General features: G+C 68.1%; 43 protein-coding genes. 22 read left to right on the forward strand and 21 right to left on the reverse strand.

What is annotated here, in order from left to right; genetic code table 11:
- Window positions 1-417: 417 nt before the first annotated feature.
- Both CCS01_RS02020 and CCS01_RS02025 read right to left on the reverse strand, forming a co-directional pair.
- Complete coding sequence (locus CCS01_RS02020) at window positions 418-657, reverse strand: DUF2188 domain-containing protein (RefSeq protein ID WP_104517159.1); 240 nt, start codon at window positions 655-657, stop codon at window positions 418-420.
- 128 nt (window positions 658-785) lie between these two features.
- Complete coding sequence (locus tag CCS01_RS02025) at window positions 786-1952, reverse strand: (5-formylfuran-3-yl)methyl phosphate synthase (protein WP_104517160.1); 1167 nt, start codon at window positions 1950-1952, stop codon at window positions 786-788.
- A 175-nt stretch (window positions 1953-2127) separates the two neighbouring features.
- On the opposite strand from CCS01_RS02025, the gene CCS01_RS02030 reads away from it, so the two are divergent.
- A complete protein-coding gene (locus CCS01_RS02030) occupies window positions 2128-2745 on the forward strand; it encodes a hypothetical protein (protein ID WP_104517161.1) in 618 nt (205 codons plus the stop codon).
- Here CCS01_RS02030 and CCS01_RS02035 read toward each other — a convergent pair whose 3' ends face one another.
- The 5 genes from CCS01_RS02035 to CCS01_RS34945 form a co-directional block, all read right to left on the reverse strand.
- Entirely contained in the window at window positions 2746-3318 is a 573-nt protein-coding gene (locus tag CCS01_RS02035; RefSeq protein ID WP_204848107.1) for a PQQ-dependent catabolism-associated CXXCW motif protein, read from the reverse strand. It abuts the gene before it with no gap.
- The gene (locus tag CCS01_RS02040) at window positions 3315-4166 is read right to left on the reverse strand and encodes a substrate-binding domain-containing protein (protein WP_104517162.1); all 852 of its coding nucleotides are present in this window, start codon (window positions 4164-4166) and stop codon (window positions 3315-3317) included. Before CCS01_RS02040 ends, CCS01_RS02035 begins: the two co-directional genes overlap by 4 nt.
- 17 nt (window positions 4167-4183) lie before the next feature.
- The gene (locus tag CCS01_RS02045) at window positions 4184-4702 is read right to left on the reverse strand and encodes a c-type cytochrome, methanol metabolism-related (protein WP_204848108.1); all 519 of its coding nucleotides are present in this window, start codon (window positions 4700-4702) and stop codon (window positions 4184-4186) included.
- 79 nt (window positions 4703-4781) lie between these two features.
- Window positions 4782-6593, reverse strand: coding sequence for a lanthanide-dependent methanol dehydrogenase XoxF5 (gene xoxF5, locus CCS01_RS02050; protein ID WP_275112873.1), 1812 nt, complete (start codon window positions 6591-6593; stop codon window positions 4782-4784).
- 319 nt (window positions 6594-6912) lie between these two features.
- Window positions 6913-7155, reverse strand: a complete 243-nt coding sequence (locus CCS01_RS34945; protein WP_239991974.1) for a hypothetical protein — start codon at window positions 7153-7155, stop codon at window positions 6913-6915.
- Between CCS01_RS34945 and CCS01_RS02055 the strand changes: the two genes are divergently transcribed.
- Both CCS01_RS02055 and CCS01_RS02060 read left to right on the forward strand, forming a co-directional pair.
- Window positions 7078-7896 carry a quinoprotein relay system zinc metallohydrolase 2 gene (locus CCS01_RS02055; protein WP_239991973.1) on the forward strand — a complete coding sequence of 273 codons (819 nt, stop codon included), beginning with the start codon at window positions 7078-7080 and terminating at the stop codon, window positions 7894-7896. The genes CCS01_RS34945 and CCS01_RS02055 overlap by 78 nt on opposite strands.
- Before the next feature lie 94 nt (window positions 7897-7990).
- Complete coding sequence (locus CCS01_RS02060) at window positions 7991-8767, forward strand: quinoprotein dehydrogenase-associated SoxYZ-like carrier (RefSeq protein WP_204848109.1); 777 nt, start codon at window positions 7991-7993, stop codon at window positions 8765-8767.
- Window positions 8768-9117: 350 nt separating this feature from the next.
- Here CCS01_RS02060 and CCS01_RS02065 read toward each other — a convergent pair whose 3' ends face one another.
- From CCS01_RS02065 to CCS01_RS02075, 3 genes are all read right to left on the reverse strand, one after another.
- A complete protein-coding gene (locus CCS01_RS02065; protein WP_104517166.1) occupies window positions 9118-9480 on the reverse strand; it encodes a hypothetical protein in 363 nt (120 codons plus the stop codon).
- 216 nt (window positions 9481-9696) lie between these two features.
- The gene (locus tag CCS01_RS02070) at window positions 9697-10158 is read right to left on the reverse strand and encodes a c-type cytochrome (RefSeq protein ID WP_104517167.1); all 462 of its coding nucleotides are present in this window, start codon (window positions 10156-10158) and stop codon (window positions 9697-9699) included.
- A 37-nt stretch (window positions 10159-10195) separates the two neighbouring features.
- Window positions 10196-10408 (reverse strand): hypothetical protein, encoded by a 213-nt coding sequence (locus CCS01_RS02075; RefSeq protein WP_104517168.1) that lies wholly within the window; start codon window positions 10406-10408, stop codon window positions 10196-10198.
- A 121-nt stretch (window positions 10409-10529) separates the two neighbouring features.
- On the opposite strand from CCS01_RS02075, the gene CCS01_RS02080 reads away from it, so the two are divergent.
- Window positions 10530-11021, forward strand: a complete 492-nt coding sequence (locus CCS01_RS02080; RefSeq protein WP_104517169.1) for a DUF3280 domain-containing protein — start codon at window positions 10530-10532, stop codon at window positions 11019-11021.
- A 98-nt stretch (window positions 11022-11119) separates the two neighbouring features.
- On the opposite strand, the gene hypE is transcribed toward CCS01_RS02080, so the two are convergent.
- The 7 genes from hypE to CCS01_RS02115 form a co-directional block, all read right to left on the reverse strand.
- Window positions 11120-12169, reverse strand: coding sequence for a hydrogenase expression/formation protein HypE (hypE, locus tag CCS01_RS02085; protein ID WP_456307580.1), 1050 nt, complete (start codon window positions 12167-12169; stop codon window positions 11120-11122).
- Window positions 12166-13290 carry a hydrogenase formation protein HypD gene (gene hypD, locus CCS01_RS02090; RefSeq protein ID WP_104517170.1) on the reverse strand — a complete coding sequence of 375 codons (1125 nt, stop codon included), beginning with the start codon at window positions 13288-13290 and terminating at the stop codon, window positions 12166-12168. The genes hypE and hypD overlap by 4 nt, the downstream gene beginning before the upstream one ends.
- A complete protein-coding gene (locus CCS01_RS02095; protein WP_104517171.1) occupies window positions 13287-13529 on the reverse strand; it encodes a HypC/HybG/HupF family hydrogenase formation chaperone in 243 nt (80 codons plus the stop codon). Before CCS01_RS02095 ends, hypD begins: the two co-directional genes overlap by 4 nt.
- 123 nt (window positions 13530-13652) lie before the next feature.
- Window positions 13653-16136 carry a carbamoyltransferase HypF gene (gene hypF, locus CCS01_RS02100; RefSeq protein ID WP_104517172.1) on the reverse strand — a complete coding sequence of 828 codons (2484 nt, stop codon included), beginning with the start codon at window positions 16134-16136 and terminating at the stop codon, window positions 13653-13655.
- A gap of 3 nt (window positions 16137-16139) precedes the next feature.
- Window positions 16140-17096 carry a hydrogenase nickel incorporation protein HypB gene (hypB, locus tag CCS01_RS02105; protein WP_104517173.1) on the reverse strand — a complete coding sequence of 319 codons (957 nt, stop codon included), beginning with the start codon at window positions 17094-17096 and terminating at the stop codon, window positions 16140-16142.
- Window positions 17096-17437, reverse strand: coding sequence for a hydrogenase maturation nickel metallochaperone HypA (gene hypA, locus CCS01_RS02110; RefSeq protein WP_104517174.1), 342 nt, complete (start codon window positions 17435-17437; stop codon window positions 17096-17098). The genes hypB and hypA overlap by 1 nt, the downstream gene beginning before the upstream one ends.
- Window positions 17430-17966: a hypothetical protein gene (locus CCS01_RS02115; RefSeq protein WP_104517175.1), complete on the reverse strand. Its 537-nt coding sequence runs from the start codon at window positions 17964-17966 to the stop codon at window positions 17430-17432. The genes hypA and CCS01_RS02115 overlap by 8 nt, the downstream gene beginning before the upstream one ends.
- 552 nt (window positions 17967-18518) lie before the next feature.
- Here CCS01_RS02115 and CCS01_RS02120 point away from each other — a divergent pair.
- Complete coding sequence (locus CCS01_RS02120) at window positions 18519-20024, forward strand: SGNH/GDSL hydrolase family protein (protein WP_104517176.1); 1506 nt, start codon at window positions 18519-18521, stop codon at window positions 20022-20024.
- Between the two features lie 61 nt (window positions 20025-20085).
- On the opposite strand, the gene CCS01_RS02125 is transcribed toward CCS01_RS02120, so the two are convergent.
- Window positions 20086-21183 (reverse strand): ATP-dependent 6-phosphofructokinase, encoded by a 1098-nt coding sequence (locus tag CCS01_RS02125; RefSeq protein ID WP_104517198.1) that lies wholly within the window; start codon window positions 21181-21183, stop codon window positions 20086-20088.
- Between the two features lie 659 nt (window positions 21184-21842).
- On the opposite strand from CCS01_RS02125, the gene CCS01_RS02130 reads away from it, so the two are divergent.
- The 4 genes from CCS01_RS02130 (at window position 21843) to CCS01_RS02145 (ending at window position 25510) form a co-directional block, all read left to right on the forward strand.
- A complete protein-coding gene (locus CCS01_RS02130; RefSeq protein WP_104517177.1) occupies window positions 21843-22805 on the forward strand; it encodes a LysR family transcriptional regulator in 963 nt (320 codons plus the stop codon).
- Between the two features lie 57 nt (window positions 22806-22862).
- Entirely contained in the window at window positions 22863-23306 is a 444-nt protein-coding gene (locus CCS01_RS02135; protein ID WP_104517178.1) for a DoxX family protein, read from the forward strand.
- Between the two features lie 21 nt (window positions 23307-23327).
- On the forward strand, window positions 23328-24284 hold the full coding sequence (locus CCS01_RS02140) for a glutathione S-transferase family protein (RefSeq protein ID WP_104517179.1): 957 nt from the start codon (window positions 23328-23330) through the stop codon (window positions 24282-24284).
- 569 nt (window positions 24285-24853) lie between these two features.
- On the forward strand, window positions 24854-25510 hold the full coding sequence (locus CCS01_RS02145) for a class I SAM-dependent methyltransferase (RefSeq protein WP_239991971.1): 657 nt from the start codon (window positions 24854-24856) through the stop codon (window positions 25508-25510).
- Between the two features lie 236 nt (window positions 25511-25746).
- Here CCS01_RS02145 and CCS01_RS02150 read toward each other — a convergent pair whose 3' ends face one another.
- Both CCS01_RS02150 and CCS01_RS02155 read right to left on the reverse strand, forming a co-directional pair.
- Window positions 25747-25953, reverse strand: coding sequence for a hypothetical protein (locus CCS01_RS02150; protein ID WP_104517180.1), 207 nt, complete (start codon window positions 25951-25953; stop codon window positions 25747-25749).
- 407 nt (window positions 25954-26360) lie between these two features.
- A complete protein-coding gene (locus tag CCS01_RS02155; RefSeq protein WP_104517181.1) occupies window positions 26361-27479 on the reverse strand; it encodes a hypothetical protein in 1119 nt (372 codons plus the stop codon).
- 477 nt (window positions 27480-27956) lie between these two features.
- Between CCS01_RS02155 and CCS01_RS02160 the strand changes: the two genes are divergently transcribed.
- From CCS01_RS02160 to CCS01_RS02170, 3 genes are all read left to right on the forward strand, one after another.
- Window positions 27957-29852, forward strand: coding sequence for a DUF47 domain-containing protein (locus CCS01_RS02160; RefSeq protein ID WP_104517182.1), 1896 nt, complete (start codon window positions 27957-27959; stop codon window positions 29850-29852).
- On the forward strand, window positions 29845-31467 hold the full coding sequence (locus tag CCS01_RS02165) for a PEP/pyruvate-binding domain-containing protein (RefSeq protein ID WP_104517183.1): 1623 nt from the start codon (window positions 29845-29847) through the stop codon (window positions 31465-31467). The genes CCS01_RS02160 and CCS01_RS02165 overlap by 8 nt, the downstream gene beginning before the upstream one ends.
- A 912-nt stretch (window positions 31468-32379) precedes the next feature.
- On the forward strand, window positions 32380-32649 hold the full coding sequence (locus tag CCS01_RS02170) for a hypothetical protein (protein ID WP_146101535.1): 270 nt from the start codon (window positions 32380-32382) through the stop codon (window positions 32647-32649).
- Between the two features lie 282 nt (window positions 32650-32931).
- Here CCS01_RS02170 and CCS01_RS02175 read toward each other — a convergent pair whose 3' ends face one another.
- On the reverse strand, window positions 32932-33123 hold the full coding sequence (locus CCS01_RS02175) for a hypothetical protein (protein WP_104517185.1): 192 nt from the start codon (window positions 33121-33123) through the stop codon (window positions 32932-32934).
- A 351-nt stretch (window positions 33124-33474) separates the two neighbouring features.
- Here CCS01_RS02175 and CCS01_RS02180 point away from each other — a divergent pair, with 351 nt between their 5' ends.
- The 10 genes from CCS01_RS02180 to CCS01_RS02225 all read left to right on the forward strand — a co-directional run bounded on the left by CCS01_RS02180 (window position 33475) and on the right by CCS01_RS02225 (window position 42978).
- Entirely contained in the window at window positions 33475-34593 is a 1119-nt protein-coding gene (locus CCS01_RS02180) for an ABC transporter substrate-binding protein (RefSeq protein WP_204848110.1), read from the forward strand.
- Complete coding sequence (locus CCS01_RS02185) at window positions 34590-35579, forward strand: PQQ-dependent catabolism-associated beta-propeller protein (RefSeq protein WP_104517187.1); 990 nt, start codon at window positions 34590-34592, stop codon at window positions 35577-35579. Before CCS01_RS02180 ends, CCS01_RS02185 begins: the two co-directional genes overlap by 4 nt.
- Window positions 35576-36355: an ABC transporter ATP-binding protein gene (locus CCS01_RS02190; RefSeq protein ID WP_104517188.1), complete on the forward strand. Its 780-nt coding sequence runs from the start codon at window positions 35576-35578 to the stop codon at window positions 36353-36355. Before CCS01_RS02185 ends, CCS01_RS02190 begins: the two co-directional genes overlap by 4 nt.
- Window positions 36352-37206, forward strand: coding sequence for an ABC transporter permease (locus tag CCS01_RS02195; protein ID WP_104517189.1), 855 nt, complete (start codon window positions 36352-36354; stop codon window positions 37204-37206). The genes CCS01_RS02190 and CCS01_RS02195 overlap by 4 nt, the downstream gene beginning before the upstream one ends.
- Window positions 37203-38213 (forward strand): ABC transporter substrate-binding protein, encoded by a 1011-nt coding sequence (locus CCS01_RS02200; RefSeq protein WP_104517190.1) that lies wholly within the window; start codon window positions 37203-37205, stop codon window positions 38211-38213. The genes CCS01_RS02195 and CCS01_RS02200 overlap by 4 nt, the downstream gene beginning before the upstream one ends.
- A complete protein-coding gene (locus tag CCS01_RS02205) occupies window positions 38200-38976 on the forward strand; it encodes an ABC transporter permease (RefSeq protein WP_104517191.1) in 777 nt (258 codons plus the stop codon). The genes CCS01_RS02200 and CCS01_RS02205 overlap by 14 nt, the downstream gene beginning before the upstream one ends.
- Entirely contained in the window at window positions 38969-39709 is a 741-nt protein-coding gene (locus CCS01_RS02210; RefSeq protein ID WP_104517192.1) for an ABC transporter ATP-binding protein, read from the forward strand. The genes CCS01_RS02205 and CCS01_RS02210 overlap by 8 nt, the downstream gene beginning before the upstream one ends.
- Before the next feature lie 211 nt (window positions 39710-39920).
- Entirely contained in the window at window positions 39921-40226 is a 306-nt protein-coding gene (locus tag CCS01_RS02215) for an EthD family reductase (protein ID WP_104517193.1), read from the forward strand.
- A gap of 372 nt (window positions 40227-40598) precedes the next feature.
- Window positions 40599-41867 (forward strand): MFS transporter, encoded by a 1269-nt coding sequence (locus CCS01_RS02220; protein WP_239991972.1) that lies wholly within the window; start codon window positions 40599-40601, stop codon window positions 41865-41867.
- 298 nt (window positions 41868-42165) lie between these two features.
- Entirely contained in the window at window positions 42166-42978 is an 813-nt protein-coding gene (locus CCS01_RS02225; protein ID WP_104517194.1) for an alginate export family protein, read from the forward strand.
- The last annotated feature ends 117 nt before the right edge of the window (window positions 42979-43095 follow it).

Below are 43095 nucleotides of genomic sequence, written 5' to 3' on the forward strand. Positions count from 1 at the left end.
TCGAGGCCTTCATCGCCTACTTCAACCGCACCCTCGCCAAGCCGTTCAAGTGGACCATGACCGGCAAGCCGCTCGCTGCGTGAGCGGCCGTCGAAATGGGGTTCGTTCTTCCGGCGAGGTGTACTAGAGCGTTTTCAGCCTGACTGGAAACGCTCCAGCTCATAATTTCACCAGCAATTTCATCGGCCTGAAATCGCTCCGCGATTTCCAGTCAGGCCGATATTGCTCTAGGTAAGGGAACGCTTCCGGTGCGGCGAGGGAGCAACGTCGTCTCCCTCTCGTCATGGCCGGGGAGGCAACGGCCGCTGCCATTTTCCGCCGTCGCGGTGCCGGGCCGCGGGGGGACCGGCAGGCGCCACACCGCGCGGCCAGCCAGTCCGGAGCACCGGCTTGCCGTGCAGCCTGGACGCGGCACGGTCACTCGATGACGTCGGCTTCCGGGCGATCGGTGGCTTCGGAGATCTCGGTGTGCCACCGCCCATTGGCGTCCTGGTATTCGATCTGCGTCTGGTCGCCCGGCACGTGCTGCTCGGCCGCCACCCGCTTGGCGGCAGCCAGGGCGGCTTCGCGGGTGCGAAACGCTTCGGAGAAGACGTCGTTCAGCTTGTACGCCCAGCCGCCGTCGTGCTGGACCACTCGGTAGTGAATGTGTGCCATCACCCAGATCCCTCACCATGATAACTGTTGATTTTAGCGGAATCGGCCGGATTGTGCCACACCGCCGCGCCAGGAAAGCGGCGCCGTTTCATCGGTCCGGATTCCGGGCGGCCGGGAGGCGCGACGCTTTACGACCGAGTATGGCCGAAGCCGGCCGCCTCGGCCAAAGGCTGGACAAGCGGCGGGCTCAGCGTCCGCGCCGCCGCGCGGCTGCGCTCGATCTCGACGCCGACGGTGCCCAAGCCGGTGTCCAGCTTCTGCACCCGCACCATCACCCGCGCCACGCGTGGATGCGCCAGCACCATCGCGGCGATCCGCTCGGCCAGGGTTTCGACCAGCCCGACATGCCCGGACCCGGTCAGCAGCCGGATTCCGTCGGTGATCAGGTCATAGGAGAACACGTCGCGCATGTCCTCCGCCGCACGCCCGCCGCGCGCCACCCAGGCCGAGACGCTGAAGCGCACGGCCTGCGGCGCGTCCCGCTCGCGCGCATAGGCGCCGATGAACACCGGCAGCACCAGGTCCTCGACGAACACGCGGTCGACCGGGCCGTCCGGCAGCGTCGCCGCCGGCGCATAGCCGCGCGCGGCCAGCAGGCGGTAATCGACGTCGCCCCCGGCCGGCAGGTCCGGCGGGATCAGCCCGCGGATCGCCTGCACCCGCGCCAGGTCGAGCGGCCCCATCCTGTCGCCCGCGCCACACAGCGCGCCGCGGAAGCCCAGCAGGTCGGGCGACAGCACCAGCAGCCGCGGCACGTCGGGCGGCTCCAGCGAGCCGGCCAGCCCGGCCTCCAGCCCGTTGGCATGGCAGTCCTCGACGAAGCCGAGCAGGCGCGGCAAGCCGAGGTGATCCAGCAGGTGGCCGGACGCCTTGTCCCGCGTGTCGAGCATCGCGCCGGCGAAGCCGGCACGCCGCAGCGCCGGCAGCAGCGACAGGCCGGGAGCGGCTTCGGCCGGGAACACGCCGATCAGCCTGGCCCCCGAGGCGGCTTTGGCCAAGCGGTCGAGGCGGTTCGCCAGGCCCTCGCCGGGCACGATGCGCAGCCTGACCATGTCGGCGCCGGCGGTGGCCACCGCCCGCACCGCCGCGCGCAGCCCATCGGCCGGCATCGCCAGGTCGCCGGCGAGGGCACTGACCGGGCGGCGCCCGCCGATAGCCTGCGCCGTGGCGCGGATTACCGCCGCGTGGTCTTGCGCGCCCTCGGCGGGATTCTGCACATCGATGATATCGGCTCCGCCGGCCAGGGCGATTTCCGCCTCCTGCGGGCCGGTCACAGACGCCAGCATGCGGGTCATTCAGAGTCCTCGGCGCCTCGTATCCGGGTGCGGCGTGTCCGGGTGCGGATCAACCGCGGCGGTCTCATCGGCAGCCTCCTTGCGGCGGATGCCGGGTTGCATCACCTTGCGCGGCATAAAACGTCCAAATCGAACCGCGCGCAACGGCGGAAACCGGGGTCGCAGGGAGGACCGCATGAAACCGACGATTGTCCTGCTGGCTGTGTTGACGCTGGCCACCCCGGCTGCCGCCCAGGCGGCGCGGCGCAACCTGGACCCCGACTGGCCCTGCCAGCAGGTGAAGGTCGGCGCCTTGTCGGTGGCGTTGTATTGGAATGGCCCGGCGATCGATCCCGCCACGGCCGGCTGGCAGCAGGATCAGGACGTCGCCACGCTGGTGGGCGCCGTTACCCAACGGCGGCTGCCGATGGACGTGGCGGTGCAGCGCATCAATGCCTTCGCCAGGGCGGCGGGCGCCGGCAAGGACCGTCGGCTGCCGCTGCTGTTCGCCGGCGTGTTCGCCGTGCTGGACCGCGAGCGGGCGAAGGTGCTGGACGGGCTGGACCGGTTCGGCCGGCGGCAGAAGGAACTGGCGGCCGGCCTCCGGCAGGAAGTCGAGGCGCTGCGCGCGGCGCAGGCCGCCTCGCCGCCGGACGACGCGAAGATCCAGGACCTGACCCGGCGGCTGCAATGGGACCAGGAGTTCTTCGACCGGCGCCGCCAGTCGCTGCGCTTCGCCTGTGACCTGCCGCAGACCATCGAGCAGCGGCTGTACGGCCTGGCGCAGGCGATCCAGTCGCACCTTGGGGAATGATCAGGGACGCGGCCTGGGCTCGCGATGCTCCAGCGGCAGGCCGTGCGCCGCCCAGCCGTCGGTGCCCCGGGCATACCAGTCCACCTGCGTATAGCCCAGCGCCTCGGCGCGCCGGGCGGCGTTCCACGACATCCAGCAATCGGCGAGGCAGTAGAACACCAGGTGCCGGGACCGGTCGCCGTGCGTTGCCGCCTGCAGGCTGTGCTCGAACCAGGTTTCCATCACCGGGGCCAGTTCGCCATAGCCGGTGTCGGGCAGCCAGATGCTGCCGGGGATGTCGTAGCGCGGCTTCGGATGCCAGATGGTATCCGGCGGCAGCCCCTTCGGCCGCGGCGGCTGCGGCAGGGCATCGATGAAGACCGCGCGCCCCTGCCGCCACAGCGCCGCCGCCTGCTCCGTCGTCAGCGCCGGCCGGCCGTTCAGCGTTGCCGGCACCGGGGCACGATAGGCGCTGGTGCGGTAGCCCGCGGGTTCAGGCGCCGGGGTGGCGGATTCCGCTGGCGCGGCGGCCGTACAGAGCAGCGCGCACAGCCCCAGGGACGCCAGTGTCAGACACCGCAGAGATTGCCTCACTGCGTTATGGCCTTGCCCTGCTCATCGACGATGGGAACGCCATAGGCGATCAGGATCTTGTTGATCGCCCCCTGGTTGTCGGCGATCAGGTGGTTCAGCGTCCGCTTCCAGTCGCGGTCGCTGCGCCGCACGCCCATGGCAATGCGGAAATCCATCGGCGCGCCTTGTTCATGCGTCAGCGGAATGACCCTCAGCGGCTTCGCGGACCGGCTGGCGTAATACCCGCCGATGGGCCCCCACAGCACGCCGGCGTCGATGGTTCCGTTGGCAATCTCGTCAATCATCGCCTTGGTCGGCGCGTCCACACGGGTGTCGACATTCAACTGAAACGGCCTTGCGTCGGCGATCAGGCCGTCGCGGGCCATGATCGTCGCCGGCGGCGTGCCGGCGACCACGCCGATGTGCTTGCCCTTCAGCCGTGGGTCCTCCAGCGACGTGACGCCCGTGAGGCCGGAATCCTCGGGCACCACCAGCGCGTAGTAGGCGTGGTAGTACGGCGTGGTGGTCAGCACCATGTCGTCGCCCTGGGCGTCGCCCATGATAACGTCGCATTTCAGCGCGTTCAGCGTGTTGCGCACGAAGCCGACGGTGCGCGGGTAATAGGTGTAGGACACGGTCTTGCCGAGCTTCTGCGCGAACATCTCGGCCAGCTTGTCCTCGAAGCCCTGGTGCGCCTCGTTGGAGAACGGCAGGCTGCGTGGATCGGCGCAGACCCGGAACACCTTTGGATCGACCAACTCGACCGATCCGCCGAGGCCCGGCGCCTGCGCCTCGGCCCGCATCGCCACCAGGCCCAGAAGGCACGCCGCCAGCGCCAGGCGGCGCGGCGTCAGTGCGGCTATGGTCATTGTCCCATGCCTCCGCATCAGCCCAGGCAACTGTCTTCGTTCTCGGAGAAGCCCTTCGGCTTCGGCATATGATCGGTCGGCCGGCCGCGGCCCACGGCGCCGTCCGAGCGGGCGCGCAGGTAGATGTAGATCTCGTCGATGAAGCACATCACGTTCTTGTCCTGGCCCAGCGCCGGCATGACGAGGTCGCTGGAGGCGGTGACGTCCTTCTTGCCGCTGGCGACGGTGGTCATCACGTCGGTGTAGTTCATGTGCTTCAGCGAATTGACCAACGCCGGCGCATAGGTCGATCCCAGCCCGTCCGGCCCGTGGCAGTGCATGCAGTTCGCCGTGTAGCGGATATAGCCGATATAGGTGTAGAAATCGACCTTGCCGTCCTTGTCCACCTTGTAGGTGGGATAGCCGTTCGCGTCGCGGTATTCGCCGTTGTCGTCACTGACGGCGGCGGGATTGCCCGGCTTGTCCGCACGCGCGAATCCAATGGTCAGGCAGGCGGCCATCGAGGTGGTCAGCAGGATACGTGCAAGTCTCGTCACGCCGTTGGTCCTTGATGTTCTGCAAAGTAAAGGCTGGCGCCCGGCCTCCGCCGGAACGCCAGCCCGTGATCCGGTGGTTTCAGCTCTGCGGCAGCGCAAAGACCGTCAGGGTTCCGCCGAGCGAGGTGTACTGGTTCAACGCGGCATAGCCGCCGACGGCGCCGAGGCCGGCGTGCGGATCCGTCAGCCCCGCGGCCAGGCCGATGCCGGCCCATCCGCCGACGCCCGACAGCACGGCGACATACTGCTTCCCGGCATGTTCATACGTGATGACGTTGCCGATGATACCGGACGGGGTCTTGAAGCTGTACAGCTCCTTGCCGGTCTTGGCGTCGACCGCCTTCAGGTAGCCTTCCAGCGTGCCGTAGAACACCACGTTGCCGGCGGTCGCCAGCGCGCCTGACCAGACCGAGAACTGTTCCGGGTCCGACCAGACGATCTTGCCGGTGCGGGCGTCCCAGGCAATGAAATTGCCCATGTTGGTGCTGCCCTTCGGCGGATACATCGACAGCGTCGCGCCGACATAGGGCTGGCCCGCCGTATACGCCACGCGGAACGGCTCGTAGTCCATGCAGACATGGTTGGTAGGCACGTAGAACAGGCCGGTCTGCGGCGAGAAGGCGGCCGGCTGCTCGTCCTTGGTGCCCAGGGCGGCCGGGCAGATGCCGGTGGTGTTGACGTCCTCACCGTTGTGCTGGGTCGAGTACTTCGGCACCACCTCGGGCCGGCCATAGTCCTTGCTGTTGCGGTCCATGTCGATCTTGGTGGCCCAGTTCACCGCCGGATCGTATTTGTCCGCCACCAGCAGCTCGCCGCTGTCGCGGTCCAGCGTATAGGCGAAGCCGTTGCGATCGAAATGCACCAGCAGGTGGCGCGGCTTGCCGTCGATTTCCTGGTCGGTCAGGATCATCTCGTTCACGCCGTCATAGTCCCACTGGTCGTGTGGCGTCATCTGGTACATCCACTTGACCTCGCCGGTGTCGGCGTCGCGCGCCCAGATGGTCATCGAATACTTGTTGTCGCCGGGCCGTTGGGTCGGATTCCAGGTGGACGGATTGCCCGAGCCGTAGAAGATCAGGTTGGTGCGCGGGTCATAGGACTTCCAGCCCCAGGTGTCGCCGCCGCCGATTTTCCACTGGTCGCCCTTCCAGGATTCCAGGCTGGAGTTCGCCGCCACCGGCTTGCCCAGCACGGTGGTCTTGCCGGGAACGATCAGCATGTCCTTGTCGGGGCCCATCGACCAGCCGCGCCAGACCTGATGGCCGTCGTTGGCGTCATAGGCTGCGAACCAGCCGCGCACGCCGAACTCGCCGCCCGAGACGCCGACATAGACCTTGTCCTTGACGAACAGCGGCGCGTCGGTGCCGGTGGCGCCCTTCGACGGGTCATCGGTCTTGACCGACCAGGCGACCTTGCCGGTCTTGGCGTCCAGCGCCACCAGCGTGGTATCGGCTTGGTGCAGGAAGATCTTGCCGTCGCCATAAGCCACGCCGCGGTTGACGGTATCGCAGCACATCACCGGAATGACGTTCGGATCCTGCGTCGGCTGGTACTTCCACAGGATCTTGCCCTCGTGGTTCAGGTCGAGCGCATAGACGATGTTGGGGAACGGCGTATGCACATACATCACGTCGCCGACGACGAGGGGCGCGCCCTCATGCCCGCGCAGCACGCCGGTGGAGAATGTCCAGGCGACCTGCAGCTTGCCCGCGTTCTGGTTGGTGATCTGGTCGAGGCTGGAGTAGCGCTGCCCGTTCAGGGTCCCGGCCGGCGTCGTCCAGTTTTTCCCGGTGCCCGCCTGGTTGTCCTGCGCCATGGCCCCCGGCGCCATCAGCATGAACGACAGCATGGCGCCCGTCGTCAGCAGGCCATTCAGAAACGTTCTTCCCATTTATCGTTTTCCTTCGTCATTTTTGCGGCCGGGCAGACGGTGGCCGCCATGCCGGCCCGAGGCTTTGTCGAGGAAGAGGTTTCCGGCGATCCATCACAGCAACAGAACGAACACCAGCGGCCGCTTCTGCGGTGTGCCGTGCTGGCCCGAGTTCTGTCTGCGCGGGTTACCCGTCCTCCCCATTCAACAGGTAACCTTGCAGCCGGCTGCGGGAGTCATATGGTGGACAAAGCCGGACGGCAACCGATTTTCCGCTAAAATGAGTTGTTCCATCTTCACATTCCCATAATAAATGCTGCAACGCAGCATAATGGATTCGTCAGATATGATCTGTTGTCTTGCCACCGTACTGCTGAAATGTATCCTTTATCAACGGGGCCGTGCCGCGTTCGCCGTTGTGGTTACTCTCGCATTGGCGGGCTGCCTGCCTGCACGCGCACAGGATACCCGCCTGACGATCGTCAAAATCGCCGACGGGATTTATGTGCACTTCGGCAACGTCGCGCTGACGACTCCCGGGAATGCCGGTGACATCGCCAATCTTGGCATCGTCGTTGGACATGATGCGGTGGCGGTCATCGATACGGGCGGCAGCGTGGCGGTTGGCAAGGCCCTGCTTGCGGCGGTGCGCGGCGTGACCGCCCTGCCGTTGCGCTACGTGATCAATACCCATGAGCACCCGGACCACGTCTTCGGCAATGCCGCGCTTGCCGGTCCTGGCGTAACGTTTGTCGGGCATCACAACCTGCCGGCATCGCTTCGCGCGCATGGTCCGTTCTACCTGCATTCGTTTCGTCCGGCGCTGGGCGACGCCGCCATCGGCCAGGTGCGGCTGATCCCGCCGGCGCTGCTGGTGGACGGTTCGAAGGAACTGGATCTCGGCGGGCGGAAGCTGCTGCTGACGGCCTGGCCGCCGGCGCACAGCGACTGCGACCTGACGGTGCTGGACGAGCAGGCGCATTTCCTGTTTGCCGGCGACTTGGTGTTCCTGGATCATGTCCCGGTCATCGACGGCAGCCTGAACGGCTGGCTGAGCCTGTTGCCGCGCCTGGCCGCACTGCCGGCCGATCGTGTATTGCCGGGGCACGGGCAGCGTATTGCGCCCTGGCCGCAGGCGCTGGACGATGAGCGCCGTTATCTGCTGTCGATACAGGCCGACGCCCGCCGGATGATCGCCGCCGGCACGCCGCTGGCCGAGGCGGTGCCGTTTATCGGCCGGTCCGAGCGCGGGCGCTGGCAGTTGTTCGACGACTACAACCCGCGCAATGCGACCGCGGCGTTCAGCGAACTCGAGTGGGAGTGACCACGGGCGGAAAATCAAGGGAGGCAAGATGCAGACGATCAATTCACCTGCGGCATGGTTTAGCCGGCTTTCGCCGGGGCGGCGGCGTTTTCTGTTGGCGTTCACCGGCGGAATCCTGGCAACGTCCGGCGGCAAAGCGGCGCCGGCTGACGCCGATCCGTGGCCGGCGCTGGCCGGCCAGATCTTTCCGGGCAAGACCTTGCAGGACGGCTCCGCCCTGCTGGCGATCGATGCGCCCTATCGCGCCGAGGATGCCGCCGTCGTGCCGGTCACGCTGCGCACCATCCTGCCGGCGGATGACCACAGGCAGGTGCGCAGCATCACGCTGGTGATCGACGCCAATCCCTCGCCGCTGGCGGCGGTGTTCACCCTGGCGCCTGGCTCCGGCATCGACCGCATCGCCACGCGGGTGCGGGTCGACGACTATACCAACATCCACGCCGTGGCCGAGTTGAGCGACGGAACACTGTGGGCGGCCGCCCGCTTCGTGAAAGCCTCCGGCGGATGTTCCGCGCCGGCACTGAAACCGGTCGCGGGCGACATCCCCATCGGCACGTTGCGGTTCCGGTTATTCCCGGCGGGCGAGGACGGGCGGCGGGAGGCGCAGGTGATGGTGCGGCATCCGAACTACTCGGGGATGCAGATGGACCAGATTTCGCGCCTGTACATCCCTGCCGATTTCGTGCAGACGCTGACGGTCCGGCAGGGCGATGACCTGCTGCTGACGATCGCCGGGGGCATCTCGATTTCGGAGAACCCGTCGTTCCGCTTCAGCTTCAGGCCGAACGGGGGGAAGAGCTTCCGGGTCGAGGGCGCGGACAGCACGGGCAAGCGATTCAGCGGCACCTTCCCGGTGGATTCCGCTGCCTGAGGGGTGGAGGCCGGGCTTGCGGGGTGCGCGGGGTGCCTCCGTGGCGGGCGGTGGCGTGGCTGATGGCGTATTTTTGTTAACACAGAGAAACTGGAGGGCCGTGGAGGGCCGCTGAGGATCAGGGGGACACTGTCGCCGGCGCAGGAGGCTTCGTCGGCGTGCTTTACCGAGCCACGATGGCTGGCGCCGTACGTTTGATCGGCACTGCATCGCCATCATGCCCGCTCTGCGGGCCTCAGGCTGTCTCTGTGTGAATATGTTCGGACGACTGGGCCGCACGCCCGGCCCCGGTGGCGCACGATCGTCCTGATCACAGGCGACTCTGCTGTCCTCGCCGGCGATAGCCGGCTTTAGAAGCAACTTACGTCGGCTTCCGCCTGCGCCTGCTGCAATTGCTCCAGAATCGTGTTGGCGGCGCGCGTGCGGAATTCCTGCGCCAGATAGCCGCCGACTTGCTGGCGCATCCGCAGGATGGTTTCCGCCTTCTCATAGGCGTCATAGGGAACCGCCGCGGCGATGGTGTCGATGGCGCAGGAACAGCGATTGAGCGCGTCCTGTGTCTGGCCGTTGCCCACCATGCAGGCGAACACGTAATCGGCCCGCGCCGCGGTCGGGTAGTCGTTGATGGCGCCGGGCGCCACCGGCCCCTGCGCCCGGGCGGGCAGCGCGGCGGGAAGCAGGCTCAAGGCCAGCAGGGCAGCGAAAGTTTTCATGGCACGTCCTCGGCGGGCAAGCGGCCCGGCGCCATCCTGGCACCGCGGACGGGACCGGGCAATCCGCGTTGCCGGAAGGCGCCGGCGCAGGGCCAATCATGGTCCGGCCGAGCGAGTCTGTTCTTTCTCAGAATCGAATGTGCATCTTCATCAACGCCTGAACCAGGGCGGCGGCGCCCGGACCTGACGGGTGCCGCCGCTCGCGGCCGGTTGCGGTCAGTCGGCCTTGGAGCCGTCTGGCTTGAATTGTTTCAGATACGCGATAACATCGTTCACCTTTGCCGGGTCCTTGATCCCCGGGAAGATCATCTTGGTGCCCGGCACAACTTTCTGCGGATTGGCCAGGTACTTCTGCAGCGTCTCCTCGTTCCAGGTGATACCGGATTTCTTGTTGGCTTCAGAATAATTATATCCTGGATAGCTGCCGGCCTTGCGGCCGACGACGCCATTCAACACGGGTCCGATGGCGTTTTGCGCGTTCGGGCCGATCTGGTGGCAGGCGCGGCAGATGATGAATTCCTTCTTTCCGGCAGCGACATCCTGGGCCAGGACCGGACCGGAAACGGCGCAACAAAGCGCCGCAGCGACAATAGCCAAACGGTGCACGTAACCTCCTGATTGTCCTCTGACGGGACCTGATGAAACAATCCGGCGAAACCGGCTACCGTACTGATCCATGCGATGTGCCGCCTGTCAATCGCGGCGGCCGCCGGTGTCAGAGGTTCCTGTCCTCGGTGCCCGGCCAGACGCAGCGCCAGGAAGCGATGCGGTTGTCGGGATGCTCGCCCACCCAGGCGGCGAGGTAAGGCTGTGCCTGCATCACGCAGCTTTTCAGCGAGCCGTTCGTCTGCAGCAGGAAATGCTTTTCGCTGCAGGCGTTCGGATTGGCGATCGAGCAAACCATCACGATCAACTCAACAATGTTCATTTCAAGTCTCCGTATGATCCTGAAATCCCGTCGCCGCGGCATCGGTTAAGGAAGTCGCCAGACCGCCTCACGGTTCGTTGCGACGGCGCGGCGAGCATGAAGAATGGAGACACGGGCGTCCATGCGATCAGTTGTTTTGCCGGCGGCGATCCTGGCGGGGGCGCTGCTCGCCGCGCCGGGCGCGCGCGCCGCGCCGCCGACGGCGGCGGTGTTCCCGTTCCAGCTTGACGACACCAGCCTGCAGGCGCCGACGGCGGCGGAGCGGGCGCGGCTCGGGCGGCTGGATACGCAGTTGCGCGACGCCCTGGTGCAGTCCGGCCGCTATACGCCCGAGGCCGCGCCGGACGGGCCAAACCGGCAGCCGGCGTGGAGCTGCGACGGCTGTGAGCTGGATGCGGCGCGCAAAATAGGCGCGGCGGTGTCGGTCACAGGCTGGGTGCAGAAGGTTTCGAACCTGATCCTGAACATCAACCTGGTGGTGCGCGATGTCGCGACCGGGCAGCGCGTCGCAGCGGGCAGCGTCGACATCCGCGGCGACACCGACGAGTCCTGGACACGCGGGCTGGCCTATCTGTTGCGCAACCGGATCCTGGTCGCCGGGCAGCAGCGGTGAAACAGGCCGCGTGACCGTGCGTCTCGGTCACGGCCAGGCGCCAGTCCGGTCCATGACGGAAGGACAACGACCACGGCTGCCTGATACTTTCTCCAGGCTCAGCAGATCCGCGGCAACTGCTCGCCGGACAGCCAGTCCACGATGCGGCCGCCGCCGAATGCCGTGGTCATCTGCACGAAGCGCTGGTCATCCGCCACCGCGTGGCCGATGACCGCCGCCTCGCGCCCCAGAGGATGCGCCCGCATCGCTGCCAGCAGCGCGTCCGCGCCGGCCTCGGCCACCACGGCGACCAGCTTGCCTTCGTTGGCGACGAACAGCGGGTCCAGGCCCAGCAGTTCGCACGCCGCCGCCACCTGCGGCTTCACCGGGATCGCCGCCTCTTGGATGCGGAAGCCGACGCCGGACTGGTGCGCCAGCTCGTTCAGCGTCGCCGCCAGGCCGCCGCGCGTCGGGTCGCGCATCAACTTCAGATGCGGCCCGGCGGCGTCCACCATGGCGGCGACCAGCCCGTGCAGCGCGGCGCAATCGGACAGGATGGCGGTCTCGAACGCCAGGTTCTCGCGGCTGGACATGATCGCCACGCCGTGGTCGCCGATGCTGCCGGACAGGATCACCACGTCACCCGGTTCGGCCCGGTCGCCGGACAGCGCCAGACCCTCGGGCACCAGGCCGACGCCGGCGGTGGCAATGAACACGCCGTCGGCCTTGCCGCGCTCCACCACCTTGGTATCGCCCGTTACCACCGGCACGCCTGTCTCCCGCGACGCCTGCCCCATCGACCCCGCGATCCGCTGCAGGTCGGCCAGCGGAAAGCCTTCCTCGATGATGAAGCTGGCCGAGAGGTACAGCGGCCGCGCCCCCGCCATGGCGATGTCGTTGATCGTGCCGTGCACCGCCAGCGCGCCGATGTTGCCGCCGGGGAAGAACAGCGGCGAGACGACGTAGCCGTCGGTGGTCATCACCATGCGCCCGCCGGCGGGAATCGGCAGGCTGGCCTGGTCGTTGCCCTGCTCGAGGAACTCGTTGGCGAAGGCGTCGCGGAAGATGCCGGCGACCAGGTCCGCCATGGCGCGGCCACCGGCGCCGTGGCTCATGTCCACGCGGCCGGTGCGGATGTCCAGCCTGCGGCGCGGTGGCTTCGCGGTCACGCGGCGCTCCGGGCGTGTTCGCGGAAGCGGCCATAGGTCCAGTGCGCGGCGCAGGCGCCTTCCGAGGACACCATGCAGGCGCCGACGGGCGTCTCCGGCGTGCAGGCGGTGCCGAACAGCTTGCAGTCCGCCGGCCTCTTGCGGCCGCGCAGGATGGCGGGGCATTCGCAGGCGGGGTTGTCGTCGGCGTGCACGGTGTGGACGGCGAAGCGCTTTTCGGCATCGAACGCGGCGTAGGCGTCGCGCAGCTTCAGGGCGGAGGCGGGGACGACGCCCAGGCCGCGCCATTCGAAGTTTTCCCGCACCTCGAACGTCTCGGCGCAGAGGGCCCGGGCGGTGACGTTGCCGTCCGGCCGCACGGCGCGGATGTACTCGTTCTCCACCTCCGAGCGCTGCTGGTTGACCTGGCGGACCAGCATCAGGATCGACTGCATCACGTCCAGCGGCTCGAACCCGGCGATGACCACCGGCTTGCGATAGGTCTCGGCAAATTCGCGGTATGGCTCCGTGCCGATGATGGTGGAGACGTGGGCGGGGCCGATGAAGCCGTCGATGGCAATCGGCTCGGGGTCGTCCAGGATGGCGCGCATCGCCACCGGCGTCAGCACGTGGTTGCAGAAGATGCTAAAGTTCGCCAGCCCCTTCTGCATCGCCTGGCGCAGCGCGATCGCCGTCGGCGGCGTGGTGGTCTCGAAGCCGATGGCGAAGAACACCACCTGCCGCGCCGGCTCGGTTTCCGCGATCCGCACGGCGTCCAGCGAGGAATAGATCATGCGGATATCCGCCCCCGCCGCCCGCGCCTTCATCAGGCTGGCGCCGTTCGAGCCCGGCACGCGCATCATGTCGGCATAGGTGCACATCGTCACCGCCGGATCGCGGGCGAGGCGGATTGCGTCGTCGATGCGGCCGACAGGCAGTACGCAGACCGGGCAGCCCGGGCCGTGGATCAGCCGCAGGCCGGGCGGCAGTAGGTCCTCCAGCCCGTAGCGCGAGATGGCGTGGGTGTGGCCGCCGCAGAACTCCATGAAGGCGTAGAGGCGGTCCGGTTGCGCCTCGGCGGCGATGGCGGCGGCGATGTCGCGGGCCAGGGCGCCGTCGCGGTATTCGTCGACGTATTTCATGCCGGCGCCTCCGCTGCGCCGGCCAGCAGCCCGGCCTCGGCCAGCAACTCCAGGGTGCGCGCGGCCTCCGCGGCATCGATTTTTGACAAGGCGTGGCCGACATGGACGATGACGTAGTCGCCGGGGGCGAGATCCTCGACCAGGGCGACCGAGATCGTCTTGCTGACGCCGTCGAGGCTGATGCGGGCCATCTGGTCCGGCAGCAGCGCGGTGATCAGCGCCGGTATGGCGAGGCACATGGACTCAGTTTCCTTCCGTTGCTGTCAGCGGCGAAGCCGTTCTCTCTCCGTCATGGCCGGGACACGCCCGGCCATGACGGAGAGAGAACGGCCGCGGCACCAAATCCTTCTCCAATAATCGCCCTATCCCGATACACATGGCGACACGCCCGGCCATGACGGGGAGACGAGAGCCGCCGCCGCTGTGCCGGCACCCATGGACATCAGCCGGGCCATCACAGCCTGGCCGAGCGAGATCCCGCCATCGTTCGGCGGCAGCCGCCGCGCGAGCACCGGCGTCAGGCCACGCGCCGACAGGGCAGCGGCCAGCCCCTCGGCCAGCACCCGGTTCATCATACAGCCGCCACCGAGGCAAAGCGCGGATAATCCGCTGGCGGCGGCGCCCTCGGCTGCCATCGCAGCCAGGCCCTCGATCAGCGTGCCGTGGAACAGCTCGGCGCCGGTGCGAGGATCGGGCGGCGCGTCGGCGAAGGCGGCCAGCAGCGGAGCGAAGGACAGGACGCCGGCATCCAGGGTCCAGCCGCCGGCCAGCGGCCGGGACGTGCGCACCAGCGCCTCCAGTTCCATCGCCGCCTGACCCTCATACGCCTGCACGCTGCGCAGGCCGAGCAGGGCGGCAACGGCGTCGAACAGGCGGCCCATCGACGATGTCTCGATCGTTTCCGCCCCGGCGGCAAGCCGCGCCGCCAAAGGCCCGGCAAGGGCGTGATCGGGGAACCGGGCGGCGGCCAGGGCGCCGCGGCCGGTGGCATGCAGCGCGGCCACGCCCATCCGCCAAGGCTCGCGCGCGGCGCGGTCCCCGCCGGGCAGGGGCAGCGGGGCAAGCCGTCCGATGCGGCGCCAGGTGGCCCCGTCCACCAGCATCATCTCGCCGCCCCAGGCGCCGCCGTCGGCGCCGAATCCGTGGCCGTCCAGCGCCAGGCCCAGCACTGGGCCGGCCAGCCGGTGCTCGGCGGCGATGGCGGCGACGTGCGCGGCATGGTGCTGCACGCGGACGACGGGCAGGCCGAAATCCTCGGCCATGCGGCTGGACAGGTAGTCCGGGTGCAGGTCGCAGGCGACGACCTCGGGGCGGACGTCGAGGATGCCCAGCAGGTGGCCGATGGTCTCGCGCCAGAAGCGCACGGTTTCCGCCGTGTCGAGGTCGCCGATGTGCTGCGAGACGAACGCTTCCCGCCCGCGGGTGACGGTGACGGTCGATTTCAGGTGCGCGCCGAGGGCCAGCACCACCGGCCCGTCCTCGGCCAGGCCGATCGGCTCCGGCACGTAGCCGCGGGCGCGTCGGATCAGGGCGGGTGCGCCGGCGATCACCTGCGCCACACTGTCATCCGCGCGGACCACGATCGGCCGATCGTGGGTGACGATGAGATCGGCGATGGGGGACAGGCGGTCAAGGGCTTCGTCGTTGTCCCTGACCAGCGGCTCGCCGCCCGGATTGGCGGAGGTGGCGACCAGGGCGAAATCCTCGCCCAGTTCCGCGAACAGCAGGTGATGCACCGGCGCATACGCCAGCATGACACCGAGGCGCGACAGCCCGGGGGAGATCGACGGCGCCGGCCCATTCGCCCGCATCTCCATCAGCACAATCGGCGCCGCCACGCTGGCGGCGAGGGCGATTTCGGCGTCAGTGGGGCAGGCGATGGCGGCCAGCGCCCGGGCGGAGGCGACCATGACGGCGAAGGGTTTCGCCTCGCGCCGCTTGCGCTGGCGTAGTGCGGCAACGGCTGATTCGTTGCGGGCATCGCAGAGCAGGTGGAAGCCGCCGATGCCCTTCAGCGCGACGATCCCGCCGGCGCGGATGGCGGCGGCGATGGCGAGGATCGGCGGAGGATCCGGCGGCAGCCTCTCCGTCATGGCCGGGCGTGTCCCGGCCTTCCGCGCTTCGACGGCGGGGGGTGGGTGGCCGGGACACGCCCGACCATGACGATGCAGAGGTGCCCGGCCACCTGCACTGCGAGGATGGGGGGTGGATGGCCGGGACACGCCCGGCCATGACGATGGGGCGGATCTGGCATGCACCGACGAGGCGACAGCCTCGCACTGCACCCCAAGCCGCGGCCCGCAAACCGGGCAGGCGATCGGCTCGGCGTGGAACCGCCGGTTCGCCGGGTCCGCGTAGTCGGCGGCACAGGCGGGGCACATCGCGAACCCCGCCATCGACGTGCTCGCCCGGTCGTACGGCAGGCGGCCGGTGATCGTGTAGCGCGGGCCGCAGTGCGTGCAGTTGACGAAGGGATAGCCGAAGAACCGGCTGTCCGGATTGAACAGATCGTCCAGGCATGCCGGGCAGGTGGCGGCGTCGGGGACGATGCGGGTGGCGGCGGGGCCGCCGGTGCTGTCGCGGATGGTGAAGCCGGTTTCGCCGGACGGCGCCAGCGAGTCGATCCCCACCGCCTCGATCGTCGCCAGCGGCGGCGCCTCGGCGGACAGGCGTGCGAGGAACTCGGCGATGCGCGGGCCTTCGACCTCGATGGTCACGCCGTCGGCGCCGTTGCGGACGAAGCCGGACAGGTCACAGTCCCGCGCCAGGCGGTGGACGAAGGGACGCATGCCGACACCCTGCACCGCCCCGCTCAGCCGCACGCGGATGCGTTCGGCAGCACCCATGCGTCAGGCCGTCACGCGCCGCGCCGCGTGCGCCTCGATCCAGGCCAGGAAGGCGGCCATGCCCTCGCCGGTCTTCGCCGAGACGGTCAGGATCTGCAGACGCGGGTTGACCCGCAGCGCCGCCGCCATGCAGGCGCCGACGTCGAAATCCAGGTGCGGCAGCAGGTCGGCCTTGTTCAGCAGCATCAGGTCCGCGGCGGCGAACATATCGGGGTATTTCGCCGGCTTGTCCTCGCCCTCGGTCACCGACAGTACCACCACCTTGTGCGCCTCGCCCAGGTCGAAGGCCGCGGGGCAGACCAGGTTGCCGACGTTCTCGATGAACAGCACGCCGCCGGGCTCCAGCGGCAGGTCGTCCAGCGCATGCCCCACCATGTGGGCGTCAAGGTGGCAGCCCTTGCCGGTATTCACCTGCACCGCCTTGACCCCGGTGGCGCGGATCCGCTCGGCGTCGTTGGAGGTCTGCTGGTCGCCCTCGATCACTGCGATGGGCAGGCGCGGCTTCAGTGCCTCGATGGTGCGGCACAACAGCATCGTCTTACCGCTGCCGGGGCTGGAGACCAGGTTCAGCGCGAAGGTGCCGCTGCGGGCGAGGCGCTCCCGGTTGTCCTGCGCATAGGCGTTGTTCTTCGACAGGATGTCGCGCTCGATGCGGACGATGCGTTCCTGGCTCAGGCCGGGGACGTGAACGCCGGCGAGGCCGGCGCCGGCATCGACCAGGCCGTCGCTCTGCCGCGGATGGTCGTGGTGGTGATCCGCGTGATCATGGTCGTGGTGATGATGGTCATGGGCGTGATCGTGCTCATGATGATGCTCATGGCCATGGACGTGATCGTGGTCATGGTGGTGGTCGTGGCCATGATCGTGCTCATGATCATGGCCGTGCGAATGGTCATGATGATGGCCGTGTGGCGCCTGGCCCTCGATCGTTTCCGTGCCGCAGCCGCAGACGGTGCACATCACTCAACCTCCAGTTCGCGGACCCTCAGTTCGTCGCCCGCCGTCATCTGTACGTGGTGCTGGCCGCAGTCCGGGCAGGCGCCGAAGCGTTCCTGCAGCGGCACCGTCTTGCCGCAGTCCAGGCACCAGCCGGCGCCGGCGATGCGGTCGATCACCAGCTTCGCGCCCTCCGCGATCGTACCACGACTGACGGCGTCGAAACAGAACAACATCGCCTCCGGCGCGACATGGCCCAGCACGCCGATTTCCAGCACGATGGCGGTCACCCGCGCGAAGCCCTGCTTGCGCGCCTCGTCCTCGACCACGCCGAGGACGCCCTCGCACAGCGCCATTTCATGCATCGGCGGCGCTTTCGACCAAGACTCGCAGGGCGACGCAGGGATCGAAGGCGGCGGCGCGGTCGGTGATCGCGGCGACGGCGTCCGGGCCGGGGCGGAGCCCTATGGGATGCACATACCTCGAGAACAACCTGGGAACGACCGTAAAATCAGAGGCTTGCATGGCGGCCGGGCACGTTCCCTCGTCGTCATGGCCCGGCTTGTCCAGGACACCTGTCGCGGCACACGTGCTTGAACAGGTGGCCCGGACAAGCCGGGCCATGACGGGATGCGCCACGGCCACGATGGATCGTTTCAAAGTTCTGCGCATCCCGTAGAGGCGGAACCCGGCCAGCGCATGCGCCAGCGGGCCGTCGGGAAGGAATTTCCATTCCGTCGGCTCCAGCACGCAGGCGTCGGCCAAGCGTCGGTCATCGTTGAACACCAGGCGGTAATACAACCGCCCGCGCGCCGATTCCACTGCGGCGTATCCCCTATTCGGCCCGATACGATCCTCGGTTATCCAGTCGTCGCTCGTGCCCTGGCCGGACAATCGTTCTCTCCGTCATGGCCGGGCGTGTCCCTACGGGATGCACACATCTCGGAAACGGTCCGCCGCGGCGTTTCCCTTTCGTCATGGCCCGGCTTGTCCGGGCCACCTATTCCAGCACTTGTGCCGCGACAGGTGGCCCGGACAAGCCGGGCCATGACGATGTCGGAACGCTCTTGGCGCCCAGGCAAGCACTTGATTTTACGGTCATTTCCCACTCGTTTCCGAGATGTGTGCATCCCGTAGGGCGTGTCCCGGCCATCTGCGCTTCGACGGCGCGGGGTGGATGGCCGGGACAGGCCCGGCCATGACGGAGAAGCAACAGGCCCGGCCCCATCCAAAGGCAACGGATCGGCCGCCATCCCCTCTCGACCCGGTACGTCATCCCAGTAGCGGCGCCGACAGCCCGGGCACTGGCGGCCTCGCAATCCGAACGCGATCGCGTGATCGGATCGGCGGAGGGATCACACTCCATCAAGCCATGCTCGACCGGCCGAAATATTCCGCTACGTAACACTCGGCCGCCGTGCCCAGTTCGGACAGAGGATCTCGCGCATGCCCCAGAGTTCGGCGCTTCCCACCTACAGCGCCATCTATGCCTTCGGCGACAGCCTGTCCGACGCGGGCAATCTTTCGAACCTCACAACCCTCGCCGGCAGCACCGAGCCGGTGTCGCCGCCGTACTTCACGCAGCACTATGGCCTGATCAGCGGCAACGTGTTCAGCAACGGCCCGACATGGGTGCAGGATCTGTCGACAGCCCTTGGCCTCGGGACGCTGGCGCCGACCCTGGCCGGCGGCACCGATTTCGCCTATGGCGGCGCCGAAACCGGCCCGACTGCGCTGAACGCCGGCGACCTGCAGCTCCAGGCGATTTCGCTACCGGCACAGCTCGCGGAATTCAAGGCGCGTGTGCCGGCCCCGTCGGCGAATGCGCTGTACACGTTGTCCGTCGGCTCGAATGACCTGCTCGGCATCCTGGCCGCCCCTGGGCTGACCGCAACGCAGCAGACCAACGACGTCAATGCCGCCGTCGGCAACGAGGTTAGCTTCGTCAGCCAGCTCATCAAGGACGGGGCGAAGAACCTGCTGGTGATGAACGTGCCCGACCTCGGCAAGACGCCGGAGGTCACGCAGGGGCTGGCCAACGGCAGCAACATGCCGTCCGCCCAGCTGATCAATGAGGCGTCGCAGCTTTCCAGCCTGTACGACACGACCCTGGCGTCCGACCTCGCCAGCCTGGCCGCCACCAGCGGCACGAAGATCGGGATCGTGGACAGCTACGCGCTGGTCGACAACGCGGTGGCCGATCCCGCCGCCTATGGCCTGACCAACGTCACCACGCCGGTCTGGAGCGGCAACTACACCAGCGCCAGCAGCGGCACCCTGGCCACCACCGATCTCGCGACACAGGACCAGTACCTGTTCTGGGACCACCTGCATCCGACTGAAACCGGCCACCTGGCGCTCGCCCAGCAAGCCGAGCAGGTATTGAGCGGGACTCCGCCACTGACGGTCGCGAACGCCACGACGGGCGCCAGCGTCCCGGCCGCGGGGGAACCCTACACCTCGCCGGTCAGCGGGCCGGAGCAGGCATATACAGCGGTAACGGCCGATCGGCTGAACATCACCGCCAGTACCCCGGACTGGTTCCTCCACGGCGGCGCCGGCGGCGGCAGCATGACCGTCGCCAGCGGCACCAACGTGCTGCAGGCCGACGGCGGGTCATGGATCTTCACCGGCGGCAGCGGCGTGGATTCGTTCGGCGTGGACATCCGCGGCGACACCGCCGCGACCGCGACCGCGATCGTCAACTTCCATGCCGGCGACTCGGCCACCATCCTGGGCGTCACGCCGGCCGATTTCGACCTGTGCTGGCATGACGGCCATGGACCGGGCGGCCATACCGGGCTGACGCTGTACGCCACCGGCCCCGATGGGCCGACGGCGTCGCTGACCCTGGCCGGATTGACCAGCGGGGCCCTGAGCAACGGCCAGCTGACCGTCACCTCCGGCACAATGGACGGCACGCCCTGCTACACCATTCACGCCAACGCCTGACGACGGCCGCCAGGCCCGTGGCGCGGAGGACCCTGGTCCACCCGCGCCATGGTGTTCCCATCTACTCCGTCTTGCTGTCGCCCAGGCAGATCCCCAGCCCGCGGGCGGTGTGCACCAGCGTGTCGTCGAAATCCGTCAGCGGCGTCAGCTCGAACGCCGCGGTCAGCGGCACGTCGACCACGCGGCGGTGCTGCCACGCGACCAGGCGGTCGAACTTGCCCTGCGCCACGAGGTCCACCGCGTGCACGCCGAACGCCGAGGCGGTCATGCGGTCGTCCCATGTCGGCTGGCCGCCGCGCTGCACGTGCCCGAGCACGGTGACGCGCGTCTCCGCCCCGGTCTTCTGCGCGATGGCGTCGCCCAGGACGTGGCCGATGCCGCCGTAGGTGACGCCGCCAAGGGCATGGTGCAGCCGCACATGCTCGCCGGTCTTGTCGCGCACCGCCTCGGCGACCACGACGATGGCGAAGTTGCGGCCGTTGCGCCGCAGGCTGTTGATGTGCTCGGCCACGACGTCGATGTCGTAGGGGATTTCCGGCACCAGGATCACGTCGGCGCCGCCGGCGATGCCGGCCGCCATGGCGATGTGGCCGCTGTCGCGTCCCATCACCTCCAGGATCATGACGCGGTCGTGGCTTGCAGCGGTCGGCTGCAGGCGGTCGATCGCCTCGGTCGCGACCATCACCGCGGTGTCGTAGCCGATGGAGGTCTCGGTGGCGCCGACGTCGTTGTCGATGGTCTTGGGGACGCCGACGAACGGGATGTTGCCCTGCTGCGCCAGCCGCCGCAGGATCGCCATGCTGCCGTCGCCGCCGATGCCGATCAGGGCATCCAGGCCGAGCAGGCGGCAGCCTTCGATGATCTCCTCCGAGCGGTCCTTGCGGCTGCCGTCCGGCATCGGGTAGGCGAACGGGTCGCCGCGGTTGGTGGTGCCAAGCATGGTGCCGGCGCTGCGGGCCATGGCGGAGTCGGCGCATTTCAGGTCGAGCGGGACGAAATCGACCGGCCGGCGCAGCAGGCCTTGGGTGCCCTGGTGAATGCCAAGGACGCGCCAGCCGTAGCCGAGTATGGCACGCGCGACGACCGCGCGGATGACAGCGTTCAGCCCGGCGCAGTCGCCACCGCTGGTGAGTACGCCGATGGTCTTTCCTGAGCTCACGTTCACCTCTGGAACCGCTGTGGACCGCCCTATCCTGCCACGGCATTGGGCCGCCGCACCACTTATTTCGGCCGGCTGCCGGACGCGAGGGATGCCAGAGACGGGCCGCGCGGCGACTGCCGATGACAGCGGCCGGCAATCGTGGCTTTATTTCGGCCGGCGACCGAGCAGGATTCGGGTGGGGCGATGGAAATGGACCGGGTACCGGGAATGAAGCGGTGGGGGTTGTCCCTTGGGCGTCGGCACAAGGTCACGAACGGGGAAGGATCTGGCAGCACGGTCCTTCGTCCTCTCGTCATGGTCGGGCGTGTCCGCATAGGCGCTACGGCAAGCCACAGGTCAATTGGGACGCAGAGGCGGCCTATTTTCATCGTCATGGCCCGGACGAGCCCTACCGCATGCACACATCTCGGAAACGGTCCGCCGTGGCGTTCCCCCATCGTCATGGCCCGGCTTGTCCGGGCCACCTGTCGCGGCACACGTGCTGGAATAGGTGGCCCGGACAAGCCGGGCCATGACGATGGGGGAACGCTCTCGGAGCCCAGGCAAGCACTTGATTTTACGGTCATTTCCGACTCGTTTCAGAGATCTGTGCATCCCGTAGGGATGAGCCGGGCCATGACGATGGGTGGCACGACCGCGGCGGCTGAGGCCGGGCCGTGGAACATCTCGACTGCAACCGCATGTTCGTTACGGTTATGGAAATCGGCAGCTCCGCCAGGGCCGCCCGTTCCCTCGGCATCAGCCCCGGCCAGGCCTCCAAACTCGTGTCGAAGCTGGAGGCCGATCTGGGCGTGCAACTGCTGCGCCGGACCACGCGGGCGCTGTCGGCGACCGAGACCGGGCAGGCCTATTTCGAGCGCATCAAGCTCCTGCTGGAGGATTTCGCTGCGCTGGACGCCTCGGTCCGGGACAGCTCGGCGGCGGCGACGGGGCGGCTGCGGCTGTCCCTGCCGGTTTCCTTCGGCACCGCGCAGCTGGCGCCGGTACTGGTCGACTTCGCCCGCGCCTTCCCCGACATCCAGCTCGACGTCAGCTTCGCCGATCGGCTGGTAAGTTTGGTGGACGAGGGATTCGACGTCGCGGTGCGCGTCGGCAATCCGGGCGACAGCAGCCTGATCGCGCGCCGGCTGTGCGACATGCGGATCGTCGTCCTGGCCGCGCCGGCTTACGTCCAGGCGCATGGCGAGCCGGCGGACTCGGCGGCGCTGGCGGGCCATGCCTGCGTCATCGATACGAACTTCCGCGAGCCGCTCACCTGGCGGTTCCGCGCCGCGGACGGTTCGGCGGTCACCGTGCCGGTGGCCGGACGGCTGCGGTTCTCCAACGGCGAGGCCTGCCTGGCCGCGGCCGCCGCCGGGCTGGGCATCGCCCGGGTACCGAGCTTCCTGGCGGGGCCCATGTTCCGCACCGGCGCGGTCAGGCCGCTGCTGCAGGCGTTCGAGGACCGGTGCTACGGCGTTTACGTGGTCTATCCGCCGGGGCGGTACCTGGCGGTCAAGGTTCGCGTGCTGGTGGATTTCCTGGTGGCGCGATTCTGCGGCAAGCCGACATGGGACCAGGGGTGGCCGTCCGGGATTGCTTCCAGTCCGGAGTCAATGACTGCCGGTTTGCCCGGATAGTCCCACGCCGCCGTTCGTGGCTACTTCCGGCCAGACACAAACCTGGAGGTCGTATCCATGCCCACCGACACCCGCACGGCGCCCTATGCCGCCCCGCTTCTGCGCCTGACCCTCGGCATCCTGTTCCTTGCCCATGCCGGCCTGAAGATCTTCGTCTTCACCCCGGCGGGGACGGCTGCCTTCTTCGGCTCCCTCGGCCTGCCGCCGACCCTCGGCTACGTCACGATCCTGTGGGAGCTGCTGGGCGCCGCCGCGCTGATCCTCGGCCTCTGGCCGCGCATCGCCGCGCTGGCGCTGATCCCGATCCCGGCCGGCGCCATCGCGACGGTGCATGGGCCGGCCGGGTTCTTCTTCACCAACCCGCATGGCGGCTGGGAATTCCTGGCACTGTGGATCGCCGCGCTGCTCGCGCCGGCGCTGACCGGCGACGGCGCCTGGGCGTTGCGGCCGACGACGGCACGTGCTGCCGTGACCGGCGCGGCGGAATCATTCGCCCGCTGACATGCCAGGAAAGGATCGGCCATGCTGGTGAACGGACAATGGAGCGCCGACTGGCATCCGGTCCAGGCCACCGACAGCAAGGGCGGCTTCGTCAGGCAGCAATCCGGTTTCCGCAACTGGATCACGCCTGACGGGTCGCCCGGCCCGACCGGCGAGGGCGGATTCAAGGCCGAGCGCGACCGTTACCACCTGTTCGTCGCGCTGATCTGCCCCTGGGCGTCCCGGACGCTGATCGCCCGCGCCCTGAGGCGCCTGGAATTCATTTCAATGTCCGTGGTCGAGCCGGCGCTGTCGGCGCAGGGCTGGCGCTTCGGGGCCGATGCCGGGCCGGAACGGGACGGGGCGGCTTATCTGCACGAGATCTACACCCGCGCCGCACCGCACTATACCGGCCGCGCCACCGTGCCGGTGCTGTGGGACAAGCGCCGCCGGACCATCGTCAACAACGAATCCGCCGACATCCTGCGGATGTTCAACGCCGGCTTCGGCGACCTGGCGGACCCGGCGATCGACCTGTATCCCGCGCCGTTGCAGGCGGAGATCGACGCCCTGAACGAGCGGATGTACGCCCGGCTGAACAACGGCGTCTATCGCGCGGGTTTCGCCACGACGCAGGTGGCCTATGAGGAAGCATGCGCCGACGTCTTCGCCATGCTGGATGAGCTTGAAGCCCGCCTCTCGGCCGGCCCGTTCCTGTTCGGGGCGGGCCTGACCGGGTCCGACGTGCGGCTGTTCGTGACGCTGATCCGTTTCGATGCGGCGTATCATGGCCTGTTCAAGTGCAACCTGCGGCGGCTGGCGGATTATCCGAACCTGTCGCGCCATGTGGCTGCGATGTTGGATGTTCCCGGGGTCCGCGGGACGGTCAGCATCGACCACATCAAGCGCGGCTATTACTCGATCCGGGCGCTGAACCCCACCGGCATCGTGCCGCTGGGGCCGGCGCCGGATGCGTCGTGGCGCCTGTCGGAGGCCTGAAGAAACGGCCTGTCCTGGAGCCTGTTTGATTGGACCGAGGCTTCGGAGGGCTTGCTGTCTGGGTGGAAACTGGTGCCGGGAGGCGTGCGTGAAGGATTGATGCGTGGCCTTGCTGGTCCGGTCTGGCCGTGGTCCGGGATGGTGCGGCGGAGCGGGGCCGTCTCTCTATCGTCATGGCCGGGTGTGTCCCCATACGTATCAGGATAGGGCGGTGGCTGGAGAAGGATTTGGCGCGGCGGCCGTTCTCTCAGCGTCATGGCCGGGACACGTCCGGCCACGACGGAGGGGCAACGGACCTTGCCCGTTTTCCGCCATCGCGGTGCCGGCACCACCGGGGCCGGCGGCTTCCCGGCCGACACGGCCAGCCACACAGGTTCGTGCGGATGCGCCACCGCGATGTCACGCAGATGGCATCAGACTGTCACCATTTCGACGCCGCTCATTTGCAAAAACGTTGCATCGCGATGGCAACGTCATGCCATCCGCCCTGATCGATCTGGAGTAAGATGATGACGCATAGCGCCCGAAGCCTCCTTTCTCGGGTCGAATTTTCGCTGCCGGAGACCGCCGTGGACCAGCCGGCGCGCGACCATGCGGCGACCGCCGGCGCGGGTGGCCTGTCGCACGTCGAATTCGCAACACCGGATTCCGCGGAGCATGACAGGTGGTCCCTGGCCCATCCGCTGCTGTTCCTCAAGGCCTGGGCCGCGCATCCGCTGCGGATGGGCTCGGTGTTTCCCTCCTCCCGTTCGCTCTGCCAGCGCATCGTGCGCGTGGCCTGGCCGACGCCGGGCAAGTGCGTGCTGATCCTCGGCGCCGGCACCGGCGTCGTCCCGCAGGCGTTCCTCGAGGCGCGGCTGGCGCCCGAGCGGCTGGTGGTGCTGGAGATCGATCCCAACATGGCGGCGCATCTGCGCAACCGTTACCCGGGCGTGACGGTAATCCAAGGCGATGCGCGCACCCTGCCCGACCTGCTGCCCGAGCGCTTTCAGGGGCGGATCGGCAGCGTCGTCTGCTGCATCCCGCTGGTGATGCTGCCCGAGGCCGAGCAACGGCGCTTCATCGACGCGATGAACGCGGTCGCGCCCGGCCGCGGCTTCGTACACTACAGCTACTGCGTGACCTCGCCGCTGCCGGCGCGGAAGCTGGGGCTGAGCGGGTCGCGCAAGGCCTGGACGCCGCTGAATATCCCGCCGGCCAGCGTCTGGCGCTACTCAGCGCTCTGAACGCCGCCTGCCCCGGAGCGGCGCCCCATGCGTATCAGGATAGGACGACGGCCGGAGAAGGATTTGGCGCCGCGGCCGTTCTCTCACCGTCATGGCCGGGCGTGTCCCGGCCATCCACCCCCCACCGTCGCAGCGCGGATGGCCGGAACACGCCCGGCCATGACGGAGAGGAAGCCAGTCCGCTTGTCCTGAGACGCATGCGGACCCGCCGCCTGATCGGCGTCAGGCGGTTTCGCTTACCCACCGGATCGGCAGGTCCAGGCGGCCGCTTCCTGCTCAACCCAGCGCCGGGCCTCGTCCGGCGTGGCGCAAAGCTGGGTGGCAGGAGCGCGGCCGGGGCGTCCCGCCGCTCGATTGGCCAACACGCCCTCGCCGAGAAAGGCGCCGATGAATCCCTCATCACAGGGCTTGATCCACCCGAGGAGATTGCCATCGAGGATCATGACACAGTCCTCCACACCGACAGCCACGGCCTATCGCGCTGCAGCAAAGCTGTCCAGACGACCCTGGCACCGGCCCGCACAGCCACCGGTAGAGCAACGACCCCGCCGACTGGCCGATGCTGTCCAGACCGCCACGGCCGTTGCCCCACCGTCATGGCCCGGAGCAGCCGTGTCATGGCGATATGGCAACGGGCACGGCGGATCGTTTCCGAGATCTGCGCATGCGGCAGCCTGGAACCGGACGTGTAGCGGTTCGGAACGGGGACGCCGAAAAGAAGCCACGGCGCTGCGATCCGGCCCGCGTGTCAATTGCATGAGGATTTATAAGCGAAACATAAATTCCCGGAACGTTGCTGCCCCGCAGCCCCATGCCCGGGCTTCCGGCACCCGGGGCGAGTCGCCCGGCGTCAGTGCCGCACCAGCGACAGCACGATCTCGACGGCGATCAGCACCAGGATCATCGCCTCCATGATCTCGGCCCGCGCCCCGGCGGCCTCGCTGTGCAGCGCGGTGTAGGCCTCGCGGATGATGGCGAGCTTGCGGTCCACCGCGGCGCTGACATTGGGCACCCGGAACAGATCCATCGCCGCCGCATAGACCCGCGCGAGGTAGACGTCCTCGGTCACCTGCAGCGCATTGTCCACCTGCTCGGTCAGTTCGGTGACCTCGGCGACGATGCCGTACAGCCGGCGCGCCAGCTTGGCATAGCGGCGGGAGGCCAGCAGGTGGGTACGCCGCCGCGCCGCCTCCACCAGGTCGTGCATGCGCGGCAGTTCCGCATCCAGCATCTCGTCGTAGGTGCGCATCTCCAGCAACTGCGCATTGGCCATTTCCAGCACGTCGGCCACGTCGGTCTCCTGCCGCGGCTCATAAATGAAGGCGCGGTCCCAGGTGATCACCACCAGGTCGTCCGGGTGATAGGAGAAGCGGTGCCGCAGCAGGTCGCGCCGCGCGCCCTCCGACAGCGGACGCTGCTCGCCCGACAGCATGGGTTCCAGGTCCACGCGCTGCTGCAGTTCATCCGCCGTCACCGTCTCGTCGAAGCGGTCGACCACGGCGAACAGGTAGTCCTCCTGCAGCGGGACCGCGATTGGTCGCTCCAGCGCCTCGCCCAGCAGGTCGCGAAGCTGCGCCAGCTGCGTGGCCCAGACCGCGGCAGCCGCCTCGGGGCCGACGGCGTCGTGGGTGCGGTTGACCAGCTGCGACAGACCGCTCCACGGCAGGTCGCGGACCGTCAGCCGCAGGGCGATGGCGACGATGCCGAAATCATACAGCCGAAGGCCAACCGCGGCGGTCCTGGTTTCGCCGCCGAGATCCAGCGGCATGCTGCCGAACTCCAGCGCCAGCGGTGGCACGCCGAACGAGACGGCCTTGGGCGGCGTGCCGGCGAGCCGGCTGCGCGCGCTCGCCGCCTGCGTGCGCCGGGCCCACAGATCCTCGGCGCGCCGCAGGTCGATCTCATACGCGATATCGAACAGGCGCAGCGCCACCACGTAGCCGGACTGCACCCTGAGCTCTTCGGACATCGTCCGCTCCTGGCTACCTCGTGCCGGATCCGGTCCGGCGGATACGCCGCCGGAAGACCGGGAGGCGGAGGAGCGTCAGGTACCGCCGGCGAATCGCCGGATTGTGCCGCATCGCCCGCCGGCGCGCCAGGACGGATGGCGCGCCGATGGGCCGGCGGAGGCTCACCCGTGGCGGCGGCGGCGCAAGGTCGTCTCTCTATCGTCATGGTCGGGCGTGTCCCGGCCATCTGCGCTTCGACGGCGGGGGGTGGATGGCCGGGACACGCCCGGCCATGACGTAGGGGCAACGGACCTCTCGCCCAATGCCAGCCGCCCACCGTCGTCCAAAATCCTGACAGTTTCCGCCCGTGCCGGCAGGCGTGACTCAAGGTGAATGTTACATTCTCGTGGCAACGTGACACCCGGCCTCATCCATTGATACAGATCACGGCATCGCGCCTCCCGCTGCCCCACTGTCGCTCCCCCCAAGGAGGACACATGAAGGCGCAGATTCTGGACGCAATCGGCGAGCATGGACTGCAGCCGGTGACAGCCGTGAACGCCGGCCTGGCAGCCAACGACCGCATCAAGTACGTCTTCTCCCTGCTGCAAATGGCCCTGGCCCACGCCGGGCACCCCGAGCAGCCGGCAGCCGCGATGAAACAGGACCGCATCGCCTGCGGCATCGACGATCCCGCCCTCGACTCCGTGGTCGCCGAGGCCCGCATGATCGGCAAGCTCTGCCGCGTCCCGGGCGCCGCGCGCATCATGGCGCGCATCGCCGAGGAGATCCGCCTCATGGCCGCCCCGTTCCTCGCCGCCGACAACAGGAAACTCGCCGAGCGGCTCGATTCTCTGCTGGCGGCGCTGCCCGAGGCGAAGGACGACCTGCTCGACCCGGAAACGGCCTCGGCGATGATGCAGGCCGGCCCTGGCCATGCCGACAGCCTGCACCGCCTGGTCATGGACCTGCACAAGCAGCTGAATGCCAGGCAGGCGACGCTGGCCGAGGAAACCATCGACGGCGCCGCCACCTACAACCTCGCCGATGCCGATCGGCCGATGGTCGCGGGATTCATGGCGGGGGTGAACCGGACGGCGCGGCTGAAATTCGACCACCCCGGCCTCGCCACCACCGCCACCCGCACCGCCGAGCGGCTGGTGATCCAGAACGACATCGGCACGACCGACGCGCATGTCGTCGTCATCCACGTGCGGGACCTGTGCGTCAGCGTCACCTACACCGACATTCACCCCGAGCGCCTGGCGTTCTTCCAGGACATGCTGACGCCGCGCGGCGTGGCGTGGGAGACCCAGCGCACCGCCGTGCTCAGCGCCGGCACGCCGTTCTTCCTGGCGACCGGCCGCTTCCAGGCCATCGACGCCGACGCCTGCCGCGCGTACCTGGATTTCCTCGGCTCGCGCCTGGTGTTCCTGATCGACTGGAACCGCGCCCGCAAACAGTTGCGCCAGTTCCTGCGCGGCCCCGACCGCCTGGCGCTGCTGGCCTGGGCGGCGGAGTCCGATATCGGCCACCGCGGCTTCCTGGAACTCGGCGGCGCGAAGCTGGTGAACCAGGCGATCGAGGCCGCCGCCGGGTCCTCGATGCATTTCGGCGACCGGCTGTGCGACGTGCTGGGCGGCGAGGAGACGCTGTCGTTCCTGCGCGTCGTGCTGCAGACCGCGACCGAGGGGTTGCTGGCCGGCGCCTCGCAGGCGCTGATCAACGACCGCGTCCGCGTCGCCCTCGCGGCGCATTTCAGCAACGAGGAACGCCGCCTGCTGCGCATCGCCGCGGACCATGCCGGGCTGGTCTTCGAGCTGGCCAGCCTGGTGCGGGACGGCATCCAGGTCGAACCCGACGGCGCCGGCAAGCGCGTGAAGCGCGCCCGCCGCTTCGAGCACGACGCCGATCGGCTGGTGATCGAGACGCTGAACGCGGTGCGGCGGCGGCCCGATTTCAGCGTGTTCCTGACCCTGTTGCAGGACGCCGACGACGCCGCGGACGAACTGGAGGAAGCGGCCTTCCTGCTGGACCTCGACCTGCTGCAAGGCAAGCCGCTGCAGGACCTACAGGCGCTGGCCGATCTGGTGGCGGCGGCATCGTCGGAGTGGATCAAGGCACTGGGCCACGCCGCACAGATCGGCCTCGCCGCCAGCCGGGCGGAGACCGAGGACTTCCTCACCGCGATCGACCGCGTCACCGCGCTGGAACACCAGGCCGACGACGCCGAGCGCGCCCTGACCGCCTCGGCGGTGCGGCACGCCAAGGACTTCCGCCAACTGCATCTGTTCACCACCATCGGCGCCCGGTTCGAGGCTGCGGCGGATGCGCTGAAGCGCGTCAGCCTGATGCTCCGCGACCACGTGCTGGAGGACGTGATCGATGCCTGACCTGTACCCGATCCTGCCCGGCATCCCCCTCGCTCCGGGCGGCGCGCAGGCGGTCGGCAACAAGGCCTGGAACCTGATCCGGATGGCGCAGGCCGGCCTGCCGGTGCCGTCCGCCTTCGTGCTGCCGACATCCTGGTGCGGCCAGGCGGACCGCGGCGCAACGCTGCGCCCGGCGCTGGCGGCCGGGATCGCCCGGCTGGAGACGGCCACCGGCCGGAGCTTCGGCGGCACCCGGCGCCCGCTGCTGGTGTCCGTCCGCTCCGGCGCCGCCGTGTCGATGCCCGGGATGATGGAGACTGTGCTGGACGTCGGCCTGAACGCCGACACCGTCGAGGCGCTGGTCCGCCTGACCGGCAATCCCCGCCTCGCCTGGGACAGCTACCGCCGCTTGGTGCAGGGCTACGCCGAGGTGGTCGCCGGCCTGCCGACGGCGCCGTTCGATGCCCTGCTGACGGCGGCGGTGGCGCGCGAGGAGGCGGACACCGAGCAGGAACTCGACCATCGCACCCTGCGCGCGCTGACGCTGGCGATGCTGGACTGCTACCGGTCGCTGGCCGGGACGGCGTTCCCGCACGATCCGTACGACCAGCTCGTCGCGGCGGCCGAGGCGGTGTTCCGCTCCTGGGACGCGCCCAAGGCGGCCAGCTACCGCCGGCTGAACGGCATCGGCGACGACGCCGGTACCGCGGTAACCGTGCAGACGATGGTGTTCGGCAATGCCGGCGGCGCCTCGGGTTCCGGCGTCGGCTTCACCCGCGATCCGGCGACGGGCGCGCGCGAGCTGTATTTCGACTTCCAGTTCAACGGCCAGGGCGAGGACGTCGTCGCCGGCCGCCACCGGCTGCGCGACAACGACCGGCTGCGCGTCGTGCTGCCGGCGGTGTGGCAGCGGCTGCAGGAGGTCTGCCGCACCCTGGAGACGCTGTTCCGCGACGCCCAGGACTTCGAGTTCACCGTCCAGTCCGGCACGCTGTACCTGCTGCAGGCCCGCCGTGCCAAGCGGACCGGCTGGGCAGCGGTGACGATCGCCGTCGACCTGGTGCAGGAGGGGCTGCTGACGCCGGAAGAGGCGCTGTCCCACCTGTCCGGGATCGACCTGGACAGCGTGGTCCGCACCCGCTTCGACCGCCCCTCCGCCGCCAGGCTGGCCGAGGCCGAAGTCGCCGGCATCGGCGTGGCCAGCGGCGCTGTCGCGCTGGATACCGCGGCGGTGAAGCGGCTGGCGGCCGAGGGCAGGCCGGCGATCCTGGTGCGGCAGGACACCACGACCGCCGACATCGAGGGCCTGGCCGCGGCAGCCGGGCTGCTTACGGCCTCCGGCGGACGCACCTCGCATGCGACCGTGGTGGCGCGCCAGCTTGGCATCGTCTGCCTCGTCGGCTGCGCGGCGCTGTCGATCGACCTGCAGGCGCGGCGGTGCCGGATTGGCGAGACGGTGCTGGACGAGGGCGATGTCCTGTCCCTGGACGGCAACACCGGCGCCGTCTACGCCGGCCGCCTGGAGCCGGTGACCGAGCGCCCGGAGCAGGCCCTGGCGACAATCCGGGGCTGGAAGGCGACGGAAATCGCGTCGGCTGTTCATCGCGTGACCGCCGTTCAGGCATCAGGGCGATAAGGATCTGTCAGGGGATAGCCGCCTCATTGGGTGCGGGGCGCTGTCCTGTCCCCGTTATGGCGGACCTGCGCCCCATCCGCGTTAAAGCAGTGGCGGTCGTTGCCGCCTCGCCATGCCGGGCGCTGGCCCGGCATCCCGCCTTGCGGTGTTGCAGCCGTGGAAAGGTGTGGATGGTGAACCGGAGTCCGTGCCCTCCCCGGAACCGTCCGTGCTTGCCCATTCTTCCTTGATTTTCAACACGGAGAAGACGGAGGGCACACGAAGCGCCACGGAGACCGGACCATTCTGGCATCCCGGGATCGGACGAACCGCTTCCCCAGTCTGGCGATCAAAGCCGCATCGCAGCGTCGCCGGACCTGGTCGAAGCGGTCTATGCTTTGCACCTGACATACGGCCTGCGGCGCTTTATCGCCTGACTCGTTCACACCCCTTCGTGGCCCTTCGTGATCCTTCGCGTTCTCCGTGTTGAAAATCGGTAGGCAATCCAGACTCCGCCGCCACCTCGACCCGCCGGGAACGACACCGCCGCTCGTCCCAAGAAATCGGGGAATGGGGGCGGACTCTTCGGCGGCCGGCACCAGTTCAACGCCAAGAGAGCCTGCGTCCATCATGACGACGTCGTGCAGCCGGGCGCTCCATGAATGCGCCAGAGGCGGCGGCTTTTCGCGGACGGGCCCAGGAGACCCGGACGCCAATCCAGCCCCGGCCGCGACCGGCGGCGCGGGTTCCCGGGCGTAGCACGTGCCGGGTTGACGGACGGCGGCGTGCAGGGTCAAAACGATATCCGGATTCCGCAGCAAGATGGGGGGGGCCGGCGGTGACGAACGGCCATTGCGGATTCTGCAACGTCACATGTATTATAACGAAATGAGACCTATGACCCAAATGGCGCACGCGACAGAGGCACGGCTTATGAACTACCGCGCGGAGTTGATCGGCAAGCTTGCCGCAGTTGTGCACGAACTCGGTAAAGTCGTGCTGGTTGTAACGATTTTCCTCGCGCTGTATCAGGGGGGAATGCTCGCGTACCTGCTGTACGTGGACAAGATGCCGTTCGCGGAGGCGCGGACCACCATCCAGACGGGATCATTCCTGCTGGACTACGGCGTGGCGGTCGGGATCGCCTTGTTCATTGCCATCAAGATAGGGCAGCGCGCATTGGTGAAGCAACTGCCGCGATAGCGGCGGTTTCATCGACCTGAGGCAACCGGCCGGACCCCAAGTGGCGGGCCGGGCGTGCCGACGGTTGCGCGGTGTGTGGATCCGGGCGGGGCGCGCCGGTGCTCGCACGCCCTGGCGACGCCTTGCCCGATAGGTCGGGTGGCGCGGCCCGGCGCCCCCCTGACGATGGGGCGGGGCCGTCACGCCCGGCACGTTCCCATGCCGTCATAGCCCGGACAAGGCAGGCCATGCCGGTGGGGAGCGCCGTCGCCCTGTCTCAACCCACCTGCGGCCTGCCCCCCGCTAGACGAGAACCTGCATCGTCATCAGGGCGAACAGAGCGCCCAGCACGACACCGCCAGCGCCGGGCACCGCCCGCTCGCACCACGCCGCCGAAGCGGTGATCCGGTAGGCGGCCGCCAGTTCCCGCAGGCCATAGGCGGCGAAGAACGCGCTCAGGCAGCCGAGCGCCACCGCACCAATTTCGTTATGCATGATAAAACACTTCCTGCATGTCGCAATCGTCCGAAGGCGGCCGCTCGCGTCGGCCGCTCACGTAAACGTGTGACGAAACAGAAAGCCAATCGCAACTGTTTCTGTATGACTCAACGTACGAAATGACACGTCCGCCGGACTTGTTGCACGGTTACAAGTTGTTAAACCGCTTCCATGCTGGCCGTACAAGCCGGTTTCGCCCGGCCGGGCCGCTTGTGGCAGGCGACTGAATTGGCTACGGATACCAACATGGGACGTCCAGACCGGAGTGCGCGTAACGGCATCAGCCGGCGCGGTGTTATTGCCGTTCTCCTGACCGGAGCATTCGGCGCAACGCGCGTTCGTGCGGACGTGAGCACGGTTCGCATCGGCTACATCCGGTCGATGATCCGTCATCCGACGATTTCACTGCTGGATCAGCCGACACGCGACGCCGGCCTCGCCGGCGCGAAGCTGGGGCTCGACGACGACAACACCACGGGCAGCGTGACCGGCCAGAACTTTGAGCTGATCGACGTCCCGGTGCGCAAGAACCCCAACCTGCCGGCGGCGCTGGACAAGCTCGCCGGGCAAAATGCGCGCATCGTCATGACCGACCTGCCGGCCGGGGGCGTGCTGGCCCTGGCCGACGCCGCCCGCCCGCGCGACATGACGATCATCAATATCGCCGCGCCGGACGATTCGCTGCGGGAACAGGATTGCCGCGCCAACATGATCCACGTCGCGCCGACGCGCAGCATGCTGGCCGACGCGGTGGCGCAGTACCTGGTGTGGAAGAAATGGACCCGCTGGCTCCTGGTTGTCGGCTCGCACCCCTCCGACCAGCTGCTCGCCGAGGCCTACCGCCGCGCGGCCAAACGCTTCGGCGCCAGGATCGTGATGGAGAAAGTCAGCGAGGACACCGGCGGCTCGCGCGAGAGCGATTCCGGCGTGGTGCAGACCCAGCAGCAGATGCCGGTGCTGACCCAGGGCGCGCCGGACTACGACGTGCTGGTCGCGGCCGACGAGAACCAGGTGTTCGCCGGCTACCTGCCCTATCGCACCTGGGATCCCCGCCCCGTCGCCGGGTCCGCCGGGCTGGAGCCGGTCACCTGGGACGCCAGCAGCGAATCCTGGGGCGGCACCCAGTTGCAGGACCGTTTCGAGCGCCTGTTCCACCGCCGCATGATGCCGCTGGACATGCAGGCCTGGACCGGCGTGCGCATCGTGGGCGAGGCCGCCGCGCGATCCGGCAGCACCGACCCCGACAAGCTGGTCACCACCATCAAGAGCCCGGATTTCGGCATCGCCGCCTACAAGGGACAATTGCTGACCCTGCGCGACTGGGACCTGCAGTTGCGCCAGCCGATCCTGCTGGCCGACGGCCGCACGATCGTTTCGATTTCTCCACAGCCCGGCTTCCTCCACCAGGTGACTACGCTCGACACGCTGGGCGTCGATCGTCCTGAAACGAAGTGCAAACTGCAATGAAAACGACACTGTTCAGGACGGCTTCTCTCTCCGCCGGCATGGTTCTGGCGGCGCTGACTGTTGCACCCCCGGCGCACGCGCTGACCGCCTATGTCAGCAACGAGCGCGACAACACCATCAGCGTCGTCGATCTCGACGCGATGAAGACCATCAAGACCGTCGACGTCGGCCAGCGCCCCCGCGGCATCGCGGTGACCGCCGACGGCAAGGACGTCCTGGTCTGCGCCAGCGACGACGACACCGTGCAGATCGTCGACCGCAAAAGCCTGCAGGTCGTCGGCGAGCTGCCCTCCGGCCCCGATCCGGAAACCTTCGCGCTGGGCGAGCACGGCACGCGGCTGTTCGTCTCGAACGAAAACGACCAGATGGTCACGGTGATCGACGTTCCCACCCGCACCGTCGTGACAACGATCGCGACAGGCGTCGAGCCCGAGGGCATGGGTGTCAGCCCGGACGGCAAGACCATCGTCAATACGTCCGAAACCACCAACATGGCGCATTTCATCGACTACGCCACGCACAAGGTGGTGGCGGCCGTGCTGGTGGACCCGCGCCCGCGCATCGCGATGTTCAAGCATGACGGGTCGGAGGTCTGGGTCTCGTCCGAAGTCGGCGGCACCGTGAGCGTGATCGACCCGGTCAGGCACGTGGTGAAATACAAGATCCACTTCGAGGTCCAGGGCCTGCGGTCCAACGTCATCCAGCCCGTCGGCATCCGCTTCACCCAGGACGACAAGACGGCCTTCGTCGCCCTCGGCCCGGCCAACCGGGTCGCGGTGGTCGACGCGGCAAACGGCAAGGTCGAGAAATACCTGCTCGTCGGCCAGCGCGTCTGGCAGATGGCATTCACTCCGGAGGACAAGTACCTGTTGACCACCAACGGACTTTCCAACGACATCTCGGTCATCGACGTCGCCGATCTGAAGGTGATCAAGTCGATCCAGGTGGGACGCCAGCCCTGGGGCGTGGCGGTGGCCTCGCCATGAACGTCATCTCCCCCGACATGACCGTCGCCACCGCCGTGCCCGCCCTGTCGGTCACCGGCGTCAGCCACTCCTACGGTTCGCGCCGGGCGCTGGACAACGTGTCGCTGACCGTGCCGCAGGGCGAGTTCACCGCCGTGCTCGGCCTGAACGGCGCCGGCAAGACCACGCTGCTGTCGCTGATCACCCGCCTGTTCGACGCCAGGCAAGGCAGCATCAGCGTCCTGGGCTACCGCATCGACCGCGAACCCGGGGAGGCGCTGCGGCGCCTCGGCGTGGTGTTCCAGGCGCGCACGCTCGACCTCGACCTGTCGGTGATGGAGAACCTGCTGTTCCACGCCGCGCTGCACGGCATCGGCGGCCGCGAGGCCCGCCGCCGCGCCCATGCCGCGCTGCTCGACGTCGGCATCGCCGAACGGGCCAAGGACAAGGCGCGGAACCTGTCGGGCGGGCAGATGCGGCGGGTGGAAATCGCCCGTTCGCTGATGCACGAGCCGCGCCTGCTGGTGCTCGACGAGCCGACGGTCGGCCTCGACATCGCCTCCAAGGTCGCCATCGTGACGCATGTCCGCAGGCTGGTGCGGGAGCGCGGCGTCGGCGTGTTGTGGACGACGCACCTGCTGGATGAGATCGAGCCGGACGACAACATCCTGATCCTGCACCTGGGCAAGCCGCAGGCGCATGGCGTCGTGCGCGACGTCGTCGCCGCCTCGGGGCAGGACACGCTGCGCGCCGCCTTCACCGCGTTGACCGAAGCGCCGCCGCAGGAGGCCGCATGAGCGACCTCGCATTCGACACGATCGAAGCCCCCACGCGTGGCTTCACCGTCGGGCAGTACCTGATCTGCCTGCGCGGCATCATGTGGCGCGAGGCGCTGCGCTTCGTGCACCAGCGGGAACGTTTCGTCTCCGCCCTGGTGCGGCCGCTGGTCTGGCTGTTCATCTTCGCCGCCGGCTTCCGCCAGATCCTGGGCGTGTCCATCATCCCGCCGTATGAGACCTACGTTTTGTATGAGGTCTACGTCACGCCAGGGCTGATCGCCATGATCCAGCTGTTCAACGGCATGCAGTCCTCCTTGTCGATGGTCTATGACCGCGAGATGGGCAACATGCGCATGCTGCTGGTCAGCCCGTTCCCGCGCTGGTTCCTGATCGTCTCCAAGCTGCTGTCGAGCACGGCGGTTTCCATCCTGCAGGTCGCGGCGTTCCTGGTGGTGGCGACGATCTGGGGCGTCGACATCCCCACCTGGGGCTACGTCACGGTGCTGCCGGCACTGGTGCTGGTGGGCCTGATGCTGGGCGCGCTGGGGATGCTGCTGTCGTCGCTGATCAAGCAGCTGGAGAATTTCGCCGGCGTGATGAACTTCGTGATCTTCCCGATGTTCTTCGCCTCCTCGGCGCTGTACCCGCTGTGGCTGGTGCAGCAGTCGAGCCCGGTTGTCTACACCATCTGCAGGCTCAACCCGTTCACCTACGGCATCGAGCTGATCCGCTTCTCGCTCTACGGCAAGCTCGACCTGCTTTCGCTCGCCGTGGTCCTTATCGCAGCCATCATCTTTACCATCGGGGCGATCCTGGCGTACGACCCCTCCCGGGGACTACTGGTGCGGCGCGGGGGAGGGCCGGCATGACCATGACAACGAACATCACGCGCCGGGCGGCGCTGGCCGCCGCGGCAGGCTTGGTTGCGGTGCCGGGGGTTGCGGTACCGGGACAGGCGGCGGCGCTGCCGGACCTCCGGTTGGGCACCGTGCAGTACGGCAGCGTGCAGTGGGTGGCCGACACCATCCGCCGCGGCAAGCTGGATGCCCGTCACGGCTTCACGCTGCGCACCACGATGCTGGCGAACACCGAATCCGGGCGCGTCGCGCTGATGGCCGGCGCCACGGACGTGATCCTGTCCGACTGGCCGTTCGTTGCGGTGCAGCGGGCGGCCGGCACGAAGCTGTCGTTCGCGCCGTTTTCCAGCGCCACCGGCGGCATCATGACGGCGGCGAACTCGCCGATCCGGCAGCTGGCCGATCTACGCGGCCGCAAGCTGGGTGTGGCGGGCGGGCCGGCCGACAAGTCCTGGCTGCTGGTCCAGGCCGCCGCCCGCAAGCAGGGCATCGACCTCGCCAGCGAGGCCAAGCCGATATACGGCGCGCCGCCGCTGCTCGGCGGGAAATTGCAGCAGGGCGAGCTGGATGCCGTCCTGACCTACTGGAATTTCGCCGCACGGCTGGAGGCTGCCGGCTTCCGCGAGGCCATTTCGGTGTCCGACTGCACCAAGGCGCTGGACATCTCCCCGCACATCAGCATGGTCGGCTTCGTGTTCCACCAGGACTGGGCCGAGGCAAACCGCCGCACCCTCGACGGCTTCCTGGCAGCGGTGGACGAGGCGCAGCGCCGCCTGGCCGAGTCGGATGCGGAATGGACCGCCGTGCGGCCGCTGATGAACGCCGATAGCGACACGCTGTTCGTGCGCCTGCGCGACCGCTACCGCGACGGGCTGCACCACGTCGATGCCGCGGAACAGGCGCGCGGCGCCGCCCGCCTGCTGGCGGTGCTGCATGAAACCGGCGGCGCGCAGGCGACCGGCGGCATTGCGACGCTGCCGCCGGGCGTGTTCTGGCCAGGCAGAAATGGATCGACCTGACCGCCGGGCTCCAACTCTCGCTGCACGCGACCGCCTGCTGTCGCTGTTCGGTTTCCTGGCGGTCTGGTGGGTCGGGGCGTACCTGGCGACGTCTTCGACACTGCTTCCGGGGCCGCAACGGGTGGCCCTGTTCGCCTGGCACGAATGCCTGACCGGCGCGCTGCCGGCGGCGTTCGCCGCGACGCTGGCGCGCGTGCTGATCGCCTTCGTCCTCGCCATGATCGGCGGCACCGCCCTCGGCTACGTCTCGGGCAAATCGGCGCGGGTGAACGGCTGGGTGGACCCGTGGGTGGTGATCGGGCTCAACCTGCCGGTGCTGGTGGTGATCGTGCTGGCCTATATCTGGGTCGGCCTGAACGATGCGGCGGCGATCCTGGCGGTGGTGCTGGCCAAGGCGCCGACGGTGGTGGTGACAGTGCGCGAGGGCGCGCGGGCGCTCGATCCGGGGCTGGCGGAAATGGCGCAGGCGTTCCACCTGCCGCCGTGGCGGCGCCTGCGCTACGTGGTACTGCCGCAACTGCTGCCGTATATCGCCGCAGCAGGGCGCAGCGGGCTGTCGATCACCTGGAAGATCGTATTGGTTGTGGAACTGCTCGGCCGCCCCAGCGGCGTCGGCTATGCGCTGAACCTGTTCTTCCAAAACTTCAACGTCACCGGTATCCTGGCTTACGGCCTGACGTTCGCCGGCCTGATGCTGGTGGTCGAGGCCGCCGTGCTGCAGCCGCTGGAGCGGCGGGCCACCGCCTGGCGGTCCAATGCTTGACGTCCGGATCGACCGCAAGGCCTACCGCACCGAACTGGGCACGGAACGGACCGTCCTGCAGGACATCCACTTCACCGTCGCCCGCGGCGAGATCGTCGGGCTGCTGGGCGCGTCCGGCGCAGGCAAGAGCACCATGCTGCGCATCCTGCTCGGCCTGGACGAGGCATTCGAGGGCGAAGTGCGGCGCAACTGCCGCCGCATCGGCGTGGTGTTCCAGGAACCGCGCCTGCTGCCCTGGCTGACGGTGGCGGACAACATCCGGCTGGTGGTGACGCCCGACATGCCGCAACCGGATATCGACGCGCTGCTGGATGCGGTGCGCCTGCCGCATGTCGCCGCACTGCGGCCACGGCAACTGTCGCTGGGGATGGCGCGGCGGGTCGCGCTGGCGCGGGCGCTGGCGATCGTGCCGGAACTGCTGGTGCTGGACGAGCCGTTCGCCTCATTGGACGCGCGGCTGGGCGCGGGGCTGGCGGAGAGCGTCTCGGCCTGGGCGCGCCACAGCGGCGCAGCGGTGGTGGTGGCGACGCACGACCTGGCGCAGGCGCTGGAACGGGTTTCGCGGCTGCTGATCCTGGCCGAAACGCCGACGACGCTGTGCGCCGATCTGCCGGTTCCCGCCGGGAGCACGGGGCTGTACACAAAACTGATCCATGAATTCGCCTTCCTGCGCGCCGAGAGCAGCCAGCCGGCGGGGCAGGGGCAATTGCCTTTTCTGGCGCCGCCCGGCTAGCATCCGGCAACGGGAATGAACCGTGGGACCCGGCGCCGCGGCGGCGGGCGATGGCTGCTGTCGCCGTATCCGGCCAGGCCGATGCGGGGGCGAACGAGACTTAAGTTGTATTTACATTCCCGCGGCTTTGGGTAGCGTCACCGCCGTGGCCCTGGCACCGGTGGTCCACGGCAGACAAGACAAACCATCAAGAAGGGAAAGGGAGAGGAACATGATCCTGTCGGTTATTTACCAATTGCAGCCTGGCCAGAAATTCGATCTCGACTACTACACCAAGAGCCACATTCCGCTGGTGCAGGACCGGCTGCAGAACCTCGGCCTGAAGAGTGTGCAGGTGCTGCATGGCACCGGCTCGCCGGGCGGGCCGCCGCCGGTCAAGCTGATCGCCCTGCTGGAATTCGACTCGATTCAGTCGTTCCAGAACGGCATGGAAAAGCACGGCGCGGAAATCATGGGCGACGTTGCCAAGTTCACCGACACGCAGCCACAGATCCAGTTCAACGACAAACTGAGCTAGGCTTCCGCGGGGGCCGCCGGGTCGTCGCACTGTCGTCATGGCCGGGCGTGTCCCGGCCATCCACCCCCCCGTCGTTGAAGCGCAGATGGCCGGGATACGCCCGGCCATGACCGAGAGGCAATGGGCCCAGCCCTGTCTCTCTAAGGCGACGCCCAAAAATAAGCGCTCCAATTCAACGGAGCGACATCCTCGCCAATGGCATGCTGAACAGTGCTGCGGTGGCGCGCTTATTTTTGGGCGTCGCCTAAGTTAGCGCCTGTTGCGGACACGTCCGGCCATGACGGGGTGGCAACAGACGGCCCTGTTACAACACCGGTGCAACGAAGGCCGGCCAGCCATGTTCTACGACGCTGAACCAGGCAGGAGGCGTGGATGCGCCGGTTGTTCAAGGAATGGCGCCGCGTCCAACCGGCCGAGGGCCAGCCCACGGCGTCGAATTTGCCGGCTATCGCGACCCTGGTCGCCACAGCCATGATCTTCGGACTGACCTTTGGTCTCAGCGCGCCGCTGCTCGCCCTGAACCTGACGCAGATGGGCTTTGGCAAGGGCTTCGTCGGCGCGAATGCTGCAATGTATGCCGTCGGCGTCCTTGTCGTGGCACCGCTGCTGCCGGGCCTTTGCTGGCGAATTGGTCCGAAGGCGCCGATTGCGGGTGCCCTGCTGCTGGCCGCCGCGACGCTCGCGCTATTCCCGGTCATGTCGGCCGTGTGGCTGTGGTTTCCTTCGCGGGCTGTCCTCGGTGCTGCGTCCGACACCATGTTCGTCATGTCCCAGGCCTGGTTGAGCCAGCTCAGCAACGAGGCCAGCCGCGCGTGGACGATGGCAATCTACACGGCGTCGTCATCGCTCGGCTTCGCGCTTGGTCCGGTCGTGCTGACGGCCACCGGGACGCAAGGCCCGCTGCCGTTCCTGACCGGCGGCGGCATCGCTTTGCTGGCTTTGCTGTTCACCGCCATGCCCTGGCTGCGGGCGCCGGTTCTGGAACGTCCCGCTTATCCGAGCATGCTCCGTTACCTGGCGCTCGCGCCGATGGCGCTCGGCGGCACGCTGATCAATGCGGCGGTGGAGACGGCCGGGATGACGTTCCTGCCGCTGTACGCGATGCGCGTCGGCTGGGGCGAGAAGCCGGCCACGCTGTTGCTGACGGTACTGCTGCTCGGGGCGATTCTGCTGCAACTGCCCATCGGCTGGCTTGGCGACCGGATGGATCGGCGCTGGCTGGTGATCGGCCTTGGCACCGCGTCCTGTGCCGGCGCGCTGCTGTGGTCGTTTGTCCTCGCCGCACCGGCCGTTGCTTATGTGTTGCTTTTCCTCTGGGGCGGATTGTTCGTCGGCATCTATACAATTATGATGACGATGGATGGCAGCCGTTTCCGCGGCGGCGACCTTCTCGGTCTATGCGGTGATGTCCGTGGCCTGGGGCGCCGGCGCGTTCGTCGGCCCGGGCGCGGACGGAACCGCTATGGCGCTTACGCCGCATGGCCTGCCGCTGTTTGCCGCGGCTGTCTGTGCCGCCTTCACCATGCTGGCACTCGTCCGGCGCAACGGAGCGTAGCGCGTTCGGGCGCGGCGCACATGCGGGTGCCGTCAGCGCATAATGCCATGCATGTTGTCGATGCCGGCGTCATGACATCTGCCTGATGCGGCTCGCGCTGTCCCGACGCCCCGGCAGCGGAACGCTTGCCGGCTCGGGACGATGCCGCTGATCGAGCGCCGCGCTCGTCACCGGCGGGCCGCCCGGCCGTCCCGGCATTGCGGCTGAATGTTGCGATATTGTTGCGATTGGTGAGGCGCATCTCCGGTGCGGGCTGGAGAGCCCCCAGTCTTGATTTTCTTGTTTCATTCGCTCTTGCAGCTGGCCTGCTATTTTGGCTAACGAATAGCCGCCTTCCGCAGCTAAAATAATAGCTCACGACAAACAAATATTCGAGGTACGTCAATGTGGCCTGCCATCCCTCGCCAGCTTGCGGGATTGATTGCCGGTGCAATGCTGCTGTTGCCGATCGGCAGCGCATGGGCTGCCAGTCCGTACTTCCCGGATCCGACCTATAGTTCGACGCGATACAACGACGACTTCACTTATCTGGCCAATAAGTCAAAAGGCACAGATGCCTGGGACATGTTCAAGTACATGCCCATCGCCGACAGCCCGTACGGCCCGACCTATCTCAGCTTCAGCGGCGAGGTACGGGAACGTTTTGAATCGTACCTGAATCCGAACTTCGGCATCAGGGCGCCGAAAAGCAACGCCTACCTGTTGCAGCGGTTGGTTCTGGGCGCCGACCTGCACATGACCGATTACTTTCGCGCATTTATACAAGTTGGTGAGTGGGATCGCCTGGGCAATCGCGGCCTGCCCTCCACCACGGACATCAATCATCTCGACATGCTCCAGGGCTTCGTCGACATCCGTCCGCCGCTGCCCGTGCCAACCGTCAACCTGCCGATTTTCCGCATTGGGCGGGAGGAGATCCTGTTCGGCTACCAGCGCCTCGTCGCCGTGCGCGAGGGGCCCAATGTGCGCCGGGCCTTCGACGTCTTCCGCTTCATCGAGCAATGGGGCGGCGCGACGTTCAACCTGCTGGGCGTCCGCCCGGTGGCCAATTCCATCGGCGTGTTCGACGACCATACCAACATGAACCAGCTCCTCTGGGGCGCCTATTTCACCGTGCCGCTTGGCCCGGCGATGAAAGCCGACCTGTATGAGCTGAACTCACTGCTGTCCGGTTCGCTGATCTTGGATCTTCGATAACCGGCGGATACAGCAGACCGCAGGTTAGTTGGGACGCAGACGGCCTGTCTTCATCGTCATGGCCCGGCTTGTCCGGGCCACCTATTCCAGCACGTGTGCCGCGACAGGTGGCCCGGA

Origin of the sequence: Rhodopila globiformis, assembly GCF_002937115.1 — a bacterium.
Lineage (GTDB): Bacteria > Pseudomonadota > Alphaproteobacteria > Acetobacterales > Acetobacteraceae > Rhodopila > Rhodopila globiformis.

Bases quoted from the DNA above. Each gene is read 5' to 3' on its own strand.
- CCS01_RS34945 (WP_239991974.1), bottom strand. From the start codon at position 7,155: ATGTCCAACGACGATGCCAAGATTGGCGATGTCACCGGCATTCCCGGG.
- CCS01_RS02165 (WP_104517183.1), top strand. From the start codon at position 29,845: ATGCCTGACCTGTACCCGATCCTGCCCGGCATCCCCCTCGCTCCGGGC.
- hypF (WP_104517172.1), bottom strand. From the start codon at position 16,136: ATGGGTGCTGCCGAACGCATCCGCGTGCGGCTGAGCGGGGCGGTGCAG.
- hypD (WP_104517170.1), bottom strand. From the start codon at position 13,290: ATGAAATACGTCGACGAATACCGCGACGGCGCCCTGGCCCGCGACATC.
- CCS01_RS02155 (WP_104517181.1), bottom strand. From the start codon at position 27,479: ATGTCCGAAGAGCTCAGGGTGCAGTCCGGCTACGTGGTGGCGCTGCGC.
- CCS01_RS02185 (WP_104517187.1), top strand. From the start codon at position 34,590: ATGAAAACGACACTGTTCAGGACGGCTTCTCTCTCCGCCGGCATGGTT.
- hypA (WP_104517174.1), bottom strand. From the start codon at position 17,437: ATGCATGAAATGGCGCTGTGCGAGGGCGTCCTCGGCGTGGTCGAGGAC.
- CCS01_RS02075 (WP_104517168.1), bottom strand. From the start codon at position 10,408: ATGAACATTGTTGAGTTGATCGTGATGGTTTGCTCGATCGCCAATCCG.
- CCS01_RS02160 (WP_104517182.1), top strand. From the start codon at position 27,957: ATGAAGGCGCAGATTCTGGACGCAATCGGCGAGCATGGACTGCAGCCG.
- CCS01_RS02205 (WP_104517191.1), top strand. From the start codon at position 38,200: ATGGATCGACCTGACCGCCGGGCTCCAACTCTCGCTGCACGCGACCGC.
- CCS01_RS02215 (WP_104517193.1), top strand. From the start codon at position 39,921: ATGATCCTGTCGGTTATTTACCAATTGCAGCCTGGCCAGAAATTCGAT.
- CCS01_RS02070 (WP_104517167.1), bottom strand. From the start codon at position 10,158: ATGGATCAGTACGGTAGCCGGTTTCGCCGGATTGTTTCATCAGGTCCC.
- CCS01_RS02140 (WP_104517179.1), top strand. From the start codon at position 23,328: ATGCTGGTGAACGGACAATGGAGCGCCGACTGGCATCCGGTCCAGGCC.
- CCS01_RS02030 (WP_104517161.1), top strand. From the start codon at position 2,128: ATGAAACCGACGATTGTCCTGCTGGCTGTGTTGACGCTGGCCACCCCG.
- CCS01_RS02170 (WP_146101535.1), top strand. From the start codon at position 32,380: ATGAACTACCGCGCGGAGTTGATCGGCAAGCTTGCCGCAGTTGTGCAC.
- CCS01_RS02200 (WP_104517190.1), top strand. From the start codon at position 37,203: ATGACCATGACAACGAACATCACGCGCCGGGCGGCGCTGGCCGCCGCG.
- CCS01_RS02065 (WP_104517166.1), bottom strand. From the start codon at position 9,480: ATGAAAACTTTCGCTGCCCTGCTGGCCTTGAGCCTGCTTCCCGCCGCG.
- CCS01_RS02195 (WP_104517189.1), top strand. From the start codon at position 36,352: ATGAGCGACCTCGCATTCGACACGATCGAAGCCCCCACGCGTGGCTTC.
- CCS01_RS02135 (WP_104517178.1), top strand. From the start codon at position 22,863: ATGCCCACCGACACCCGCACGGCGCCCTATGCCGCCCCGCTTCTGCGC.
- CCS01_RS02020 (WP_104517159.1), bottom strand. From the start codon at position 657: ATGGCACACATTCACTACCGAGTGGTCCAGCACGACGGCGGCTGGGCG.
- CCS01_RS02225 (WP_104517194.1), top strand. From the start codon at position 42,166: ATGTGGCCTGCCATCCCTCGCCAGCTTGCGGGATTGATTGCCGGTGCA.
- CCS01_RS02120 (WP_104517176.1), top strand. From the start codon at position 18,519: ATGCCCCAGAGTTCGGCGCTTCCCACCTACAGCGCCATCTATGCCTTC.
- xoxF5 (WP_275112873.1), bottom strand. From the start codon at position 6,593: ATGGGAAGAACGTTTCTGAATGGCCTGCTGACGACGGGCGCCATGCTG.
- hypB (WP_104517173.1), bottom strand. From the start codon at position 17,096: ATGTGCACCGTCTGCGGCTGCGGCACGGAAACGATCGAGGGCCAGGCG.
- CCS01_RS02210 (WP_104517192.1), top strand. From the start codon at position 38,969: ATGCTTGACGTCCGGATCGACCGCAAGGCCTACCGCACCGAACTGGGC.
- CCS01_RS02040 (WP_104517162.1), bottom strand. From the start codon at position 4,166: ATGACCATAGCCGCACTGACGCCGCGCCGCCTGGCGCTGGCGGCGTGC.
- CCS01_RS02150 (WP_104517180.1), bottom strand. From the start codon at position 25,953: ATGATCCTCGATGGCAATCTCCTCGGGTGGATCAAGCCCTGTGATGAG.
- CCS01_RS02190 (WP_104517188.1), top strand. From the start codon at position 35,576: ATGAACGTCATCTCCCCCGACATGACCGTCGCCACCGCCGTGCCCGCC.
- CCS01_RS02025 (WP_104517160.1), bottom strand. From the start codon at position 1,952: ATGACCCGCATGCTGGCGTCTGTGACCGGCCCGCAGGAGGCGGAAATC.
- CCS01_RS02220 (WP_239991972.1), top strand. From the start codon at position 40,599: ATGCGCCGGTTGTTCAAGGAATGGCGCCGCGTCCAACCGGCCGAGGGC.
- CCS01_RS02095 (WP_104517171.1), bottom strand. From the start codon at position 13,529: ATGTGCCTCGCCATACCGGCGCTGATCACCGCGCTGCTGCCGGACCAG.
- CCS01_RS02175 (WP_104517185.1), bottom strand. From the start codon at position 33,123: ATGCATAACGAAATTGGTGCGGTGGCGCTCGGCTGCCTGAGCGCGTTC.
- CCS01_RS02080 (WP_104517169.1), top strand. From the start codon at position 10,530: ATGCGATCAGTTGTTTTGCCGGCGGCGATCCTGGCGGGGGCGCTGCTC.